60 protein-coding genes and 1 pseudogene (2 of these 61 running past the window's edge) are annotated in these 56368 nt (G+C 71.1%); 38 read left to right on the top strand and 23 right to left on the bottom strand.

The window, feature by feature from the left end; all coding sequences use genetic code 11:
* The 4 genes in view from E6G06_04235 to E6G06_04250 are tightly spaced (each overlapping or abutting the next) and all read right to left on the bottom strand, a layout consistent with a single transcriptional unit that may run on beyond the window.
* A protein-coding gene (locus E6G06_04235) for a cardiolipin synthase B (GenBank protein ID TML92960.1) crosses the window boundary here: on the bottom strand, positions 1-484 show its 5' end (the start). Its footprint begins 680 nt before the window's first position; only the first 484 of its 1164 coding nucleotides appear in the window; its start codon is at positions 482-484; its stop codon lies beyond the left edge, outside the window.
* Positions 481-1473 (bottom strand): YihY/virulence factor BrkB family protein, encoded by a 993-nt coding sequence (locus tag E6G06_04240; protein ID TML92961.1) that lies wholly within the window; start codon positions 1471-1473, stop codon positions 481-483. The genes E6G06_04235 and E6G06_04240 overlap by 4 nt, the downstream gene beginning before the upstream one ends.
* Positions 1470-2345 (bottom strand): diacylglycerol kinase family lipid kinase, encoded by an 876-nt coding sequence (locus E6G06_04245; GenBank protein TML92962.1) that lies wholly within the window; start codon positions 2343-2345, stop codon positions 1470-1472. The genes E6G06_04240 and E6G06_04245 overlap by 4 nt, the downstream gene beginning before the upstream one ends.
* A complete protein-coding gene (locus E6G06_04250; protein TML92963.1) occupies positions 2345-3655 on the bottom strand; it encodes a phosphatase PAP2 family protein in 1311 nt (436 codons plus the stop codon). The genes E6G06_04245 and E6G06_04250 overlap by 1 nt, the downstream gene beginning before the upstream one ends.
* Here E6G06_04250 and E6G06_04255 point away from each other — a divergent pair.
* Positions 3519-4172: a phosphatase PAP2 family protein gene (locus E6G06_04255; protein TML92964.1), complete on the top strand. Its 654-nt coding sequence runs from the start codon at positions 3519-3521 to the stop codon at positions 4170-4172. The two genes, E6G06_04250 and E6G06_04255, sit on opposite strands and share 137 nt — an antisense overlap.
* A 15-nt stretch (positions 4173-4187) precedes the next feature.
* Complete coding sequence (locus tag E6G06_04260) at positions 4188-4541, top strand: STAS domain-containing protein (GenBank protein ID TML92965.1); 354 nt, start codon at positions 4188-4190, stop codon at positions 4539-4541.
* Here the strand turns inward: E6G06_04260 and E6G06_04265 are convergent.
* On the bottom strand, positions 4504-5187 hold the full coding sequence (locus tag E6G06_04265; GenBank protein TML92966.1) for an ATP-binding protein: 684 nt from the start codon (positions 5185-5187) through the stop codon (positions 4504-4506). The genes E6G06_04260 and E6G06_04265 overlap by 38 nt on opposite strands.
* Between E6G06_04265 and E6G06_04270 the strand changes: the two genes are divergently transcribed.
* The 3 genes from E6G06_04270 to E6G06_04280 are packed head-to-tail and all read left to right on the top strand — an operon-like array spanning position 5038 to position 9731.
* The gene (locus E6G06_04270; protein ID TML92967.1) at positions 5038-6000 is read left to right on the top strand and encodes a hypothetical protein; all 963 of its coding nucleotides are present in this window, start codon (positions 5038-5040) and stop codon (positions 5998-6000) included. The two genes, E6G06_04265 and E6G06_04270, sit on opposite strands and share 150 nt — an antisense overlap.
* Positions 5735-8245: a PAS domain S-box protein gene (locus tag E6G06_04275; protein ID TML92968.1), complete on the top strand. Its 2511-nt coding sequence runs from the start codon at positions 5735-5737 to the stop codon at positions 8243-8245. Before E6G06_04270 ends, E6G06_04275 begins: the two co-directional genes overlap by 266 nt.
* A complete protein-coding gene (locus tag E6G06_04280; GenBank protein ID TML92969.1) occupies positions 8094-9731 on the top strand; it encodes a GMC oxidoreductase in 1638 nt (545 codons plus the stop codon). The genes E6G06_04275 and E6G06_04280 overlap by 152 nt, the downstream gene beginning before the upstream one ends.
* Positions 9732-9986: 255 nt before the next feature.
* On the opposite strand, the gene E6G06_04285 is transcribed toward E6G06_04280, so the two are convergent.
* Both E6G06_04285 and E6G06_04290 read right to left on the bottom strand, forming a co-directional pair.
* Positions 9987-10679 (bottom strand): hypothetical protein, encoded by a 693-nt coding sequence (locus tag E6G06_04285; GenBank protein TML92970.1) that lies wholly within the window; start codon positions 10677-10679, stop codon positions 9987-9989.
* A gap of 113 nt (positions 10680-10792) precedes the next feature.
* Positions 10793-11197 carry a hypothetical protein gene (locus E6G06_04290; protein TML92971.1) on the bottom strand — a complete coding sequence of 135 codons (405 nt, stop codon included), beginning with the start codon at positions 11195-11197 and terminating at the stop codon, positions 10793-10795.
* 156 nt (positions 11198-11353) lie between these two features.
* Here E6G06_04290 and E6G06_04295 point away from each other — a divergent pair, with 156 nt between their 5' ends.
* Together E6G06_04295 and E6G06_04300 are read left to right on the top strand one after the other, a co-directional pair.
* The gene (locus E6G06_04295; GenBank protein ID TML92972.1) at positions 11354-11722 is read left to right on the top strand and encodes a DUF427 domain-containing protein; all 369 of its coding nucleotides are present in this window, start codon (positions 11354-11356) and stop codon (positions 11720-11722) included.
* On the top strand, positions 11719-12114 hold the full coding sequence (locus tag E6G06_04300; protein ID TML92973.1) for a VOC family protein: 396 nt from the start codon (positions 11719-11721) through the stop codon (positions 12112-12114). The genes E6G06_04295 and E6G06_04300 overlap by 4 nt, the downstream gene beginning before the upstream one ends.
* 214 nt (positions 12115-12328) lie before the next feature.
* Here E6G06_04300 and E6G06_04305 read toward each other — a convergent pair whose 3' ends face one another.
* The 4 genes from E6G06_04305 to E6G06_04320 all read right to left on the bottom strand — a co-directional run bounded on the left by E6G06_04305 (position 12329) and on the right by E6G06_04320 (position 15998).
* The gene (locus tag E6G06_04305; GenBank protein TML92974.1) at positions 12329-13183 is read right to left on the bottom strand and encodes a hypothetical protein; all 855 of its coding nucleotides are present in this window, start codon (positions 13181-13183) and stop codon (positions 12329-12331) included.
* Positions 13176-13709, bottom strand: coding sequence for an RNA polymerase sigma factor (locus E6G06_04310; GenBank protein ID TML93045.1), 534 nt, complete (start codon positions 13707-13709; stop codon positions 13176-13178). The genes E6G06_04305 and E6G06_04310 overlap by 8 nt, the downstream gene beginning before the upstream one ends.
* 62 nt (positions 13710-13771) lie before the next feature.
* Positions 13772-15388, bottom strand: a complete 1617-nt coding sequence (locus E6G06_04315) for an ATP-dependent DNA ligase (protein ID TML92975.1) — start codon at positions 15386-15388, stop codon at positions 13772-13774.
* 28 nt (positions 15389-15416) lie between these two features.
* Positions 15417-15998 (bottom strand): adenylate kinase, encoded by a 582-nt coding sequence (locus tag E6G06_04320; GenBank protein ID TML92976.1) that lies wholly within the window; start codon positions 15996-15998, stop codon positions 15417-15419.
* A 68-nt stretch (positions 15999-16066) separates the two neighbouring features.
* On the opposite strand from E6G06_04320, the gene E6G06_04325 reads away from it, so the two are divergent.
* On the top strand, positions 16067-16750 hold the full coding sequence (locus E6G06_04325) for a pentapeptide repeat-containing protein (GenBank protein ID TML92977.1): 684 nt from the start codon (positions 16067-16069) through the stop codon (positions 16748-16750).
* Here E6G06_04325 and E6G06_04330 read toward each other — a convergent pair.
* The 7 genes from E6G06_04330 to E6G06_04360 form a co-directional block, all read right to left on the bottom strand.
* Positions 16704-17726 carry a GHMP kinase gene (locus E6G06_04330; protein ID TML92978.1) on the bottom strand — a complete coding sequence of 341 codons (1023 nt, stop codon included), beginning with the start codon at positions 17724-17726 and terminating at the stop codon, positions 16704-16706. The genes E6G06_04325 and E6G06_04330 overlap by 47 nt on opposite strands.
* A gap of 52 nt (positions 17727-17778) precedes the next feature.
* A complete protein-coding gene (locus E6G06_04335) occupies positions 17779-19437 on the bottom strand; it encodes a DNA alkylation response protein (GenBank protein ID TML92979.1) in 1659 nt (552 codons plus the stop codon).
* 43 nt (positions 19438-19480) lie between these two features.
* Positions 19481-20065 carry a TetR/AcrR family transcriptional regulator gene (locus E6G06_04340; protein TML92980.1) on the bottom strand — a complete coding sequence of 195 codons (585 nt, stop codon included), beginning with the start codon at positions 20063-20065 and terminating at the stop codon, positions 19481-19483.
* 286 nt (positions 20066-20351) lie between these two features.
* The gene (locus E6G06_04345) at positions 20352-21464 is read right to left on the bottom strand and encodes a Zn-dependent alcohol dehydrogenase (protein ID TML92981.1); all 1113 of its coding nucleotides are present in this window, start codon (positions 21462-21464) and stop codon (positions 20352-20354) included.
* A 20-nt stretch (positions 21465-21484) separates the two neighbouring features.
* Positions 21485-21763, bottom strand: a complete 279-nt coding sequence (locus E6G06_04350) for a hypothetical protein (GenBank protein ID TML92982.1) — start codon at positions 21761-21763, stop codon at positions 21485-21487.
* Positions 21760-22821, bottom strand: a complete 1062-nt coding sequence (locus E6G06_04355; GenBank protein TML92983.1) for a glycosyltransferase family 4 protein — start codon at positions 22819-22821, stop codon at positions 21760-21762. The genes E6G06_04350 and E6G06_04355 overlap by 4 nt, the downstream gene beginning before the upstream one ends.
* A 4-nt stretch (positions 22822-22825) precedes the next feature.
* Positions 22826-23494, bottom strand: coding sequence for a hypothetical protein (locus tag E6G06_04360; protein TML92984.1), 669 nt, complete (start codon positions 23492-23494; stop codon positions 22826-22828).
* 261 nt (positions 23495-23755) lie between these two features.
* On the opposite strand from E6G06_04360, the gene E6G06_04365 reads away from it, so the two are divergent.
* The 5 genes from E6G06_04365 to E6G06_04385 all read left to right on the top strand — a co-directional run bounded on the left by E6G06_04365 (position 23756) and on the right by E6G06_04385 (position 29970).
* The gene (locus E6G06_04365) at positions 23756-23929 is read left to right on the top strand and encodes a helix-turn-helix domain-containing protein (protein ID TML92985.1); all 174 of its coding nucleotides are present in this window, start codon (positions 23756-23758) and stop codon (positions 23927-23929) included.
* A gap of 402 nt (positions 23930-24331) precedes the next feature.
* Positions 24332-25660: an HD domain-containing protein gene (locus tag E6G06_04370; protein ID TML92986.1), complete on the top strand. Its 1329-nt coding sequence runs from the start codon at positions 24332-24334 to the stop codon at positions 25658-25660.
* Complete coding sequence (locus E6G06_04375; GenBank protein ID TML92987.1) at positions 25657-26916, top strand: HD domain-containing protein; 1260 nt, start codon at positions 25657-25659, stop codon at positions 26914-26916. Before E6G06_04370 ends, E6G06_04375 begins: the two co-directional genes overlap by 4 nt.
* A 687-nt stretch (positions 26917-27603) precedes the next feature.
* Positions 27604-28386: a crotonase gene (locus tag E6G06_04380; GenBank protein TML92988.1), complete on the top strand. Its 783-nt coding sequence runs from the start codon at positions 27604-27606 to the stop codon at positions 28384-28386.
* 84 nt (positions 28387-28470) lie between these two features.
* Positions 28471-29970 carry an acyl-CoA carboxylase subunit beta gene (locus tag E6G06_04385; GenBank protein TML93046.1) on the top strand — a complete coding sequence of 500 codons (1500 nt, stop codon included), beginning with the start codon at positions 28471-28473 and terminating at the stop codon, positions 29968-29970.
* A 30-nt stretch (positions 29971-30000) separates the two neighbouring features.
* Here the strand turns inward: E6G06_04385 and E6G06_04390 are convergent, their stop codons facing one another.
* Complete coding sequence (locus tag E6G06_04390; GenBank protein TML92989.1) at positions 30001-30249, bottom strand: hypothetical protein; 249 nt, start codon at positions 30247-30249, stop codon at positions 30001-30003.
* Positions 30250-30303: 54 nt separating this feature from the next.
* Between E6G06_04390 and E6G06_04395 the strand changes: the two genes are divergently transcribed.
* Genes E6G06_04395 through E6G06_04405 form a run of 3 tightly spaced genes read left to right on the top strand, consistent with a single transcriptional unit; the run spans position 30304 to position 32123 of the window.
* A complete protein-coding gene (locus E6G06_04395) occupies positions 30304-30522 on the top strand; it encodes a biotin/lipoyl-binding carrier protein (protein TML92990.1) in 219 nt (72 codons plus the stop codon).
* 10 nt (positions 30523-30532) lie between these two features.
* On the top strand, positions 30533-31255 hold the full coding sequence (locus tag E6G06_04400) for an enoyl-CoA hydratase (protein TML92991.1): 723 nt from the start codon (positions 30533-30535) through the stop codon (positions 31253-31255).
* Positions 31128-32123 (top strand): cytochrome c biogenesis protein CcdA, encoded by a 996-nt coding sequence (locus E6G06_04405; GenBank protein TML92992.1) that lies wholly within the window; start codon positions 31128-31130, stop codon positions 32121-32123. Before E6G06_04400 ends, E6G06_04405 begins: the two co-directional genes overlap by 128 nt.
* Positions 32124-32136: 13 nt before the next feature.
* Here the strand turns inward: E6G06_04405 and E6G06_04410 are convergent, their stop codons facing one another.
* On the bottom strand, positions 32137-33573 hold the full coding sequence (locus tag E6G06_04410; protein ID TML93047.1) for a class E sortase: 1437 nt from the start codon (positions 33571-33573) through the stop codon (positions 32137-32139).
* A 581-nt stretch (positions 33574-34154) separates the two neighbouring features.
* Between E6G06_04410 and ccmA the strand changes: the two genes are divergently transcribed.
* From ccmA to E6G06_04465, 11 genes and pseudogenes are all read left to right on the top strand, one after another.
* Positions 34155-34835: a heme ABC exporter ATP-binding protein CcmA gene (gene ccmA / locus E6G06_04415; GenBank protein TML92993.1), complete on the top strand. Its 681-nt coding sequence runs from the start codon at positions 34155-34157 to the stop codon at positions 34833-34835.
* A pseudogene (locus E6G06_04420) lies at positions 34825-35406 on the top strand (hypothetical protein). The gene ccmA and the pseudogene E6G06_04420 overlap by 11 nt, the downstream one beginning before the upstream one ends.
* Entirely contained in the window at positions 35399-36217 is an 819-nt protein-coding gene (locus E6G06_04425; GenBank protein TML92994.1) for a cytochrome C biogenesis protein, read from the top strand. The pseudogene E6G06_04420 and the gene E6G06_04425 overlap by 8 nt, the downstream one beginning before the upstream one ends.
* Positions 35907-36818 (top strand): cytochrome c maturation protein CcmE, encoded by a 912-nt coding sequence (locus E6G06_04430; protein TML92995.1) that lies wholly within the window; start codon positions 35907-35909, stop codon positions 36816-36818. The genes E6G06_04425 and E6G06_04430 overlap by 311 nt, the downstream gene beginning before the upstream one ends.
* Positions 36815-38806 (top strand): heme lyase CcmF/NrfE family subunit, encoded by a 1992-nt coding sequence (locus E6G06_04435; GenBank protein ID TML92996.1) that lies wholly within the window; start codon positions 36815-36817, stop codon positions 38804-38806. Before E6G06_04430 ends, E6G06_04435 begins: the two co-directional genes overlap by 4 nt.
* On the top strand, positions 38803-39378 hold the full coding sequence (locus E6G06_04440; GenBank protein TML92997.1) for a redoxin domain-containing protein: 576 nt from the start codon (positions 38803-38805) through the stop codon (positions 39376-39378). The genes E6G06_04435 and E6G06_04440 overlap by 4 nt, the downstream gene beginning before the upstream one ends.
* The gene (locus E6G06_04445) at positions 39375-39884 is read left to right on the top strand and encodes a cytochrome c-type biogenesis protein CcmH (protein ID TML92998.1); all 510 of its coding nucleotides are present in this window, start codon (positions 39375-39377) and stop codon (positions 39882-39884) included. Before E6G06_04440 ends, E6G06_04445 begins: the two co-directional genes overlap by 4 nt.
* Positions 39881-40675 carry a tetratricopeptide repeat protein gene (locus E6G06_04450; GenBank protein ID TML92999.1) on the top strand — a complete coding sequence of 265 codons (795 nt, stop codon included), beginning with the start codon at positions 39881-39883 and terminating at the stop codon, positions 40673-40675. Before E6G06_04445 ends, E6G06_04450 begins: the two co-directional genes overlap by 4 nt.
* Complete coding sequence (locus E6G06_04455) at positions 40672-41988, top strand: DUF1446 domain-containing protein (GenBank protein TML93000.1); 1317 nt, start codon at positions 40672-40674, stop codon at positions 41986-41988. The genes E6G06_04450 and E6G06_04455 overlap by 4 nt, the downstream gene beginning before the upstream one ends.
* 34 nt (positions 41989-42022) lie before the next feature.
* Positions 42023-42388, top strand: coding sequence for a hypothetical protein (locus E6G06_04460; GenBank protein ID TML93001.1), 366 nt, complete (start codon positions 42023-42025; stop codon positions 42386-42388).
* A gap of 203 nt (positions 42389-42591) precedes the next feature.
* Complete coding sequence (locus E6G06_04465; GenBank protein TML93002.1) at positions 42592-43689, top strand: hypothetical protein; 1098 nt, start codon at positions 42592-42594, stop codon at positions 43687-43689.
* A 91-nt stretch (positions 43690-43780) separates the two neighbouring features.
* Here the strand turns inward: E6G06_04465 and E6G06_04470 are convergent, their stop codons facing one another.
* Positions 43781-45049, bottom strand: coding sequence for a cysteine desulfurase (locus tag E6G06_04470; protein TML93003.1), 1269 nt, complete (start codon positions 45047-45049; stop codon positions 43781-43783).
* Complete coding sequence (locus tag E6G06_04475; GenBank protein ID TML93004.1) at positions 44893-45621, bottom strand: hypothetical protein; 729 nt, start codon at positions 45619-45621, stop codon at positions 44893-44895. Before E6G06_04475 ends, E6G06_04470 begins: the two co-directional genes overlap by 157 nt.
* A gap of 53 nt (positions 45622-45674) precedes the next feature.
* On the opposite strand from E6G06_04475, the gene E6G06_04480 reads away from it, so the two are divergent.
* The 7 genes from E6G06_04480 to E6G06_04510 all read left to right on the top strand — a co-directional run bounded on the left by E6G06_04480 (position 45675) and on the right by E6G06_04510 (position 52492).
* Positions 45675-46775 (top strand): Mrp/NBP35 family ATP-binding protein, encoded by a 1101-nt coding sequence (locus tag E6G06_04480; GenBank protein ID TML93005.1) that lies wholly within the window; start codon positions 45675-45677, stop codon positions 46773-46775.
* A gap of 57 nt (positions 46776-46832) precedes the next feature.
* Complete coding sequence (locus E6G06_04485) at positions 46833-47522, top strand: oxidoreductase (GenBank protein TML93048.1); 690 nt, start codon at positions 46833-46835, stop codon at positions 47520-47522.
* On the top strand, positions 47497-48150 hold the full coding sequence (locus tag E6G06_04490; protein TML93006.1) for a formate dehydrogenase: 654 nt from the start codon (positions 47497-47499) through the stop codon (positions 48148-48150). The genes E6G06_04485 and E6G06_04490 overlap by 26 nt, the downstream gene beginning before the upstream one ends.
* Positions 48151-48173: 23 nt before the next feature.
* Positions 48174-49361: a nucleotidyltransferase family protein gene (locus tag E6G06_04495; protein ID TML93007.1), complete on the top strand. Its 1188-nt coding sequence runs from the start codon at positions 48174-48176 to the stop codon at positions 49359-49361.
* On the top strand, positions 49358-50278 hold the full coding sequence (locus E6G06_04500; protein ID TML93008.1) for a hypothetical protein: 921 nt from the start codon (positions 49358-49360) through the stop codon (positions 50276-50278). Before E6G06_04495 ends, E6G06_04500 begins: the two co-directional genes overlap by 4 nt.
* A 453-nt stretch (positions 50279-50731) precedes the next feature.
* Positions 50732-51970: a redoxin domain-containing protein gene (locus E6G06_04505; GenBank protein TML93009.1), complete on the top strand. Its 1239-nt coding sequence runs from the start codon at positions 50732-50734 to the stop codon at positions 51968-51970.
* 87 nt (positions 51971-52057) lie between these two features.
* Positions 52058-52492 carry a hypothetical protein gene (locus E6G06_04510; protein TML93010.1) on the top strand — a complete coding sequence of 145 codons (435 nt, stop codon included), beginning with the start codon at positions 52058-52060 and terminating at the stop codon, positions 52490-52492.
* 20 nt (positions 52493-52512) lie between these two features.
* On the opposite strand, the gene E6G06_04515 is transcribed toward E6G06_04510, so the two are convergent.
* Entirely contained in the window at positions 52513-53079 is a 567-nt protein-coding gene (locus tag E6G06_04515; protein TML93011.1) for a DUF2064 domain-containing protein, read from the bottom strand.
* A 138-nt stretch (positions 53080-53217) separates the two neighbouring features.
* On the opposite strand from E6G06_04515, the gene E6G06_04520 reads away from it, so the two are divergent.
* The 4 genes in view from E6G06_04520 to E6G06_04535 are tightly spaced (at most 24 nt apart) and all read left to right on the top strand, a layout consistent with a single transcriptional unit that may run on beyond the window.
* A complete protein-coding gene (locus tag E6G06_04520) occupies positions 53218-53454 on the top strand; it encodes a DUF3107 domain-containing protein (protein ID TML93012.1) in 237 nt (78 codons plus the stop codon).
* Positions 53451-54401, top strand: a complete 951-nt coding sequence (locus tag E6G06_04525; protein TML93013.1) for an ArsA family ATPase — start codon at positions 53451-53453, stop codon at positions 54399-54401. Before E6G06_04520 ends, E6G06_04525 begins: the two co-directional genes overlap by 4 nt.
* Positions 54401-55588, top strand: a complete 1188-nt coding sequence (locus E6G06_04530; protein ID TML93014.1) for an ArsA family ATPase — start codon at positions 54401-54403, stop codon at positions 55586-55588. The genes E6G06_04525 and E6G06_04530 overlap by 1 nt, the downstream gene beginning before the upstream one ends.
* 24 nt (positions 55589-55612) lie before the next feature.
* Positions 55613-56368, top strand: partial view of a histidinol-phosphatase gene (locus E6G06_04535; GenBank protein ID TML93015.1) — the 5' portion only. Its footprint extends 144 nt past the window's final position; the window shows 756 of its 900 coding nt (coding positions 1-756); it begins with the start codon at positions 55613-55615; the stop codon falls past the right edge of the window.

The raw sequence follows: 56368 nt of genomic DNA on the forward strand, positions 1-56368 counted from the left end.
CACGCCACTCGTGCTCGTTGCGGGCGTCACCCTTCCACTCGTCGGCGATGCCGACTCCGCCGGTGAACGCCACCGCCTCATCGACGATCATCACCTTGCGGTGGGTCCTGTGGTTGGTCTCGAGCGGGCGAAAGCGGTTGAGCGGTCGGAACCATCGCAGCACGACCCCGTTGTCGTGCATGATGTCGATCGCGGCCGGATCCATCGGTCGGGCTCCGTATGCGTCGAGCAGGACGCGCACGCGCACACCGGCTTTCGCCTTCTTGGCGAGCACCTCGGCCAGATGGGACCCGACCTCACCCCGCCAGTAGATGAACGTGAGGAAGTCGATCGTGTGCTCGGCCTTCTCGATCGCATCGAACATGGCAGGGAAGATCTCGCAACCGTTGCGGAGCGGGTCGACTCGGTTGCCTTCGGTGACAGGTACGCCGAGCACTCCCTCGAGGACCCGCCGCGCCCGCTGGGTCGGGTCGTCCGCGGTCATGCGCGCCCGAGTGCGGGCACCTGAGGCGACGACGACGCGCTCGAAGGGCCTGCGTCGGGCTCCGACTCGGCGACCTTCTGCTGGTCCTGGGGGGACGCGGCGTCGGCGCGCACCGCTTCCAGCTGGGCCGCGATCGCGGCACCGAAGAACAGCGCGATGGAAGTGAGGAGTGACCAGAGCAGGAGCGCCACCATGCCGGCCAGCGGGCCGTACGTCCGGCCGAAGGAAGCGCTGCGCGAGAAGAACTCCCCGAGGCCGACCGTCATCACGAACCACAGCGCGACGGCGACGGACGATCCGAACACGAGCCACGACCATGCCGGTTGGCGGCGGCGTGGGGACCAACGGAACAGCAACGCGATGGCCGCGAGCGCGAGGCCGACTCCGACCGGCCAGGCGGCGACGTCCCAGGCGCGCGCCCAGGCGGGGTTGCCGATCGAGTGGCTGATGGCCCGCCCGAACGCGAGCACGCCGACCGCAGCCGTGAGGAGAGCACCCACGCTCACCGCGAGCGCCAGCGCGAAGCCGTACTTGTGCAGCGCGGGTCGATCCTTCTCGACACCGTAGATGCGATTCAGACCTCGCTCGAGCTGGCCCATGGCGGTCGTGGCGGTGATGAGCCAGCCGATGACACCGAAGGCAAGGCCCATGTAGTTGTGCGACGCACCGGCCCGCTGCGCCTGCGAGATGGTGGTGGTGAGCAGGTCGGCAACGGGGCCGGGCGCGGCGCCCTTGACCGAGCGCACGATGACGTCGCTGATCCCACCATCGCCGAAGGCCCGCGCCAAGCCGACCAAGGCGATCATCCCTTGGATGGCGCCGAGGGACACCATGAACGCCATCGAACGCGCGTGGCTGAAGCCGTCGGACCATCGCAGCCGCTGGAACGCGTCGCTCAGGAGTCGCCGCCGCCCACACCGCTTCAAGGTGGCGCGGGCGTCGTCCCCGCTGAGCTCCCAGGTCTCGGGAACGAGTTGAGCCGTGCTCACGCCGGCACCCGCACGGTGATCGCGCCGGGCTCGACCCGGAACCTGAGCCGCGACACCTTCGAGCGGCTGCCGCCGTCGAGCTCGTAGAGCACGTCACGATCGAGGCGCACATCCACCTTGCGCGCCCGGGTCATGTGCACGAACGGCGACCGGCCCGGCTCCTTGCGCGCGGCGCGAGAGAGAAGTCGCAACCACTGCAGGCTGCCCTTGGCGGTAACGACGCCGACGTCGAGCACGCCGTCGTCGGGCTCCGCGTCACGGAACACGACGAGCCCGCCCGTAGCGGTGCCCACATTGCCCACGAGCACGCACGTCGCCGCGCCCTTGAACCACCGGACGCCGTCGACCTTGATCCGGACCTTGGCGGCCCCGGCCCGCGTGGCTTTCACGCCGCTCCGCACGTACGCGAGCCGGCCCAGCTTGTCCTTGCTGGAGCCGTCGGCCCCTCCGATCATGCGCGCGTCGAAACCCACACCGGCCATGACCGCAAAGTGCTCCCCGTTCACGCGCCCGACGTCGAGCCGTCGGTTGCGACCCGACAACGCCACCCGAAGGGCCTCGTCGAGGTCGTGCGGGATCCCCAGGTTCGTTGCCAACAGGTTCGCGGTGCCGGCCGGCAGGATCCCGAGGGCGACGTCGTGGCCCGCGAGCACGTCGATGCAGCGCTGCACCATGCCGTCACCGCCCCAGACCAGGACCAGCTCGGCACCCTGCCGGATCGCGTCCCGAACACGTTTCGGCGCCTTCCTGCTCTTGGGGACCTCGAACCAGAGGGGCTCCTCGACTCCCGCGTCGGCCAACTGCCTGCGGAGGTCGGGCAGGCCGCCGTCGAGGGACTTCCGTTGATGGGCGACGACGGCGACGCGTTCCATCAGACCCGTTCTCGCTCGAGTGGCGCGGACCCGTTCGATTCCGGCGCGCCGCGTGCGGCGACGTCCGCGGCCCGAAACGCGGCGAACGCGACGAACAACACCGCGGCCCCCATCACGAGGCCCGCTGCGACATCGAGGGGATGGTGCATCCCGCGGTAGACCCGGGCGAACCCGACCGCCGTCGGCATGATCACGGCTGCGGCCCAGGCCAGCACGCGAGACGCCTGACGGGCACCACCGGCGGAGACGAAGATCGCGATCGAGGCGTAGATGACGAGGACGGCGGCACTGTGCCCGGACGGATAGCTCGACGTCGAGGGGACGGACCCCAGCTTCGGGACTGCGGGCCGGGGTCGATCGACCAGGAAGTTCACCGCGAGGAAGGTGAACAGCTCGAGGCCGAGCCCCGCCACCAGCACCCCCGCGTCGCGCCAGCGCCGCCGGCGGGCGAGGATGATCACCACGAGCAACGCGATCGCTACGGCACCGGCCGTGTCCGCGGATCTCGACAGCACGCTCGTGAGGAGGTCGAGGGCGCCATCGCGATGCTCCGACAACCATCGGGTCGCCTCCACGTCGGCCCTCCCGACGGGGCCGCCCGCGAGCACCTTCGTCACGAGCAGGCCGAGCGCGAGCATGGCCACGCCGACTGCGACGTACCCGGCGACGAGGACCGATGCCGCTGCGGTCGCACGCGGGTAGCGGGCCCGAAGGCCGGTCCGCTCGGGGCCGATGTCCCCGACTCGTGTGGGCCACGCGTCGCTCGGGGGCTCGTTGTCTCGAGGGCGGGTGGCGTGCGTAGACGCGCTCGCCATTTGGCCACCGTTACCAAATCGCGACCCTCCCAAACGTCGCAGTGACGACGCCCGTTTCGGACGGTGGTGAGTTCGGTACTGAAATGAGACTCTGGTGATCCTCGCGAGCGTCTTCGTCCCTGCAGTCACCGCCGGTCTCCTCGGCTGGGCGCTCGCCCGTCGTTGGCCCCGAATCGACCCGGTCGCGCCGCGCCTCGCGGAGGACTCCTCGATCGTGAGGACCGAGGTACGTGAGCACCCTCGGCTCCGGCTCCTGCTGCGTCGGCACATCGATCCGTCCGCGGCAACCGGTCTGGTCTTGACCGTCGCAGTCGCCGCGCTCGCCAGCGTGATCACGGCGATTGGTCTCCTGCTGCTGATGGTTCGGACCCACTCGGGGTTGGCGTCGTGGGACCTCGCGTTTGCCCGTTGGGGCGCCGAGCACGCCACGCCCGTTTCGACCCGTGGCCTGCGCGACATCAGCCTCCTCGGCGGAACCGTCGGCGTGATCGCCATCGCCGGGGTGGTCGGCGTGCTCGAGTACAGGCGACGCCCGAATCGGGCGATCCCGGCGCTGCTCGCGCTCACGGTCCTGGGTCAGTTCGCGATCGTGAACATCGTCAAGGCGGTTGTCGACCGGCAGCGGCCGTCCGTCCATCAGCTGACGGGCTATTCAGGCTCGTCGTTCCCCTCCGGGCACGCGGCCGCCGCCGCGGCCACGCTCGCGGTCGTGGCGCTGCTCCTGGGTCGCGGGCGTCCGCGTGCGGTTCGCAACCTGCTCGCCGGGGGTGCGGTGGGCCTTGCCACGCTCGTTGCCGCGAGCAGGGTCATGCTCGGCGTGCACTGGTTCACCGATGTGCTCGCCGGCATGGCGGTGGGGTGGGGATGGCTGGCGCTCTGCTCGATCGCGTTCGGAGGGCGGCTGCTGCAATTCGGTGCTCCGGTGGCCGAGGCCGAAGCTATCGCCGAGCAGGCTCCGGCCACAATCAGCGATCGTGCCGAGTCTCGTAGCCCGGCGACGCGTCTTGGCTGACGTTTTGATTACGCTTTGATCACCCCTCGAGGACCCAAGCTTGACCTGTCGTCACCCAAGCCAGTGCCGGAACCTGCCTTCTCTACCAACGACGACCACGTCGTCGTCGCCACTGGTGACATCGACGTGGCCACCGCGCCACAGCTGTCGGAAGCGCTCCGTGTCGTCATCGGGCGCGGTCACCCACAGGTGGTGCTCGACCTGGCTGGTGTTGACTTCATGGACTCGCAGGGTGTCCGCGTGATCGTGCGGGCCCACAAGCAGCTCGAGCGCACGGGTGGCGCCCTGGTCGTGCGCGGACCTCAGGCGCAGACGCGGAGCGTCCTCGAGGTCACGGGCCTGTCGCACCTGATCCAGCCCGAAGACTGACCGGCGCGAGGTCGAACCAGACGGCTTTGCCGTGCGGTTGCCGGTCGACGCCCCACGCCGCTGCGAGCGTCGCGACCAGCGTCATCCCCCGTCCGGCCTCTGCATCGTCCGGCTTCTCGCGGATCACAGGCACGCCGACGCTCTGATCGATCACGCAGACCCGCACGGTCGTCGCATTCAGCGGGCGGAGCGCGACCTCGAAGTCGGTCGCTGCGTGGCGGACGACATTGGTCGCCAGCTCGCTCGTCAGGAGAACCGCCGTGTCACGCACCTCAGCGGGTCCGTCGACGGCGCTGCCCACGAAGGATCGAGCGGCACGCACGCTGGCGGCGGTGGGGGGGAAGCATGCGCGTACTGCCAAGGATCGCTCCAGGGACATTGCGGGCATGACGTCGGTTCCCAAATCCCCGGACGACAAACCCCCGGGCAACGCGACTCGACCGGGCTCCTGACGGGCCTTCGCTTGGAACGAGCCGCGGTGGGTAAATTGATCGTCATGTCCCGATCGCAGCCCCTTCGAGAATGCTGCGGTCACATCGTCAACTTCTACGACGACGAGGCCGATCTGGTCCGCGACGTGGGTGGGTTCCTGACCGACGAGCTCGATGACGACGAGGTCCTCGTCGTGCTGGCAACGCAAGCCCATCGCGACGCCATCGATGCGGTGCTCGCCCGGCGTCTCACCGATGGCGCATGCGGCCCCGCGCGCTACGTCTGCCTCGATGCCGGCGAGGTGCTGTCGAGCTTCATGATCGACGGCGCACCCGACCGCGGCCGGTTCATGGCGGTGGTCGGAGGGCTCATCGCCGAAGCGGTCGACAGATGTAGGCCCGTGCGGGCCTTCGGAGAGATGGTCGCGTTGCTTTGGCAGCAAGGAAATGTGACGGGCGCAATCGAGCTGGAGGCGCTCTGGAACGAGCTCGCGCGGGACTACCGGTTCGCGCTCTACTGCGCCTATCCCATGTCGGCGGTGGCGGGCAACGACGACCTGACCGCAGCCCGCAGGGTCTGCGACGAGCATTCGGGTGTCGTCGCGCCCAGCAGCTACGCGTCTGGAGCGGCCACCGGTCTCGCGATGGAGGCGATCGCCGAGCGCTCCCAGCTCTTCCTGGCCGTTCCGCTCGCAGCTCGAGCCGTCCGGCGCCTCGTCGGTCAGACGCTCACCGCGTGGGATCAGGACGAGTTGGTCGACGATGCCACGGCGGTCGTCTCCGAGCTCGCGAGCAACGCGCTCCTCCATGCGAGCTGTCCCTTCCGGGTCTCGGTTCGCCGTTCCGACGCGGCCGTCAAGATCGAGGTCCACGATCTCAGTCCTGCGCTGCCGACGCGACGCGACGTCGCGCCGGACGCGCTCGGCGGACGAGGGGTCGCGCTCGTGGCCGGGCTCTCGACGAGCTGGGGGACCGAGCTCGTACCCGACGGCAAGATTGTCTGGGCAGAGCTTGCGCGGTCCCACTAGTCGGGATGCCGGGCCAGGCAGCGACGACGATCGCCGCCGTTCGTTGGCTACGAACGGCGGTGCCGCCGGGCAGTCGGGCCTGACCCCGCCACGAGGCTCTCCGATGACGTCGGGAATCGACCCGCTGGCGCTGGCGGCCTTCAGGCGAACCGAGTGGGTGCTCGACGCCCTTCCCCGCGCGATCGTCGTCACCGACGTCGACGGAGTGATCGTCGGTTGGAACCGCGTCTCGGAGGCGCTCTACGGCTGGGCGGCAGACGAGGTGATCGGCGCCCGGATCTCTGACGTCGTCGAGCTCGCCACCCAGCCTGAGCCCCGAAGCGAGGTGCTCCGCGCGGTCGTCGGTGGCCAGACGTGGACGGGCGACTTCAGCGTGCTGCGCCGTGATGGAACGCCGTTTCGGGTGTTCGCCGTCGTGACCCCTCTGCGGAGTGAGGACGGGACGATCGTGGGGACCGTCTCGGCCGCGGACGACGTGACCGACCAGCGGCTGGCCGAGCAGCAGGCGGCTGATCTGTCCCAGCACCTCCAGCTGGCGCTCGATGCCGGTGATCTGGGGACGTGGCGATGGGACATCGCAACGGGCGCGGTCACGTGGGACGAGCGGTTGGAGCGACTGTTCGGACTGGAGCCGGGCACGTTCGACGGCAGCTTCGACACCTATCTGTCGCTGTTGCACCCGGAGGATCGCGACGACGTGCTGCGAGTGGTCAGGAGGGCGGTCGAGTCCAAGTCGAGCTACCAGGTCGACCATCGCGTCGTCTGGCCGGACGGGTCCGTGCACTGGCTCCAGGGTCGGGGCAGCGTCACGCTCGACGGCGCCGGGCTGGTGACCGGCACGATCGGATGCACGGGCGACATCACCGCCACGAAGGCGGCGGAGGCCGAGGCCCGGCGACTGGCCACCGAAGCCCGCGAATCGGCGGAGCGTGAGCTTCGACAGCGAGAACGTCTCGAGTTCCTGGCCGGGCTCACCGATGCGTCGACCGGCGCGACGGATCACCGCGAGTTCATGCGGTCGGTGACCGCGGCGGCCGTCCCGCGGCTCGGCGACTGGTGCTCATTGCACTTCCTGCCCGATGCCGGTGCTGAAGTCGAGCTCGAGGTCGCGCATTCAGATCCCGCCAAGGTCGAGTGGGCCAAAGAGCTCTCCGAGCGATATCCCTTCGATCCGACGGGGGAGGCGGGCGTCCCCGCCGTCATCCGAACGGGAAGGGTCGAGTACGTTCCCGACGTCGACCAACGCGTGATCGATCAGGCGCTCGAGCGGTCGACGATCGACCGCGGCGAAGCGCAGAAGATCATCGACGCGCTTCGTCTGACGAGCGTGATCACGGTCCCGCTGACGACCAAGCGAGGTGTCATCGGCGCGATGCAGTTCGTGAGTGCCGAGTCGGGTCGCCATTACGACTTGCAGGACGTCGCGCTGGCACGGGCTGCGGCCGGTCGCATCGCGGAAGCCCTCGAGAACATCTGGATCACTGATGAGCACCGCTTCATCTCGGCCACGCTGCAAGCTGCGCTCCTCCCACCCAGCGTGCCGTCGGTCCCGGGGGTCGATGTCGCCGTGCGGTACTGGCCCGCGGGCGAAGCCGCCTTGGTCGGGGGTGACTTCTACGATCTGTTCGCGCTGACCGACAATCGGTGGGCGATCGTGATCGGCGATGTCTGTGGTACCGGCGCCAACGCCGCCGCCGTGACCGGCATCGTGCGTCACACCGTTCGCGCCGCGGCACGCCACAGCCAGGGTCACGCGGCCGTGCTCGATTGGATCAACGAGGCGATCCTGCACTCGGGCCGTGACCTTTTCTGCACGACCTGCTACGCCACCCTCGAGCCCGTCGCGGACGGTCGACACCGACTGATCAGCAGCTCGGGAGGTCATCCGCTGCCCGTCGTCGTCCGGGCAGGGGGCGAGGCCGCGACGCTCGGCGAACCAGGGACCCTCCTGGGCGCGTTCGACGACCATTCGACCACGACCGCAGAGACCGTCATCGGCCCGAATGACGTCGTCGTGTTCTACACCGACGGCATCGCGGACCTGCCGCCACCGCACGGACTCGACCTCGAGGACGTCATCGCCCTGATCACCGATGCTGCAGCATCGGGTACGGCGAGCGACATCGCCGAGGCCATCTACAGCTCGGTCATCGATCGGCTTCCCCAGACGCGTCGCCAAGACGACATCGCGCTGGTCGTTCTGCGCATCGACGAGCCGACTGGGGAGCGCCGTGACCGCGTATGACGTCATCGTCGTTGGCGCCGGCTCGGCGGGCGCGGTGGTCGCAGCGGGATTGTCGGAGGATCCGAACACCTCGGTGCTGTTGCTCGAAGCCGGGCCGGATCACCGCACCGCCGATGCTCCGACCGGCCTGCGCGCGAGCAACTTCTTCAACGCGATGATGGAGCCGGGGCGTATCTGGCCGAACCTCGTCGCGACGCGTGTCGCGGGGCAGCCCGCGGCGGTGTACGTACGGGGGCGGGGCGCGGGCGGGTCGTCCTCGATCAACGCGATGGGCGCCATCCGCGGCACGGTCGACGACTACGAGCGCTGGGCCCACGAGCTCGGCTGTCCGGGTTGGGGATGGCCCGAGATGCTCGCGGCCTTCCTGCGCGTCGAGGACGACCTCGACTACGGCGGCGACGGGTTGCACGGCAAGGGTGGCCCGATCCCCCTGTCGCGGCTGCCGTTCGACGAGCTGCCGCCGCTCGACCGGGCGCTGCGGACGGCATTGGGCGATCGCGGCTACCCGGTGTGCGACGACTACCACGCGGTCGACGCCACCGGGGTCAGTCGCGCTGCGCTGACCTTGCGCGACGGCCGGCGCGTCTCGACGAACGACGCCTACCTCGAGCCCGCACGGGCGCGCGCGAACCTCGAAGTACGCGGCGACGTGCTCGTCGACCGGGTGCTGCTCGACGGGCGGCACGCGACCGGAGTTCGAACAGCCACGGGCGAGGAGATCGCCGGGCGTGACGTGATCGTCAGCGCGGGTGCGATTCACTCGCCCGCGATCCTCTTGCGATCGGGCGTCGGGCTCGACGACGGCCTACCCGTTGGCGCAAACCTGAAGGACCACGCCGCGACCGCGGGCTTCGAGATCGCGCTGACGCCCGCGGGACGGATGCGGTCGGCGAACGCCCCGGTGTTCAGCTCGATGCTGCGGTACACGTCCGGCCTCGCCGAGGCCGGCCCCAACGACATGCAGATGATCTGGTTCGACGCCGTCGGCCCGACCGAGGAGGGGCTTGCCGGTGGTCGGCTGACGGGCGCGGTCATGCGTGTGTTCTCGCGGGGTGACGTGCGGCTGCGGTCCGCAGACCCGCGGACGGATCCTATCGTCGAGTTCCACATGCTGTCGGACGCCCGCGACCGCACGCGGCTCCGTGACTGCGTCCGGCGCATGGTGGACATCGTCCGCCATCCAGCCGTCGCGTCGATCAGCGACGGTGTCCTCGCGCTCACGACACCCGTCGACGACCTCGACTCCGATGATGCGATCGACGACTGGCTCGCCGCGACCGCGAACGACTACGTCCACGCGGTCGGGACCTGTCGGATGGGCACGCCGGGCGACGCGGCTGCGGTGGTGGACACCCACTGCCGGGTCATCGGCTACGAGCATCTCCTGGTCTGTGACGCATCGGTCATGCCCGACCTGCCCAAGGCGAACACCCACCTCACGACGGTCGCGATCGCGCAGCGGCTGGTCGAGAAGATCGCCGGGTGAGCTCGAGCTCGGCGACGGTCAGACAGGTTCGCCGAAGGCCTCGCAGTCGGGGTTCTCGCAGACGAAGCGCGAATCGATCACGTTGGCCGTCTCGGCTGGGAGCGCGGTGACACCGCACACCGCACAGATCGGTGCCCGCTCGACCTCGGCGTCATCCCACTCGCTCACGGCCGAGATCATCATCGTCCAGAGGCATGGAACACAGGTGGAAGGAGGGGCACCGGCTCGGCACCGGCGCCCCTCGTTCCTCAGTGCCTACGGATTGCAGCCGCTCGGCTGGCTGGAATCGGGATCCGAGCACAGCGGGCCCAGGCCCGTCCCGGCGTCCGGACGGCTGATGAACGCGACGGGCCCCGCGTGGTGCTCGCCGTTGAACGGGGTGAACATGCCCGGCGGGAATCCGCACGGCACCGCGTCGGCCGGGTCGTTGAACCAGAAGCCGACGTGGAACGTGTTCGTCGGCGCCAGGCTCACGTCGGGATCGAAGCCGAAGATCTGATCGAGCAGGATCGTGTGGATGGTCACCCTGCCCGCATCGTGATCTGAGCTCCCCCTGCCCACCTCGACGTCGGACTGGTACCAGGCCAGACCGAACGAGCCTCTGAAGTTGGGATCAGGGTCGCCGTTGGCGAGCTGATTGCTGTGCTGCACCGTGAACAGGTCGAACTTCAGGCCGGGCTTCAGGCCGTCGAACGTGAGGGTCAGCTCGTCGTTCAGGTTCTCGCGCTCGACCTTGACGTGCGCGGTCGGAGTGTCGTGCCCGTTGGCGATGCAGGGCAGCAGCAGCTTGCTCGGGAACAGGTCGAACTTGATCTGGTCGCGCTTGGAGCTCGCGGCGTCGGAAGGGACGACCCGATACCCGACGCCGACGAGAACGGCGATCAACAGGGCCGTGTAGAGGATTCGGGTCTTGGTGGGCCGGAACAGCGTGCGTGTGGCTGCGGTCATGGGGCTGTTGCTCCTTTTGCGATTCGAGGCGGCGACGCGGCGTCGCGCGCGTGAGAGAACGTCGGCTCCTGCTCGACGATCGGGCTCCGTTTCGAGGAGACCGATCGGAGCAGCTAACGGGAGATCGAGGCGTTCGCGTCGGGTGGCGCGCGGGCCGCAGTCGCCGCCCACCACGCAGAGGCGATCGGCTCGAGTGCAACCGGTGGCGTCGCGATCCTCCGCCACTCCACCCGTGGCGATGCCACCGTGACGGGGAGCACCGCGTCGGACGAGGCGTCGTCGACGCTGTCCGCGGTTGCGTCGAGGTCGTCGCGAAGCGCGGATCGGGTGACGAGCGCGTCGGCGCGACGACCCGACTCGAGCATCGCGGCGCGCGGCTGCGGCGCCGTCGATCGCCACCGCAGTGTCTGCGCGTCAGTCAGGAGCCCGACGACGAGCAGGACGGGGAGAGCAGCCGCGACTGCGACCCCGACGTGCGCCCGCGGACGAGCACCGCGTGTGGCGCCCAGCGAGCCCATCGCTGCTCCCCTCCGGCCTCCCGCGGGAGAGACCCCACCACTGCCTCAGAGCAGCCGAAGCTTCGCAGATCCCGGGGCGAGTGGGAAGGGGAGGTCGACTGCGCGACGCTGGAGTGGCGCCGGAATCGTCGCGGTTCCCACGGGGTTGGGAGATGCATGGCACAGGGGCACAAGATCACGATCACGCCGACCCGGCTCCACGTCGAGGTCACCGTCGACGGAGAGAAGTTGGCGGCGTCCGACCGTCCCGTCCTGCTCGACGAGACGGGGTTGCCCACCCGCTACTACCTGCCGCGTGAAGACGTGCGGACCGAGCTGCTCCGCGCCACGAGCCACGAGTCGACCTGCCCGTTCAAGGGCCAGGCGTCGTACTGGTCGGTCGAGGTCGGTGGCGCGGTTCACGACGATCTCGTATGGAGCTACGAGAGCCCGATCCCGGAGGCGGAGGGGATCACGGGCCTCATGTGCTTCTACAACGAGCGCGTCGAGCTCACCGTCGACGGGAAGGATTGGACAACCGCATGAGCGTGCAGCTCAACCACACCATCGTGTGGTGCCGCGACCAGGAGACCTCGGCGACGTTCCTCGCGGAGATCCTCGGTCTGCCGAGACCCACCCGGTTCGGGCCCTTCCTCGTGGTCGAGGCCAGCAACGGCGTCTCGCTCGATTACCACGAGACCGACGCGGAGATCGCTTCTCAGCACTACGCGTTCCTCATCGGCGACGACGACTTCGATGCGGTCTTCGGCCGCATCTGTGAGCGGCGGCTGGACTACTGGGCCGACCCCGGCCGGACGCGGCACGGCGAGATCAACCGCAACGACGGGGGTCGCGGGCTCTACTTCGGCGACCCCGACGGTCATCTCCTCGAAGTGATCACCCGACCGTACGGCAGCGGCGGTTCGGGAGCCGGTTGACGGGATGGCGAGAATGAGCAAGGCGGTCCGGGTCGGGGAGGGAACCCCCCCTCCTCAACCCACCGGCCCGGGCCGCCAGCCATTCCACAGGTCCCCACCTCCCCCCGGTTCCCGGCGTGAGGACTGCACCACTCGTGCTACCGGCAAGCACGCACCGGGACAATGGGTCGGATGACTCATTTCCCGTTCAGGATCGGGCCTCGCGGCACCGGTGTCATCGCAGCGACCGCGCGATCGCCAGCATGCGGGCGAGCGGCAACGATCCTTCGATGCGGATCGTCTGGGTCCCGCGCGGGAAGATGAGGGCCCTCCCCACCAGCCGCCCGTTCAGGAGCTGTTGGGCTCCGGTGGGGTCGTCGTAGTACAGGAAGTGCTCGCCGCCCGACAAGAACACCCCCTGGTCCGAGCCGATCATCACCAGCTGCGCACGCGTGTTGGTGGTGAGGTGCTTGTGCACCACCTGCTGACCGTCGCCGATGAACTCCTGGATCAACAGCCCGACGTTGGTCGCGCCGACCTTGGTGGGCGCGCTGTTTGTAGTCCCGGTGTTCGTGGGCCCGGTGTTCCTCGGCGCCGCGCCCGGCAACCCGGGTCGCGCCCGATAGACGAGCGAGACCTGGCCACCGCCGACGCCTGCGAACCAGACCTCGTCCGGTTGCTCGAAGCCGGGCACGGTCGGCACGACGACGGTCATCCGCGCCCGCGCGTCGGCCAGCGTGGTGCGCGAGCCGAGCTCGAGTGCTGCCGCCGTGACCGCGGGAAGGCGGCGGGTGCCCGGTGCGTGGACGCGGACCGCTCCGATGTCGAAGAAGCTCCGGACCGCAGCGCGGACCGGCGCGATCAGGGCGAGCATGGCGACGACGGTGACGGCCGCGACGACCAGGCGCGGTCGGGCCCGGCGCCCGAGCGATCGCTGCCAGGTGGGGCGCCGGGAAGGCTGCGAGGCGCTCGGCGTCAGCCGTTGCGTCACCGCCGCGGCGAGGTCGCGATCCTCGATGTGCGCGTCGATCTCGCGACCGAGCTCACGGAGCCGGCTCTCGAGGAGCGTGCGGGCATCACCGTCAGGCACGAGGCACCTCCCTCTCGACGTGTCGCTCCAGCCGGTCGAGGGCCCGGGAGAGGCGCGATTTCACGGTGCCACGCGCGATGCCGAGGACGCGGGCCGTCTCGTCCTCGGTGAGATCGAGGAGGTAACGGCACGCCACCACGTCGCGGTAGCGAACGGGGAGCGCGTCGACCGCCGCGCGCAACGCGCCGTTGCCCTCGCCGGTCAGCGCGACGTCCTCCGCCGAAGGTGCGAGCCCTGGAGCGACGCCGAGCTCGCACGTCGCCCGGCTCGCTCGCGACCAGCGACCGGCCGACCTGCGCTGGTTGCGCGCGACATTGGCCACGATGGTGAGGAGCCAGGGGCGGAAGGGTGCGCCCGCCCGAAAGCGATGCAGGAAGCCGTACGCGCGCACGAACGCCTCCTGGGCCGCGTCGTCGGCCACGCCGGCGCCACCGATCGCGGCGGCGACGCGCCGGGCATCGCGTTGGTAGCGCCGTATCAGCTCGGCGTAGGCGTCGACGTCTCCCCGCTTCGCCCGATCGATCAGCTCCGAGTCCTCCGTGGTCCTCCTCCCGGGAGCCCGCTCCCGCGCAGGCCCCGTCGTCCCGCCTACACCGGATCCGGGCCCGAGGTTCCCGCCGCCTCGCCCGGGGCCGGGAGGAGCGCGCGAACGTCGTCGATCGTGTCCGCCTCGCTCGGTTCCTTGTCCGGGCGGTAGCGCCGCACCCGTGCGAACCGGAGCGCCACGCCGCCTGCGTACCGGGGCGACACCTGCACGCCGTCGAGCGCGATCTCGACGACGAGCTCCGGACGCACGAACACCGTGATCCCACGCTCCTCCACCGCGAGCTCGCGCAGTCGCTCCGTCTGCCACGTGAGGAGCGCGTCGGTCAAGCCCTTGAACGTCTTGCCCACCATGACGAAGCCCTCGCCGCGAGGGTCCCGGGCGCCGAGGTGCAGGTTCGACAGCCAACCCCGCCGCCGCCCGTGCCCCCACTCGGCCGCGAGCACCACGAGGTCGAAGGTGCGGACGGGCTTGACCTTGCGCCACGACTTGCCGCGGCGTCCCGCCTCGTAGCGGGAGCCGACCGCCTTCACCATCACGCCTTCGTGCCCGGCGGCCAGCGCCTCGTCGAGCACCGCCGCGCCCACCACCGGATCGTCGGTGACCGTGCCGGGTATGCGCCACCGACCCACCACTCGCTCGAGCGCGGCGAGGCGTTCGACGAGAGTCTCGTCGATCAGGTCCCGACCATCGAGATGGAGGCAGTCGAAGAACCACGCCCGCAGCTCGGTGTCCACCACGGGCTCGACGACGGGCTCTTCGACGACGGGCTGTTCGACGTCCGGCTGTCCGTCGACCGGCGACTCGGCGGCCTGGCGACTGAACCGGCTCATCGTCGACTGGAACAGCTCCGGCCGTTCGTCGAGTCGCACGCCGATCACCTCGGCGTCGAGGATGAGCGAGTTGGCCGGCATCGACCGGACGATCGCCGCCACCCCCGGGAGCCGGTCGGTGATGTCGTTGAGGTTGCGCGTGAAGATGCGCACCTCGGCGTCGGCGCGGTGGACCTGCACACGGGCACCGTCGAGCTTCCACTCGACCGACGACATCCCGCACCCCTCGATGGCCTCGCCGACGTCGGCTGCGGTCGATGCCAGCATCGGCAGCACGGGCCGGAGCACGCGGAGGCCGATCGCCCCCAGCCCCGCCTCTCCCTCGGCGAAGGCGACCGCGGCGACGGCGGCGAGGTCGCCGGTGAGCATGGCGGCTCGCCGCACCGCCGCCGCCGGGAGGGACGCGGCCCGCGCGATCGCATCGGCCATGACGCCCGCGAGCGCGCCCTGCCGGAGCTCGCCGAGGAGCAGCCGCCGGATCAGCTCGGCTTCGGTCTCGGTGGCCGCGGCCAGCAGCGCGCTCAAGCGGGCGCGGCGGGCGCCCGCCGATCCCTGGCCGGTGAGCACGGTGAGCTCCTCGAGCGCGGCGTCGAGGTCTCCGACGGTGAGGACCGGAGCCGTCGCGGGCACCACGTCGACGTCGCGGACGGTCGCCCAGCCCACACCGATGCGGCCCTGGCGCGCCGCGCCTGCGAGCAGCGCGACCGCCGGGACCACCTCGTCGGGCTCGAGCCGGGTGAGCAGGTCGGCTAGCAGAGCGATCTTCGTCGAGCGCGCCGCGGTCGCGGCGACCGCGCGTGACGTGTCGGCGAGCTCGGCCAGCAGCACCGCGTGATCATGCCCCGCCGGTTGGCGCTCAGCCGGATGCGACGAGCGGGTCGAGCGCGTCGCGGATACGCCTGGTGACCTCTTCGACCTCTCCCGTGCCGTCGATCTCGTGCAGCACGCCTCGATCGCGGTAGAAGTCGAGCAGCGGCCGGGTGTTCTCCTTGTACACCGCTAGGCGACGGCGGATGGTGTCCTCTGTGTCGTCGGTGCGCCCGGAGCGGCGCCCCCGTTCCAGCAGCCGGCGCACCAGCTCGTCCTCTGGCACGTCGAGCGAAACGACGGCATGGAAGGTCCGGTCGTGTGTCTTCCCCCAGTCGTACGCGGTCTTGGCCTGGGGCAACGTCCGGGGAAAGCCGTCGAGAACGAAACCCGGCAGGGGCTCGGGCCCGGCGAGGTGACGGGAGACGAGATCCACGACGACGCGATCGGGCACCAGCTCACCGCGGTCCATGAAGCGCTTCGCCTCGAGACCGACGGGCGTGCCCTCCTCGACGTGCTGCCGAAGCAGGTCGCCGGTCGCGAGGTGCGGGACGCCGTAGGCCTCGGCCAGACGGTCGCCCTGGGTCCCCTTGCCCGCCCCCGGTGGGGCGAGGAGCAGGGCTCGCAACACGGGTGCCTCCCGAACGCCTGTATCGAAGGGAAAGGCGCAGCGTACCGGCGCCCGATAGCTTCGACCCGATGGCGAAGCCGGTCGGTGAGGCGCCGACCCGTCCCCAGGTTCCCCCCGACCTCGCGGACGCGCCCGGCGACCCGCTGGCCGATGGCCTCGAGTGGTACCAGGTCTGCGCGCGGGGAGATTTCAGCGGCCAGGTCGCGGGCACCGTCGAGGTTTCGGAGTCGCTTGTCATGGGGGCCCGACTCGTCGGCGTCGAGGTCGGGCGCCTCCGGATGACGGACACCGTCGTCGACGACTGTGACCTGTCGGGCGCGGTGGTCATGGACGCGGTGCTGACGCGCGTCGAGTTCCGGAACTGTCGCATGTCGGGGCTCGTGGCCGCGGGGGCGCGTTTGCGCGACGTCCGCTTCGTGGAGTGCAAGCTCGACGACGCCAACTTCCGGATGACGACGTCGGAGCGGGTCGAGTTCGACCGCACGATCCTGCGCACGGCCGACTTCTACGCCGCCAAGCTCCCGTCGGTGCGGTTCTCGAGCTGCGACCTCGACTTCGCCCAGTTCTCGAAGGCCGACCTGCGGGGCGCGCGCCTGCACGGCTCGACCCTCGCCGACGTCCTCGGCGCCGACAGCTTTGCCGGCGTGGTCGTGGAGACGGAGCAGGTGCTGCCGCTCGCGTTGCGCGTGTTCGCCGCGCTCGGGATTACGGTCGACGACGACCCTCTCGACGTCGGAGACCCTGGGCGCTGAGTCGAATCGGGATCACCGACGCGCCCTCGATCTCCCCGATGGCGCGGGCCAACATGTGCCGCGCGTCAGCACCAGGACCGCACAGCACCGTGAGCGAGCCGCCGTCGCCGCCTGCGCCGTTGACCTTCCACCCGAGCGCGCCGTGGGCCCGCGCGACGGCGATGACCCGGCGGGCATCGTCGGAGACCACGGACGGATGGAGGGCGGCCTGAGCGTCGGTGCTGTCGACCATCACGTGCCCGAGCTCGACCCAGTCGCTCCGGGCGAGTGCCTCGACCGCCCGCTCGGCGCAGTGCCGGAGCCGCTCGAGGCGCGGTGATCCCGGCCCCTCGTGGGCCAGGTCGGCGACCACACGGTCGTGCACGGCGGAGGACCGGTGGGCGCGCCCGAGGTACACGAGCAGGATGCGACGCTCGAGCTCCGAGCGGTGCTCGTCGCCCATCGCGATCGGGTCGACGCGCGTGTCGGGGTAGTCCGTCACCTCGATGTGGTTGACCCCGCCGTGCGCCGCCGCGAGCTGGTCCTGCACGCCGCTCTGCAGCCCGAGCCGCTCGACCTCGACGCGATGCGCGGCCTGCGCGATCTCGTCACGAGTCCGCCTGATGGCCAACAGGTGGTCGAGCGCGCCGATCACCGCCACTGCGACGGCGGCGGAGGTGCCCGTTGCGCAACCGGGCGGGACACCCGACGCAACCGAGAGCTCGACCGCGACGTCGTCGGGGATCCTCGCCTCGTCGGTGACCGCGGCCAGCAGCCGGTGGCGCTCGGGCACCTCGCTCCCCGGGCACAGCACGAGCCGCTCGCGGAAGTCGACGGCGTCCACCACGACGGCGTGCGGTCGTCTCGCTCGTGGATACGCGGCGGCGCGGACCGTGACGCCCGGGCGAACGGCGATGCTGCAGACGTGACCGTGGCGGGCGAACCACGTGTCGGTCCAGCCACCGATGTCGCACACGCGCACGGGCGCGGTCGCCACTACGACGAGGGTCGGAACGACGGCATCGCCTGACACCGATCGGGTCGAGCGCTCAGGCGACGAGCGGTCGGGCCCGTGCGAGGATTGCCTGACCGTCCGTGCCGGACGGGAGGGTGCCGAAGGCGCGGCCGGAGTCGCCGGCGAGCCGCGACGCGCAGAACGCGTCGGCTACCGCGGCAGGGGAGTGGCGCACGAGCAGCGAGGCCTGCAGCAGCAGCGCCATCCGCTCGACCACGCGCCGGCCGCGGGCCTCGATGCCGTCGAGGTCGTTCAGCTCCGCCTCGAGACACCGTCGCGCCTCGTCGAGGCGGTGGTCCGCATCCCCTGCGAGCCCGACCTCGTCGAGGAACGCCTCGAGCGACGCGGGCTCGCGCCGGATGGCGCGCAGCACGTCGAGGCAGATGACGTTGCCCGATCCCTCCCAGATGCCGTTGAGCGGGCTCTCGCGGAAGAGCCTCGGCATGATCGAGTCCTCGACATACCCGTTGCCGCCGAGGCACTCGAGCGCTTCGGCCGCGTGCGGAGGCTGGCGCTTGCACACCCAGTACTTGACCACGGCGGTGGCAAGGCGCTTGAACGCGGCTTCGCGCTCGTCGCCGGCGGCGGCCGCGTCGTAGGCGGCGGCGAGCCGGGTCATCGTGACCGTGGCTGCTTCCGACTCGACCGCGAGATCGGCGAGCACGTTCATCATCAGGGGTTGCTCGACGAGCAGGCGGCCGAACGCGGTCCGGTGGGCGGCGTGGTGGGTTGCCTGCGCGACCGCCTGGCGCATGCCCGCGGCCGCGCCGATCACACAGTCGAGCCGGGTGTGGTTGACCATCTCGATGATCGTGGGGACCCCGCGGCCTTCGTCGCCCACCATGGTCGCCCACGCACCGGAGAGCTCGATCTCGCTCGAGGCGTTGGAGCGGTTGCCGAGCTTGTCCTTGAGGCGCTGCAGATGCATGCGGTTGCGTGTCCCGTCGGGGAGCCACCGGGGGAGCAGGAAGCACGACAGGCCGCGGGGTGCCTGGGCGAGCACGAGGAACGCGTCACACATCGGCGCGGAGCAGAACCACTTGTGGCCGGTGAGCAGGTAGGCGCCGCCCGGACCGGTGGCGGACGACGCGGGCTGCGCGGAGGTCGTGTTGGCGCGCACGTCGGACCCACCCTGCTTCTCGGTCATGGCCATGCCGCACGTCGCGCCCGTCTTCTCGGTGACGGGGCGGGCGCGGCGGTCGTACGTTCGTGACAGCAGCCGCGGCTCCCATGCGGCCGCCAGCTCGGGCGCGGCGCGTAGGGCCGGGACTGCCGAGTAAGTCATCGAGACCGGGCAACCGTGACCCGCCTCGACCTGCGTCCACACGTAGAACCCCATCGCCCGGGCGACGTGGGCGCCGGCCCGCGGCGTGGCCCATGGTGCGGCGTGGAGGCCGTGCTCGAGCGCGGTGCGCAGCAGCTCGTGGTAGGCGGGGTGGAACTCGACCTCGTCGATCCGGTGGCCGAAGCGGTCGTGCGTGCGCAAGAGCGGCGGGTTGACGTTCGCCAGCCGTCCGCATTCGATCGCCTCCTCGCCGCCGGCCAGGCGCCCGAGGTCGGTCAGCCCGTCGATGGCCCACGCCGCGCCCTCGCGCCGCGCCGCGTCGACCAGTGCCGCGTCGGCGGTGAAGACGTCGTAACCCGCGAGCGGCGGCGGTTGGTTCACGACCTCGTGGGTCGACGTCGCGCCCATGCCGTGAGTCTGCCAGCGGCGGTGGGCGGCCGACACGAGCGGGTCAGCGGTGGACACTGCGCAGGCCCGCCCAGACGAGGTCGGCGAGGCGACGGGCAAGGACCTCGGGGCCCTCGCGGCGCCCGTGACGCAGCCAATGGCGGCTGGTGGACTCGGCCAGCCCCACGATGCCGTGCGCCAGCAGACGCCGGTGCTCGTCGTCGATGTCGGCTTCGATGAGGACGGCGATGGCGTCAGCGATGGCGTCCTCGACCCGGCGGACGGCGTGGACGAACTCCCGGTCGTCGCCGTCACGTCCCGAGCCGACGAACAGCACCCGGAAGGCGCTCTCGTTGTCGGCCACGAACCTGAAGTACGCGCTGAAGCCGTTCTCGACCTGTTGGCGCGGGCCCCCGGCGGCGGCTGCCGCCTTGCCGATCGCCTCGAGCAACCGGTTGCCCACGTCGTCGAGCACCTCGAGGTAGAGCTCGCGCTTCGAGCCGAAGTGCTGGTAGAGGACGGGCTTGGTGACGCCCGCCGCCTCGGCCATGTCGTCCATCGAGGCGCCGTGGAAGCCGCGGGCGGCGAAGAGCTGGAGGGCGATCTCGAGCAGCTGGCGGCGGCGGCGCACGGCGGGAAGGCGGGCCACGCGGGAAAGCTACCCTACGGTAACGAGGGGGACGAGCCGATCGCACTCCGTGGGTATTCGGCCGCGGAGGAGAAGGACCCAGGCACGGTGACGGCGAACGACCAGGGCGTGGCCCACCCCAAACGCCCGGCCCCGGACCGCGGCGCACGCCGCCCGCCGGAGCCGCTGCGACCGTCGCCGGCCCGGCGCCGCATGGTCGGTCTGCTCGAGGTGGCGGCCCGGCGTCGACGCTTCCGCCGTCTCCCCTGAGCTGCGCCGGCCCTCGAGCTTGCGTCGGTCGAGGTGCCTAGTACACGACCACCGAGCGGGCGACTTCGCCGGTCTTCATGGCCTCGAAGGCGTCGTTGATCGCGTCGAGCTTGATCTCACGTGAGATGAGCTCGTCGAGCTTCAGCGCTCCATTGCGGTAGAGCTCGATCAGGCGGGGGACGTCGCGGCGCACGTCGGATGACCCGTACCAGCAGCCCTTGACCGTCTTCTCCGCGACGATGAGGCCGATCATGGCCGGCAGCGTGACCATGACGTCCATCGGTGGGACCCCGACGAGGATCGCCTGGCCGCCGCGCCGGGCCATGCCGATGGCCTGCTGGATGGTGGCCTCGAGGCCGATGACCTCGAAGGTGACGTCGGCGCCGCGTTGCTCGGTGAGGTCCATGACGCCGGAGACCGCGTCGCCCTTGCCCCCATTGACGGTGTCGGTGGCCCCGAACTGCCTGGCCATCTCCAACTTCGAGTCGACCATGTCGACCGCGATGATCCGCTCGGCGCCGGCGATGCGGGCGCCCTGGATCACGTTGAGCCCGACGCCGCCACACCCGATCACCGCGACCGTGTCGCCCTCGGCGATGGACGCGGTGTTCAGCGCCGCGCCGACCCCGGTGAGCACGCCGCACCCGACGAGCGCGGCGACCTTCAGGTCGATGTCGGGATCGATCTTCACCACCGAGATGTCGGGGATGATGGCGTACTCCGAGAACGTGCCCGTGGCCGCCATCTGGTGGAGGGGCGCACCCTGCGACGTCAGCCGGGTGGTGCCGTCGAGCAGGCTGCCCGCCATGGTGGCCGTGTTGCCGACCTCGCACAGGTTGGGCTGGCCGGCGCGGCAGAAGTAGCACTTGCCGCACTGCGGCACCCACGAGACGACGATGTGGTCGCCGGGCCGCACAACGGTCACGCCCTCGCCGACCTCCTCGACCACGCCTGCACCCTCGTGACCGCAGACGAGGGGTGCGGGCCCGCCGTAGAGGGTTCCGTTCTGGATCGACAGGTCGGAGTGGCACACGCCCGACGCGCCCATGCGGACCTTCACCTCGCCGGCGTGCGGCGACTCGATCTCGACGTCGTCACGAACCTCGAGTGGCTGGTTCATGCCCGGCAGGACAGCGGCTCTGTGCGTCATGCGCCCGTTCTACCACCCGGTCATCTCCCCTGTTCGCGGTCGTCGCGCTCGGCGGCGCGCACGGCGTACCCGAGGACGATGGCCGGCGCGAGGACGAGCGAGCCCACCGCCAACGCTCCGATCACGACCACGACGACCGCGTCGGTCAGCCCGGTGACGACGCCCAGCGCGAAGGCGACGACGGCGACGCCGAACGCGCCGTAGCCCGCGCGCTGCCCGAGGGACGCGGCCCGGGCCCAGCGCGCCCGGCGCGCCCGGACCGGGTCTGTGTCGCCGCGGGGCACGTCGCCGGGGGTCACGGCATCCACCCTCGCGCCGCGAGCAGCGCCGCGAGCCGGCGCTCGAGGGCGGCGAGCGAGAAGTGCCGCCGGGCCAGCTCGTGGTTGTGCTCGAGCAGCGCGGGGTCGGGGTGGTCGAGGAACGCCGCGAGCGGGGCGGCGTGGTCGGTGGGGAACCAGCGAAAGCCGTGCGCGGCGAGCTCGGCGACGACGGGGTAGCGGCTCACGGCCAGCGGGCGCCGATGGATGGCGGACTCGATGGTCGGGTTGCCGAACCCCTCCCAGCTCGACGGGAACACGACCGCGTCACAGGCCGCGTACGCGTCGGCGACCGAGCCGACCCACCGTTCGGGGAACGGAGGTGTGGGCCAGCCGTGGATGGTGCGGACGGGTGCCTCGGCCAGCAGGCGGGCGAGCTCGGCTCCGTAGCCCTCCTCGGACGGGCCGAGGATCCAGTAGGTCGCCCCGAGGCCGGCGGCGAGCGCCAGCGCGGCGGGCGCGTTCTTGCGGGGGATGGCCCGCGTGGGGTGCAGCAGGAGGCGCTCGTCCGGGCGCACTTCGAGACGGGCGCGGGTGGCGGCCCGGTCACCCGCGGGCGCGTCGATGTCGAACGCGTTGGGGATCGTGGTGGCGTCGACGCCGCGCGCCGCCAGTTCCCGCCGGCTGAGGTCGTTGATGGTCACGTGGGCCCACGCGCGGTCCACCGGAGGCCAGCCTGCGACCGTGGCGAACCGCTCCCGCTGCCAGGGGAGGTCGTGGTGGTGGAGGACGGTCGGACGTCCGCGGCGGGCGCTCGCCACGGCCTCGGCCGCGGCCGGGTTCAGCGGGAGGGAGCAGAGGTTCTCGACGACGACGAGGCCCGCGTCGGCCAGGGCCCGGTCGAGCGCGGCCGCCGCCGGCGGGGCCGTCGCGTCGATCGCGAGCCCAGGAAGCAGTCGGTCGACCGGGCCCGCGCCCGCGACGGTGACGACCTCGAACCCGAGGGCGGCCAGTCGCCCCGCCCACTTGGCCGCCTCGACCGACACGCCGTCGGGGCCGCCGAGCCGGAAGGACACGAGCGCGACGGTGGCCGCCGCCATGGGCTCAGTGCAGCTGGGGCAGGCGGCGGTTCGTGGCGTCGAGCACGGCCCGGGCGACGGCCTCGGTCTCGTTGGCTCCCCGCACGAGGGCCGATCCCGACACGACGTCCTCGTGGGGCGGGATCACGAACACCATGCTCGCCAGGGCGACCTCGCGGGTCCCGACCCGCACCACGGTTGCGATCTCGACGTCGGCGCACTCGGCCGCGGGCAGCAGCTGGCGGAGCGCGTCGAGGGTGGCCTGGGCGACGAGGCGGGGTCGAGCGGACGCCGCGATCGAACCCTCGGCGAACCCCGCCCCTTCGGTCTCGCCGCGTTGGAGGGTGACGCGCACCAGGGTGCGCAGGCCGTTCTGCTCGCTGCTGATGCCACCGATGACGACCCGCGGCTCGGCGGCCGGCGGGCCCGGGATGGCCGCGGCCGCGTCCAGCTGACCGCCGTCGAGCTGGACCACCGAGATGATTCGCCGGTCGAGGTCGAGCCCGAAGCTCGCCATCGCGACCGACTGCACGTCGCGTGCGACCTGCTTGGCGTGCTTGGCGGGCGAAGCGAGGATGTGCACCTCGGTCGGCCGCCCGACCTGGTCGGTGACGATGCGGGCCGCGTTCACCTCCGGCAGCCGGCACAGCTCCCGCTCCAGGTCGGTGAGATCGGGAGTGAGATCCGAGTCCACTGCCCGAACGGTAGCGAACCGCCACCGCTGGGAGAGGGACCATCGCGCGCACCGTGCCCGAATCACATCCGTGTCGGTAGTTCACAATGACTAGTCGAAGATCACCCCGCGGACCTATTTACCTGACCTCCCGAGTCGTCCATTCTCGGCGAAGGACAGAAACCGGACGCAGTGCCCGGGTAGGCCGAATCGCTCGGCTCGCCCGGATCGGCGGAAAACGGGTCTCGGAGGGCGAATGGCCCAGGAGCGAGGTAGGCGGAAGTGGCGGATTATCTACGGGCGGCCGAGGCGGCGACCCTCCTCCACGTCTCCCCGAAGACCATCAGCCGGTGGGCCAAGGAAGGCCGGGTCCCACACATCGTTACTCTGGGGGGGCACCGGCGCTTCCCCAGGCGTGAGATCGAGGCGCTCGCGGAGCGGCTCAAAGTGAAGTAGCAGCGCCGAGACCAGGGCGTAAAAAACGTGGCGCACGCCACCGCAACTTGACAACCGAAGAGAGGGGAAGCCGGCAGGGGCACACGCCCGTGCTCGTTCTTCCTTGAGCGGAGCGCACCACCCTGTCGTTAGCGGAAACAGGGGAGGCAACCAACTCGAGGAGTTGCTTTCCACATGAAGAAGACGTACATCCGCGCGCTCGCCATTGCGTCGAGCCTGGTCGCTGTCGTCCTCGCTGGTGGTGCCGGTTTCGCACACGGCTAAACCAGGTCGACTGAACAGCAGCAACACAGCTTCAACCAGCAACACAACTTCAACCTCAGCGCGGGCGCTCGTGCCCCTGCCGCCTTCCCCTCGCATTCGGTTGCACCGAGACGCTCACCAGCAGGGACCAACGACACATTGAACGCACCACGGAGGGCTCTAGACGCAGCGGCGGCGCTGGCCGCGGCCGGTGTCGTCGCGGCCGCGCTCGCGGCCGACGGCATGCGGCCTGCCCCGTTGGCCGTGGCGCTATTCACGCTCCTTCTGTTCGCGGCGGAGAACTCCCAGATCCGGCTGCCCTCGTCCACCACGGTCAGCCCCGGCTTCATGATGATCATGGCCTCGATCGCTGCCTTCGACGGCCGGGGCGTGGTACTCGGGGCCGCGATCGTCGGCTTCTGCGGCACCGCGCAGATCACCCTGCTCCGCCGCCGGCGCTTCTCGACCCAGCTCTTCAACTCCTGCCAGTACCTGCTGGCCGCGGCATTCGCGGCGTTCGTGTTCGACCTGCTCAGCTGGCGGAGCGGGCCCGGCCTGTTCGCCGCCGCCATCGTGGCCACCACCGGGTTCGCCGTCGTCAACGTCGCCCTCGTGCTGCCCCACGTGGCGATCGGCGAGCGGCTGCCCCCGGGCGACGTCTGGGGCGACATGCGCCCCGCCATCCCCAACTACTTCGCGTTCGGCCTGCTCGGGCTGCTGCTTGGCCAGCTCTACTCGAGCGTGGGCTGGATCGTGCTCCCGCTGCTCATCGTGCCCGTGGCGATCGCCCGCAAGGTGTTCGCCTCCTTCCTCGAGCTCAAGGAGGCGCACGAGGCGACGGTCAAGGTCTTCATCCGGGCCATCGAGGCCAAGGACCCCTACACCGCGGGCCACGCCGAGCGGGTGGCCAAGTACGCGCTGTACGTCGGCCGCGAGATGAACTTCTCGTCGGCGAGGCTCGAGCACCTTCGCTACGCGGCGCTGATGCACGACATCGGGAAGCTCGCCGTCCCGAGCCGGCTGCTGAACAAGCCGGGCCGGCTCACACCCGAGGAGTACAGCCGGGTCCAGCGCCACAACCGGGTGTGCATCGACATCCTCACCCGGGTCGATTTCATGAAGACGATGGTCGTGGCCGCGTCCGACACCCATGCGCACTTTGACAGTGGCGGCGATCGTGCCGACAACCTCGTCATGGAAGCTCACATCGTGGCCGTCACCGACGCGTTCGACGCCATGACCTCGACCCGCGCCTACCGGCGGGCGCTCGCCCAGGAGGTCGCCTTCGCCGAGCTGCGCGACAAGGCCGGTAGTCAGTTCAACCCCGACTGCGTCGAGGCGCTGGTGCGGGCTATCGAGCGACGCGGCGAGAAGTACGGGCTCGGCTACGAGCAGGACACCACCGACTTCAGCGTGGCGCCTCCGGTCGTCGGGGTGGGGTCCGCCGGCCTCGGCGACCTGCTGAAGCCCGAGGCCGTCCAGGCGTGAACGTCCGCCTGGGCTGGGAGCCTCTGGAACGGCGCGTCCTCCGCGAGGGCGTCGCGAGCGGACTGCTGATCATGACGATCCTCGCCGTCCTCGGCGGCTTCGACGGCGTGGAGCTCGCCGCGCTCACGGTGGTGACCGCTGTCTCCCTGCTCCTCGACGTGCACCTGCCCCAGGGCGGGTCGGTGCCCCTCGGCTACGCCGTCCTGATCGCGCTCGCCTACCTGTTGCCCGGTGGCGACTACCTGCTCGTCCTGCTCTTCAGCGTCCTCCTCGCCCTGCCCGTCCTGAACCGCCGCGTGGGCGCCCTCGGCACCGGCACCACCGCGCTGCGCTGGCTGCTCGCGGCGCTGACCGCGGGCGTCACCGCCCACCTCGTCGCGGGGGTCGGTCTCGGTGGCGACCACAACACCAAGATCCTCGTGTGCGTCTTCTTCGGCGGCGTCTCGTTCCTCACCGCGGACCTGCTGACCGCGCGGTTCGCGAGCGTGCCCGGGGAGGAGCGGGTCAACGCCGGCTCCGCCTGGCCCGTGTACATCACGCTGCTGTCGGCCGCCGCCCTGCTCGCGCTCGCCGACCGCTTCGAGCACGGCGGGAGCACGGGGAGCCCGTGGTTGTCGGCGATCGCCTTCTGCCCGCTCCTCATCACCCGCTTCTCGTTCGAGCGGTACGCTCAGGCGAGCAGCACGTACCGGCAGACGATCCAGGCCCTGAGCATCGTCCCCGAGGTCGCCGGCATGAGCCGGCCCGGGCACGGCGAGCGCACGGCCGTCTACGCCGCGACCCTCGCGGACGAGCTCGGCGTCATCGGGGAGGACCGCGAACGGGTCGTCACCGCGGCGCGCCTGCACCGCATCGGCTACATCTGCCTCGGCGACGAGGAAGAGGAGGCGCCCGAGTCGGTCGACCCGCGGCGCGTGGCGCGCGTCGGCGCGGAGATGCTGCGCCAGACCCGGTTCCTCCGACCGGTCGCCGACCTCGTCGAGGAGGTCGAGATGCATTCGCCCGAAGGCGGGACGCTCGGCGCGGCGATCGTGCGCATCGCCAGCCGTTTCGACGACCATGTCGCCGAGGAGCCGTCCCGCACGAGCGGTGCGCTCGAGATCATCTCCGCGACGACGACCGATCCCGTGGGGCGCCAGGTCGTGAGCGGGCTCAAGCGGTTGCTCGCGGTGCGCCCCGGCCTGGTCGACGACGCGATCCTCGCCGGCTCGCCCGTCACCGAGGCGGCGGCGTCGGCGGACCTGATGCCGCGGTAGCGCCGCCCTACGTCGAGCTCGAGCGGGCGTCGGCCTGCACGAGGTCGAGCACGCGCTGCAGGTCGGGGGAGAGTGGCGAGTCGTCGAGCGGCGGTGCCTCGAGCTTCCCGACCACGGGCACCGGCCGCGAACCGCGTTTGCGGCTGCGGGCCCGCGCCTCCTTGCGGGGCGGCTGCATGAGGTTATGTCGCCGAACGACAGTGCCTCGTTGACGGGCGAAGGCACCGGGATGATGTCGCCGAGGAACACCAGCTTGTCGGAGGAACGCTCGAGGTGGTGCTTCACGCCGACCGGCTTCTCGTGGAGACCGAGCGACCCGATGGCGGTGCGGCTCACGGGCATCCCGTGGTTCAGCCCGATGCAGAGGAGGTTGAGGCTGAAGCCGAGGACGATCAGCCACATCCCGGTGAGACGCCGGTTGGCGATGCCGAAGAGGATGAGGCAGACGTAGGAGAGCAAGAGCAGGGCGAACGGCGCCGGCGCGCTGTCGCGCTGGACCAGCACCTGCAGCAAGAGGCCGATCGGCAGGAGGAGCCAGACGCGGAACGACTTGCCCGAGAGGTGGCGGAACCGGCCGCCGAAGGCGAGCGACACCACGAAGCCGATCGCCATCGCGGCGAGGGTGAACGTCGGGAGCCGCTCGAGAACCGAGGCAGTCATGACCTCCTCAAAGTACCGTGCCCGCTCATGCCGTATGAAGCATTGCTCTACGACGTCTCCTCGGGTGTCGCCCGGTTGACCATCAACCGGCCCGAGCGGCGTAACGCCATGTCGTGGGCCGTTCTCACCGAGCTGCGCCAGGCGATCGCGGAGGCGAAGGCGGACGCCGACGTGCGGGTCGTCGTCCTCACGGGTGCCGGCGACAAGGCCTTCTGCGCCGGCGCCGACCTCACCGGCATGCGCTCCGACGCCAACTACGTCGAGGTGCACGACGCGCGGGGTGAGCTGGCCCGCCTGTTCGACGACCTCTGGGCGCTCGGGAAGCCCACCATCGCCCGGGTCCGCGGCTATGCGCTCGCTGGGGGCTTCGGGCTCGCCCTCGCCTGCGACTTCGTCGTGGCGGCCGACGACGCCCGCTTCGGCACCCCGGAGATCGACGTCGGCCTGTGGCCCTACATGATCACGGTCCCCCTGGTGCGCTCGATGGCGCCCAAGAAGGTGCTCGAGCTGATGCTCACGGGCCGGCGGGTCGACGCGGTCGAGGCCGACCGGCTGGGCTTCGTCACGCGGGTGGTCCCGGTGGCGGAGCTCGACGAGGCGGTCGACGAGCTCGCGGCCACGCTCGCGTCGAAGTCGCCCGCGATCGTGAAGCTCGGACGCGACTCGTTCTACGCGGTGTGGGACCTCGCCGCCCGCGACGCCCTCGCCTACCTGCACCCCATGCTCACGATCACCTCGCAGACCGAGGACACGGCCGAAGGCATCGCCGCCTTTGCCGAGAAGCGCGCGCCACAGTGGAAAGGTCGGTGACCGGTCATGGCTGACCCTCCGGAGCTGCACGACTGGAAGCCCCTCGTCGAGGACCTGCGCGCCCGTCAGGAGCGCGCCCACGCGATGGGTGGGGAGGCGCGCGTCGAGCGGCAACGCTCGCTGGGGAAGCTCCCGGTCCGCGCCCGCCTCGACCTGTTGTGCGACCCGGGCTCGTTCGTCGAGTACGGGCTGCTGGCCGACTCGATGGACCCGGGCCTCGCGGACAAGGGCTATCTCGCATCCGACGGCATGGTCGCGGGTGTCGGCGAGGTCGAGGGCCGGCGCGTCTGCGTCTGCGCCTACGACTTCACGGTGATGGGCGGGTCGATGGGTGCGGTCGGCGAGCGCAAGACGGCGCGCATGCGGGAGCTCGCCCTGCGCTGGCGGATCCCCATCGTGTGGCTGCTCGACTCGGCCGGGGCGCGCATCCAGCAGGCGACGGGATCGACGTTCGCCGGCGCCGGCGCGCTGTTCCGTGAGCAGGTGACGATGAGCGGCGTGGTGCCCCAGGTGGCGGCCATGCTGGGACACTGCGCGGCCGGCACGGCCTACATCCCCGCGCTGGCGGACTTCGTCCCCATGGTGAAGGGGACGTCGTCGATGGCGCTCGGCGGCCGGCACCTCGTCAAGGCTGCGACGGGCGAGGACGTGTCCGAGGAGGAGATGGGCGGGTCCGCCGTCCACAACCGCGTGAGCGGCGTGGCCGACCTCGAGGTGCCGAGCGACGAGGAGTGCCTGACCACCGTCCGCCGCTACCTCTCGTTCTTCCCGCCCAACAACCTCGAGGCCCCGCCGGTGCGTGAGACGAGCGATCCCGTCGACCGCCGCTGCGAGCGGCTGTACGACATCGTCCCCACCGCGCCACGCCGCGCGTACGACGTGCGCAAGGTCGTGCACGAGATCGTCGACGACGGCGAGTTCTTCCCGATGAAGCCCGACTGGGCGAAGAACATCGTGACCGGGCTGGCCCGGGTCGGTGGTCAGCCCGTCGGCATCCTCGCCAACCAGCCGATGGTGCTCGGCGGCGCCCTCGACGTGAACTCGGCCGACAAGGCGGCGCGCTTCACGTGGCTGTGCGACGCATTCGGGATCCCGCTCGTGTTCCTGATGGACGTGCCCGGCTTCATCGTCGGGTCGGCCGTCGAGAAGCAGGGCATCATCCGCCACGGCGCCAAGATGCTCTTCGCCATCTCGGAGGCCACGGTGCCCAAGATCACGGTCGTCATGCGCAAGGCCTACGGCGCCGGCTACTTCGTGATGAACGGCACCGCCTACGAGGCGGACTACATCGTGGCGTGGCCCACGGCCGAGATCTCGGTCATGGGTCCCGACGGCGCGGTGAACATCATCATGCGCAAGCAGCTCGAGGCGATCCCCGAGGGTGACGAGCGCACCCGGGCCCGCCTGGCCATGGCCGAGGAGATCCGCAAGACGATCGACCCCTACATCGCCGCGGGCCATGCGCAGGTCGACGACATCATCGACCCGGCCGACACCCGGTCGGCCATCTGGCACGGCCTGCAGCTCTCGCGCGACAAGGTGATCGAGCGGCCATGGCGCAAGCACGGCGTGCTGCCGGTGTGACCGCTGCTCGGTGCGCCCCGCTGTGCGCTTCTACGTGACCGTGCGGGTGCGCCGGGTGAAGAGCCAGACGAGCAGGGCCGCGAACGCGATCGACAGGATCCACCCGGCCGAATAGTTCTCGCCGAACAGCACCCGCCCCACGAGGCCGGCGAGGAGCGAGCCGGCGATGCCGACGAGCATCGTCCAGAGACAACCGATCGGCTGGCGGCCGGGCACGGCCAGGCGACCGAGCGCCCCGATGACCAGTCCGGAGACGATGAGACCGATGAGGTAACCCACGACGCCGACTAGTCTGCCCCGGTTCGGGTCCCCATCACCGACAGGAGCGCACCCGTGGTCGACGTCGTCGCCGAGATCGCCGCCAACGTGTGGCAGGTGCCCGTCGAGGTGGGCCAGACGGTGGCGACGGGCGACACCATCGCCATCCTCGAGTCGATGAAGATGGAGATCCCGGTGGAGGCTCCCGTCGCAGGCACCGTCGCCGAGCTCCGGGTCGTGCCGGAGGACCAGGTGAACGAGGGCGACGTCATCGCCGTGATCGACGAATCGTGAGTCGCGTGCGGTGATTCGTGTCGAGCGGCGCGGCGCGGTCGCCGTCATCACGCTCGACCGGCAGGAGCGCCGCAACGCGATCGATCAAGGCGCATGCCGTGCGCTCGTCGACGCGGTGGATGAGACCGAAGACGCGCGGGTGCTCGTCCTCACCGGCGCGGGTGGGCACTTCTGTGCGGGGGCCGACCTCACCAATGTCGAGGACACGGCGTTCGTCGAGGCGTTGCGCGCCGCGCTCACCGCGCTGCGCGACGTTCCCAAGCCCGTGATCGCGGCAGTGCACGGTGCCGCGCTCGGAGCCGGCACCCAGCTCGCGATCGCGTGTGACCTGCGCGTTGCCGGGGCCGATGCCCGCTTCGGCATCCCGGCCGCCAAGCTGGGCCTCATGGTGGATCAGTGGACCGTGCAGCGCCTGGCGCTCCTGGCGGGTCACGGGCCGGCCCGCGCGATGCTCCTCGCGGCAGAGGAGCTCGACGGTGCCTCCGCGGCGGGTCTCGGGCTCGTGCAGCGGCTGGGCAGCGTCGCCGACGCCCTCGCATGGGCGGACGAGATCGCGGTGCTCGCGCCCCTCACGATCGCGGGCCACAAGCTGATGCTCAACCGGTGTGAGCGCGACGTGCACAACGATCCCGAGGTGGCCGACGCGTTCGCGCGGGCGTGGCGGTCGGCCGACCTGGCGGAGGGCATGGCCGCCTTCAGGGAGCGGCGGGCACCGCGGTTCTCGGGTGACTGAGGCCCGGCCGGCCTCGGAGGCCACGAGCAGGGCGCGCGCCCGGGCCGGTCTCGGCCTGGCCGTCGCCGGTCTCGGCCTGCTGGCGTTGGTCATCGCGTACGCCGTGCTCGTCCGGCCGGACGCGACCGCTCGCGACCCCGGTGTGGCGTTCGCGTTCCTGGGCGGCCTGGCCTCGTTCGTCACCCCGTGCGTGCTGCCGTTGGTGCCCGGCTACCTCTCGCTCGTGTCCGGCGTGAGCGTGGCAGAGCTCCGGGCCGGTGAGACCGTCGACACCGGGCACGTGCTCCGGTCGACTCTGCTGTTCGTCGCCGGGTTCACGCTCGTGTTCGTCGCCCTCGGGGCCGGTGCGAGCGCCCTGGGCTCCCTGCTGAACGACCACCGCCAGGTGCTCGACCGGGCCGCGGGCCTCGTCGTCATCGTGATGGGCCTGTTCCTCGCCGGCGTCGTGTCGCCACGGTTCCTCGTGGTGGAGCGACGCTTCCACGTCCCCGTCTCGCGCCTCGGAGCGCTGGCGCCGCCGCTCATGGGCATGGCCTTCGCGCTCGGATGGACGCCCTGCATCGGGCCCATCCTCGGCGCGGTGATCACCCGGGCCGAGACCGAGGCCACTCTCGGGCGCGGCGTGACGCTGCTGTTCGCCTACTCGCTCGGCCTCGGCGTGCCGTTCGTCTACACGGGTCTGGCGTTCGGCCGCATGACGTCGGTGTTCACGTGGGTCCGCCGCCATTTCCGCGCCATCAACGTGGTGTCGGGCCTCGCGCTGACGCTCTTCGGCATCCTGCTGCTCACCGAGAACGTCACCTGGATGTCCCGACAGCTCATCCACGTCTTCGACGCGCTGCACCTGGACGCGTTGAGCAGCAGCTGAGGTGACGCGCCGGTCAGACGTTGGCGGGCAACAGGCGCGAGATGTTCTCGAAGAAGACGAAGAGCACGAAGAGGAACACGGGCGTGCCGAGCAGGTAGACCGGCCAGCGCCGCCACAGCCGGCCCAGCAACCAGATCAGGAACGCGACCGCGGCGACAACCGCGCCCCACAGCAGCGCCGGTCTCCGCGCCGAGGCCGCGCCGGAGAGCCCCGCAACGGGCCGCCTCGGGCGGGGGGTCGGCCGGACCTGGGCGCCGGGGGCCGCCTCCGGCGGCGGCGGGGGCTCGCCGACGAGGTGGGACACGACGATGAGCCGTTGCCGGGCGCTGTACTTGGGGTTGCAGGTCGTGAGCGTGAGCCGGTTGTCGCTGGTGGGGTTGAGAACCGTCACGTCGGTCGGCTTGACGACGACCGAGGTGTCGACCTCGTACCGGTACTTCCCGGCGTGCGTCGACACGAAGATCTGGTCGCCGGGCTTCAGCTCGTCGAGCCGGTTGAAGGGCGCGCCGTAGGTGGTGCGGTGGCCCGCGATGGCGGCGTTGCCGGCCTCACCGGGGAGCGGAGTGTCGGGGTAGTGGCCGGGCCCCTTCTTCAGGTCGGGGACGCCGACGCCGTTGACCACCGCCTTGTTCACACCAATCTTGGGGATCTCGATCAGCGCGACCGCCTCGCCCTCCGGGGTCGGCGGGGCCACGACCGTCGTGGTCGTGACCTGCGGTGCCGTCGCGGGCGCGGTCGTCGTCGACGTCGTCACGACCCGCGCGAACTCGCGTCTCAACTGCTTCTGGGAGCGCGCCTCGGCGATGTTCGTGCCCCACAGCTCGTAGGCGACGAACAGCAACAAGAGGGTGCCGAACGCGATGAGCGTGCGACCCACGGCGAGAAGGATGCGGCTGGTACGCACGCTGAGATCCAGGGTAGGCCATGCGCGCCGCGGCTTCGTGGTGCCCGGCTCACCCCGCGCCGCCGCCTCACGCCGTTGACGGAGGATGTCCTTCCTCGTCGGGCGGGGAACAGCCGACGCCTCGGCGACGCGGCGCGCCTCTTCGTCGGCGACGCGCGTCTCTTCCGCGCGATGCGCCTCTTCCTCCTCCGCAAGCCGCGCCGCCTCGCGGGCACGGCGCGCGTCCTCTTCGGCGACCCGCGCCTCCTCCGCCCGCCGCGCCGCCTCCTCCGCGAATCGCGCCGCTTCCTCCGCGATCCGCGTCTCCTCCGCGCGCCGGGCGGCCTTCTCCGCGCGTCGCGCGGCTTCCTCGTCGACCCGCGTCTCCTCGTCGCGCCGCGCCGCCTCCTCGGCGACCTCGTCCGGCGTGTACGGAGCCAGCTCCCCGAGCTCGGTCGTCGTTTCCGACCTCCGCGCGCTGAACCGCACTGTCGAGCCGGTGGCCTGCGTCGCCCCGCGGAGCGGGGCCGGCGGCGGTACGCCCGGCCCGGGAGCGACCGGGCTCATCGCCGGTGGGGCCGGCGGGCCTGGAGGGCCGGGGGATGCGGGCGGGGCCGACGGGGCTCTCCCCTCGGATGGCCTCACGCTCCAGCGAGGCAGGCCGCTCTCGGAAGGCAGTGCGCTCTCGGAAGGCAGTGCGCTCTCGGAAGGGAGGGCCGCCTCGGGAGGCAGCCCCGTCTCGTCGGGCCATCCCGCGGCGGGTGGCGAGACGACGCCCTCGTCGGGCCACACCTGCGGCTTCGAAGCCTCCGTCTGGTCCGGCCACTCCGCTCGCTCGGGCCCGACCGGGTGCTCGTCGTGCGGGCCTCCCACGAACGGCATGTCCTCGTCGCGGAGCAGCATGGCGAGGGGATAGATGCGGAGCTCTTCGGAGCCCTCGACCGGAGACACCTGGACGATGAAGATGGCGTCCTCACCGTTGAAGGTGCCCTGGATGCCGGTCACCGCCTCGCTGCCGCGGCGGATGATCTCGAGCGCGGCGAGCTCCTGCGCGGTCAGCTTGCGCATCGCCGTCGTCTCGTCACATTTGCTCCGGGCTTGCTTGGACCTACCTTCGGGAGCGCCGATAGCTTAGGGAACGGCTTCACATGACTGCCGCCGTCCGCTTTCGCTCCGCGGTCTCGCTCCTCGGCCGATTTCCCGCCCTCGCAGGCGTCGACCTCGACGTCGCGCGCGGCGAGATCGTGCTGCTCCAGGGGCCGAACGGCGCGGGGAAGACCACCCTCCTCCGCACGTGCGCGGGCCTGGTCGCCATCGCGTCGGGAGAGGCCGAGGTGCTGGGCCATGACCTGCGTCGTGACCGGCGGACGGTCCGTCGCCGGGTGGCCCTCCTCGGTCACACCGGGTCGCTCTACGAGGACCTGACCGTCGCCGACAACCTGCGCTTTGCCGCGCGAGCGGTGGGCGCGGACGTACGCGTCGCTGAGGAGGCGATGGCCCGGCTCGCCCTCGACGGCCGTCTGCGGCATGTGCCTGTGGCCAAGCTGTCGGCGGGGCAGCGCCGTCGAGCGTCGGTCGCCGCGCTTCTCGCGCGGCGAGCCGAGCTGTGGCTGCTCGACGAGCCGCACGCCGGGCTCGACGCCGACGGGCGCGACGTGCTGGACGCGCTGGTGCGCGAGGCGACTGCCGGTGGCGCCACCGTGTTGCTGGCGTCCCACGAGGTCGAGCGTGCCCGCGCCCTGGCTCACCGGGTCGTGGACATGGCAGGAGGCCAGGTGCAGGTGCGACCGGCTGCCGTCGCAGGTCGGGAGCCGCTCCATGTTTCGTGATGCCGCGCTCGTCGCCGGGAAAGACCTTCGCGTCGAGCTGCGCTCGAGGGTCGCGACCAACCAGGTTGCCCCGTACGCGTTGTTGGTGTTGATCGTCTTCGCCTTCGCCCTTGACCCCGACCGGGGATTCCTCGCCAAAGCGGCCCCCGGCCTGTTCTGGGTCGCGGTGGTCTTCTCGACCCTCCTGGCGGTCCAGCGTAGCTTCGCAATCGAAGCGGCCGACGGCGGTCGCGACGCGCTGCGATTGTCGGGTCTCGACCCGGCCGGGATCTTCATCGGCAAGGCCGCGGCCGTCGGCCTCCAGCTGGCGTTGCTCGAGGTCGCTCTCGGCATCGGTGTCGTCGTGCTGTACGACGCGGCCTTGGGTGGCGCCGTCCTGCTCGCCACGACCTGTGTGTTGGCGACGGTCGGTCTCGCCGCCGCGGGCACGGTGTTCGGGGTGCTCGTCGGGGGATTGCGCGTGCGCGAGACGCTGCTGCCACTGCTCTTGCTCCCGGTCCTCGCACCGCTCGTTCTCGGCGCCACCCGCGCCACTGAATACGCGCTCGCGGGCGAGCCCGCCAATGGCTGGCCGTGGGCACAGCTCCTCGCTTCGGCATCGTCGCCTTCGGACCCCTCCTGGAGGAAAGTTGACCACGTCGACGCCTGCCACCCGCATCCTCGGCGCGTTCGCGCTCGGTGGTTTGGCGCTCACCGCGGTGCTCGCGCTCGTCGTGAGCCCGGCAGACGTCAACCAGAAGGATGCGGTCCGGCTGCTCTACATCCATGTGCCGACGGCGTGGCTCGCGCTCTACCTGTCCTTCGGCGTGACGACGTTGTGCAGCGCGCTCTACCTCTGGCCCCGCACCCGCTCCCGCTTCTGGGACCTGGCCGCGGGTGCTTCCGCCGAGATCGGCGTCCTCTTCCTCGGTCTGACGCTCGTCATCGGCTCGATCTGGGGTCGCACGACGTGGGGCGTGTGGTGGACCTGGGACGCGCGGCTCACCACGACGGCCGTGCTCTTCGTGCTCTACCTCGGCTACCTCGCGCTGCGTCGCGTTCCCGACGACACCGACGTGCGCTCGAAGCGATGTGCCATCGCCGCCCTCGCCGCGTTCGTCGGGGTGCCGATCGTGCATCTGTCGGTCGAGTGGTGGCGCACCCTGCACCAGCCCGCGTCGATCCTCGACGAGCGCCGCCTCCTCGACCCCGCCATCCACGGCTCGATGGCGTGGACGCTGTTCGTCGGGGTCATCGCCTTCACCCTCGTGTACGCGTGGCTGCTCATCCACCGCTTCCGCGTGGCCTGGCTCGAGGAGCGCCTCGAGGACCGTGTGCTCGAGACCGCCCTCGCCGAACGGCGGGCGGAGGGCGCCGCCGCGCTCGTGGCCGGCCCACGGTGACGTACGCGGGCTACGTCGCGGCGGGGTACGGCATCACCTTCGTCGCGCTCGGCGCGTACGCGTGGCGCGTCATCGCGAGGGGACGCGCTCTCAGTCGCGCCCTGCCCCCCGAGGAGCGGCGGTGGCGGTAGGGGTCGACGGGTCGGCGCCGGTACCTGCCGCGCCTCGGGTACGGCCCCGCTCGGGCAACGCTCGCCGCCTCTGGGTCGTGGGAGCGATCATCGTGGCGGCCCTCGGCTTCCTCGTGTTCCGGGGCCTCGACAACGCGACGCTCTACTTCCGGACCGCCGACGAGGCGGTGGCGAAGCGAAACGAGCTCGGCACCCATCGTTTCCGCATCGAGGGCACGGTCGTGCAGGGAAGTGTCCGCGAGCGCGACGACGGGCTCGACTTCCGCATCGAGAGCAAGGGGACGATCGTCGACGTGGTGCACCGCGGGAACCAGCCGGGTCTGTTCAAGCCGGGGATTCCCGTCGTGCTCGAGGGCCGATTCGCGGCCGGCAGCCAGACCTTCGACAGCGACCGCATCCTGGTGAAGCACTCCGAGTCATACGTGGCCAAGAACCCGGAGCGCGTCACCACGACGGTCCCCGCGCCGTGAGCGCCGTCCTCGGGACGGCGGCCGTCAGCCTCGGGCTGGTGGGCGCGGTGCTGGGCGTCGTGACGCTCGGCTTGGGGCTGCGCAGGCACGACGCGCGCCTCCTGCACTCGGGGCAGCGCTACGCGTGGGTCGTCGCGACGGGTGCGCTCCTCGCGACCGTGGCGATGGAGGTCGCGCTGATCCGCCACGACTTCTCGCTCAAGTACGTGGCCGAGCACGGGAGCCGCGAGACACCGCTCCTCTTCACGATCACCACCATGTGGTCCGCGCTCGAGGGATCGATCCTGCTGTGGGCGCTCGTGCTCGCCGGTTACCTCGTGTTGCTGGTGCGACATTTCCGCGACCGGGTCACCGATCCGCTGGTCGCGTGGGCCACGTTGACGGTCTTCGTCGTGGCCGCGTTCTTCTTCCTGCTGATGGTCGGGCCCGCCAACCCGTTCAGGTTGGTGAGCGGGACGATCCCCACCGACGGCCCGGGGCCCAACCCGCTGTTGCAGAACCATCCGCTGGTTGCCTTCCATCCACCGATGCTCTACCTCGGCTACGTCGGGTTCACGATCCCGTTCGCCTTCGCCGTCGCCGCGCTCGTCACCGGTCGTCTGGGCGAGGGCTGGCTGATCGAGACCCGGAGGTGGACGCTCTTCGCGTGGGGCTTCCTCACGGTCGGCATCGTGCTCGGCGCGTGGTGGTCGTACGAGGTGCTGGGTTGGGGTGGCTACTGGGCGTGGGACCCGGTCGAGAACGCCTCGTTCCTTCCCTGGCTCACCGCGACCGCGTACGTCCACTCGGTGATGGTGCAGGAGCGCCGCGGCATGTTGCGTGTGTGGAACCTCTCGCTCCTCCTGGCCACCTTCTCGCTCACGATCCTGGGCACGTTCCTCACCCGCTCGGGCGTGCTCGACTCGGTGCACGCGTTCACCGAGTCGGCCATCGGTCCGATGATCCTCGGCTTCTTCGGCCTCACGGTCGCCGTCGGCGTCGGGCTCATCGGATGGCGTGGCGACCGCCTGCGCTCGCCCGGCTCCATCGACTCGCCCGTCTCGCGGGAGGGCGCGTTCCTCGCCAACAACGTGTTGTTCGCCGCCTTCGCGTTCGTGGTGCTCATGGGCACCGTGTTCCCGCTCGTGGCGGAGGCGTTGAACGGCGACCGCCTGTCCGTCGGCGGTCCCTACTTCGACCGGATGACGATGCCGGTGGGGTTCCTGCTCCTGTTCCTCATGGCGGTCGCTCCCGCCCTGCCGTGGCGCAAGGCCTCCGGTGAGGTGCTGCGCCAGCGACTGTTGTGGCCCGCGTGGGCGGCCACGATCACCGCGGTGGTCGTCGTCGCCTTGGGCTACCGCGGCCCGGCCGCGCTGCTCGCGTTCACGCTCGGCGCGTTCGCGGCGACGGCCGCCCTTCGCCAGCTGGTGCTCTCGGCTCGCCGCTCCCGCGCCCAGGGGAGCGGGGCCTGGCGCGGGCTCATCGGCCGGGCCAACGGCGGGATGGTCGTGCACCTCGGTGTCGTGCTGATCGCGGTGGCCTTCGCGGCCAGCCACGCGTACCGCGCCTCCGGTGAGTTCCGCTTGACACCGGGCCGGTCGGCCGAGGTCGCCGGCCACCGCGTCACCTACCTCGGCACCACGCAGGTGACGCACAGCAACAAGACGAGCATGGAGGCTCGTGTCCGGATCGACGGCGGCAAGGTGTTCAGCCCCGCCCTCCACGAGTTCCCCTTCGCCACCCAGGCCATCGGCTCCCCGTCGGTGAAGACCGGCTTGCTCGAAGACGTCTACCTCACGCTCGTCGCCGCGCCCGAGCAGGGGAGTCGCACCGCGACGATCGGAGTTGTCGTGCAACCCCTGATCGCCTGGCTCTGGATCGGCGGCGGCCTCATGGGAGTCGGCACGTTCCTTGCCGCGTGGCCGGGTCGTAGGAGGCGTCGCCCGACGTCACCGGCGTCCGCGCCGGTTCCGGACGAACGTCTGCTCGAGCCCGCGGTGGTCGGGTGACGACGATCTCCGTCCCGCCGCGCACCGGCACGCGGCGTCACACCGCCCTCTGGGTCGCGCTCGCCGTCGGTGTGCTGCTTGCCTTCCTCGTCGGCGTCCTGGCCACTCGCGACTCCGCAGCCGACAAGCTCGCCGGCAGCCCGTTGCTCGGGAAGCCGGCGCCCGAGATCGACGGGAAGACGTTGGCCGGCGACCGCCTCACCCTCAGCTCGCTGCGGGGACGCTGGGTCGTGCTGAACTTCGTCGCCAGCTGGTGCGTGCCGTGCCGGCAGGAGCATCCGCAGCTCGTCGATTTCGACACCCGCCACCGAGCCGGCGGCGACGGCCAGGTGCTCGGGGTGGTGTTCAGCGACAAGCCCGGCAATGTGCGCGACTTCCTCCGCGAGAACGGTGGGGACTGGCCGGTGCTCGAGGACCCACAGGGACAGATCGCGCTCGAGTTCGGTGTGCGCGGTCCGCCGGAGTCCTTCGTGATCAGCCCGGGCGGTGTGGTGGTGGCCAAGATCGTCGGACCCGCGACCGCCGACGGCCTCGAGCAGATCCTGGCGTCGTCGACCGGGGTGAAGCGGTGACGTCGCGACCCGTGCGACCGCGTCAGCTGTTGCCCTGGCTGGTGATGGGCGTGCTGCTCGTCACCGCGTTCACCATCTCGACCCACCGCGATTCGCGGCCGGAGACGACGCAGGCGCGTGTGAAGCGCGTGGCGTCCGAGGTGCGGTGCCCGACCTGTCGCCAGCTCTCAGCCGCGGAGTCCGACGCGCCGGCGGCGGAGGCGGTCCGCGTCGCCATCGCAAAGCGCGTCGAGCAGGGTGAGTCCGACGCGGAGATCCGTGCGTTCCTCGTCAGCGCGTACGGCGACGACATCCTCTTGAAGCCGGGCGGCTCGGGTGTGGCCGGGCTGGTCTGGGCCCTCCCGGTGGCCGCCTTCGTCTGCGCGGTCGCAGGTCTGGCGCTCGCCTTCCGGCGTTGGCACCGCGTCGGGCTCGATCCGACCGCCGACGACCGTGCGCTCGTCGAACGCGCCCTCGCGGGCCTTCCCTCCGCAGCAGGGAGTGGAAGCAGTAAGGGGGACAGGTGACGGTGGTGCCTCGCGACGGCGTCGACGTCGACGAGCGGGCCCGGCTCGAGGAGGAGCGTGACTTCCTCCTCACGTCGTTGCGCGACCTCGAGCTCGAACGTGAGGCGGGCGACATCGACGAGCTCGATCACGCCCGGCTGCGCGACGACTACACGGCGCGGGCCGCGGCGGTGCTGCGCGCCCTCGAGAACCACGATGTCGCCGCGATGGTCACAGTCGAAGAGGCGGGGAAGCGGCGCGCCCCGCGGTTCGTCGCGCTGGTCAGCGCCGGCGTGCTGGCCGTCGCCGTCCTCGCCGGTGTGCTCGTCGCCCGGTCCGCGGGCGAGCGCGTGGCCGGCCGACCCCTCACGGGCGCGGTGCCCTCGACGGCTCCGCTCGACGACCTCACGCGCGCGCGACAGCTCTTCAGCGAGCGCAACTACCTCGACGCGCTCAAGCTGTATGACAAGGTGCTGAAGGGTGAGCCCGACAACGTCGAGGCGCTCACGTACCGCGGCTGGCTCCTCTTCCAGGCCAGCCCCACCGATTTCACCGACCGGGCGTTGCAGTCGCTCGACCGGGCCGTCGCCGCCGACCCCCGCTTCCCCGACGCACATTTCTTCCGCGGCTGGGTGCTGCGTCACGGCAAGCACGATGCGGCCGCGGCCATCCCCGAGTACCGCACCTTCCTCGCGACCAACCCCCCACAGGAGTTCCGCCAGCGGGTGGAGCAGGAGCTGAACCTCGCCCTCTGCGACGTGGGTCAGGCTCCGACGGGGATCACCTGCCCTCCGGCAGCGTCGACGCCGTGACAGTGCGCCTGGGAGGGGGCCAGGGCTTCTACGGCGACGGTGTCGCGCCGGTCGCCGACCTGCTCGACGCGGGGGTGGACTACCTCGTGTGTGAGGCGCTCGCCGAGCTCACGCTCGCGATCCTGCAGAAGGACCGTCAGCGCGATGAGAGCCTCGGCTTCACGCGTGACCTGCCGTTGTACCTCCAGGCGGCGCTCCCGTTCGTGCTCGACGGTCGCACGCGGTTCATCACCAACGCCGGCGGCATCAACCCGATCGCCGCGGGTCGCGCGGTGAAGGCGACCGCGGCCGCGCTCGGGGTGAGCGGCCTCAAGGTGGCGACGGTCGTGGGCGACGACGTGCGACCCCGGGCGTCGGCGCTGGGTCTGCCCGACGACGCGCTCTTCGCCAACGCCTACCTCGGAGCACGACCGATCGTCGACGCGCTCGACGCGGGCGCCCACATCGTGATCACGGGTCGCGTGGCGGACGCGGCGTTGTTCCTCGCACCGCTCGTGCACGAGCTCGGGTGGCGCTGGGACGACTGGGACCGTCTGGCTGCGGGTGTCGTTGTCGGCCACCTGCTCGAGTGCAGCGGACAGGTGACGGGTGGCAATTACTCGGGAGCCTGGTGGGAGAACCCGGCGCCGGCGCGCATCGCGTTCCCGATCGCCGAGGTCGAGGAGGACGGAACGGCTGTCATCACGAAGCCGTCGACCGCGGGCGGCATGGTGACGTTCGACACCGTGCGCGAGCAGTTGCTCTACGAGGTGCACGACCCGTCGCGCTACCTCAGCCCCGACGTCGTGGCCGACTTCACGTCGCTCACCCTGCACGACCTGGGCGACGACCGCGTGCGCGTGAGTGGCACGCGCGGCGCGCCCGCACCCGAGACCTACAAGGGCCTGGTGTGCACGCCCGCGGGTTGGGCCGGCGAAGCGCGGCTGGCGTACTCGTGGCCCGACGCCGAGGCCAAGGCGCGCGCCGCGCTCCGCTTCGTGCGCACCCGCGCCGAGGCGAACGGGGTCCCGATCGAGGAGTGGCACGAGGAGTACTTCGGGGTGAACGCCTACGGAGGGCCCACCGTCGGGGACCACCCGGGTTGCGAGCCGCCCGAGGTCGTCGGCCGGCTGGCCTGGCGCACCAACGACCCGGAGTCGGCGGGCCGGGTGGCGCGGGAGATCGGCGTGCTCGGCCTTTCCGGGCCGCCGACGATCAGCGGGATGGGCCGGGGCGGCGCGGGCCGACCCACGCAACTCCTGTCGGTCGAGCCCTTCCTGGTCGACCGGACGCTCGTCGATGCCCAGGTTCGCGTCGAGGTGGACGAGCTGTAGCGCGCTGCGCCCGCCCGGTTGTAAGACTCTCGGCGTGGCGAAGATCCAGCTCCGCGACCTGTGTGGTGCGCGCTCGGGCGACAAGGGCGACATCAGCGACGTCTCGCTGTTCGCCGACGACGAGGCCGCCTACGAGGCGATCCGCGCCGAGGTCACGGCCGCGCGGGTCAAGGCCCACTTCGGCGACCTGGTGCGCGGTGACGTCCTCCGCTACGAGGCCCACAACGTCTGGGCGCTGAAGTTCGTGATGCACGGCGCGCTCGGCGGCGGAGCGCCGCGCAGCCTCCGCAGCGACAACCTGGGCAAGACCCATGGCGCGTCGCTCCTGCGGATGTGGGTCGACGTCCCCGACGAGGTCGCGGCGAACGCGCGTCGCCGGCACGCGCCACTACCGGGCTGAGTCGCCCCTCGCATCCAACGGGACCGAACCGGTCCTCGTGCTTGAATGCGCGCCATGGGACAGTTGCGAGTGCGCGGTCGAGGACGCCCAGAGTCGAGTTCTGGCGCGTTCCACCGCGACGTACATGGTTGTGCTGCAGCGCTAGGAGGCACTGGGGTCGGTGACCGCCGCTCGGCCCGCGTGAACCTGGCAGCCTGTGAGCCATGAGCGAGTGGACGGCGGGTCGGTACCGGTCGCCGCGACGGCGTGGGTCGGTGCGGGGCACGGCCACCATGATCGCCACCCTCATCGTGGCCACCGCCTTCATCCCCGCCTGCCGGTCGAGCGCATCGCACCCGCAAGCCGGCGCGGCGCGGGCCGGCACGTCCGAGCCGACGCAGGCGGCCACGTCCGAACCGAGCGTGATCATCGACACCGACCTGTCTCTGTGGTGGGACGACGCCACTGCCGTCGGACTGGCCAACGTGCTGCAAGAGCGCGGCGAGGTTCGCATCCTTGGCGTCGTGTCCGATGTCCGCAACGCGGTGGCGGTCGCCGCCATCGATGCCATCGACACCGCGTATGACCACGGCGACATTCCGTTGGGCGCCGTCGCCGGGAGCGACGCGGACACCTTCTCCCACGGCTACACCGACAAGCTGGTCAGCCGGCTTCCCCACTCGGTCAAGACCAGCCACGACGTCCCCGGCGCGGTTGCCCTCTACCGGCGTCTGCTGACGAGCGCGCCCGATCACCGCGTGACCATCGTGTCGCTCGGCGGATACACGAACCTCGCCGGCCTGCTCGATTCGAAGGCCGATGCGGCGAGCCCGCTCGACGGGCGGGCACTGGTCGAGAAGAAGGTGACGCGGCTCGTGATCATGGATGGACTGTTCCCCGGTGGTGCTCCGGCGCTCACGAACCAGAAAATCGATCTCGCGGCCGCGAGCGCGGTGGTCGGCGGAGAGGGATGGCCCACGCCGATTGCCTGGGTCGACGGTTTCGGTGGGATCAACACCAAGGTCGGAGGAACGCTGTGCACGGCAGCGCCGATCGACCATCCGATGCGTGTCGTGTACGAGGCACTGTTTGGCTGTGCACCACCGGGGGACGGCAACTGGGACGCACCCGCGTTGCTGTACGCGCTCGGCGATCCGAAGGGTGTCTTCTCAGAGTTGGGTCAGGGCGGCGCAGCGGTCATCAACGCGCAGGGCGGGTTGTCGTGGGAGACCCCGTCGTCCCGCAAGCACGACGTCTATGTCCACGTGGTGGACCAACCGACCCTCAACCGGCGAATCGACGAGCTCCTCGTCGCTCGGTGACGAGCGTCCTTGCCTTCGACGCTCGTCATGGCCGGCTTCTCGTCGCGCTCATCCACCGTCGCGGTGGTTGCGCGCACCGAGAACGCAGACTTCAGGGGCGCAGGGCGCGGAGGCGGGCGACGACGCGGGGGAAGGCTTCGGTGAAGGCTGCGATGTCGGCGTCGGTGGTCGACCAACCGACGGAGAGTCGAAGCGAGCGCTCGGCGTCGACGCCCATCGCGGCAAGGACGGGGGACGGCTCGAGCGACTCCGACGAGCACGCGCTCCCCGAGTGGGCGGCGACGCCGGCCTGGTCGAGCCCGAGGAGCACGGCCTCCGCCTCCACGCCCTCGACCCCCACGCACACGAGGTGGGGCAGGCGCTCACGAGTGTCGCCGTACGCGACGACGTCGTCGACGGCCAGCGCCGCGTCGAGGATGCGCTCGGTCTGCGCGCGGGCGACCTGGCTCTCGGCTTCGAGCGTGTGCGCGTCGAGCGCGACGGCCGCGGCGCCGAACCCGGCGATGGCTGCGACGTTCTCCATCCCCGCCCTTCTCGCGCGCTCCTGCTCACCTCCGACGAGCATTGGCCGGACGCGTAGGCCCCGCCGCACGAGCAGCGCGCCCGCGCCGTGCGGGCCCCCGAGCTTGTGGGCGCTGACCGACATCAGATCGGCGCCGAGCGCGTCGAAGTCGATCGCGACGTGACCGGCGGCCTGGGCCGCGTCGACGTGGACGAGGACCCCGGAAGCGCGACACGCGGCGACCACCTCGGTCACCGGTTGCAGGGTGCCGACCTCGTGGTTTCCCCACTGCAGGTGCACGAGCGCGGTGCGACCGGGCTCGACGGCGGCCATCATCTGCTCCGGGTCGACGCGACCGGCCTCGTCGACACCGACCCACGTCACGTCGTGGCGGTCCGACGCGTCACGCACCGACGAGTGCTCGACTTCAGGGCACACGATGTGCGCACCTCGCTCCGACGCTCCCCATGTCGCGGCGTTGACGGCCTCGGTGCCGCTGCTCGTGAAGACGACCTCGCGGCCGCGGGCGCCGAGCAGCGTCGCGACCTGCTCGCGCGCCTCCTCGATGACGCCGCGGGCGATCCGTCCTTCCGTGTGCACCCGGCCCGGGTCGGCCCCGCCCCCGAGTTGGGGGAGCATCGCCTCCACCACGGAAGGACGCGCGGGCGACGTCGACGCGTGATCGAGGTAGTGCCGGGAGCTCACACGGTGGTGACGCACACGTCGTCGCCCTGGGGACGGGACGACGTGGTCTCCGGGGTGGTGTCGCCGTAGAGGCCGGCCAGCATGCCCCTCACCATCCCCCGGTCGACGGCGCAGATGAACGGGTGCTGCTGCGCGGCCGACCCGAACGGGCACTGCTCGGCGATGATGGCGAGCGACCCGCCGCGCGCTTCGGCGTGGGCCGCGAAGCCGTGGGCGGTGAACGCCTCGGCCACCGCGTGCAGCGCGGCCCGGAAGGAGCGGTGCCTCGCCTCGGGCGCCATGTCGTGGGCGAGCGAGAGGCCGTAGTCGTGGCCCACCTCCTCGGCCATCGCCTCGGCCTGCTCGGGCGGCACGAGCGCGAGCGCCCTTCCGAGCAGGACGATGAGCAGGTCGTCGCGGCGGGCGGGGAACTGGAGCTCCATCTGCTTGTTGCTGGCCCGGTAGCGCTTCGAGGGCCGGCCCGCGCCCGCGTGCACCTGGTCGACACCGACCTGCAGGTACCCGCCCGCGGCCAGCTTGTCGAGGTGGTGACGGGCCACGTTGGGGTGCAGCGCGAACCGCTCCGCGACCTCGGCTGTGGTGACGCCATCGTCCTCCTCACGGGCGAAGAGGTAGATGTCGCGGCGGGTCGGGTCGCCGAACGCGGTCGTCACCGCCGTCACCGCGGCGGAGAACGTCTCGGGCGAAAGCTGCTCACGGGAGGTGCCGGCGTCGCCCACACCGATATTCTACCTATCCGCGTAGTGGAAATGTCCCGAACGAGGAGGTGGAGGCCCCGATGCCGTTCCGGCGGGCGAGTGCGAGCGTGGGCCAGGCGCAGGTGCTCGATGCCCTGCGCCCGATCCTCGACCCGTGGTTCCGGCGCGGGATCGGCGAGCTGGGCTTCGTGCGCGACGTGCGCGTCCGCGGCGCCACCGCCACATGCGTCGTCGCGGTGCCGATCGACGGCGCAGGCGTCGACAAGCTCCTCGCCGACATGGATGCGGCGGTGTCCGCGCTCGACGGCATCGATCGCCTCGACGTCGAGTGGCAGCGGATGACCGAGCCCGAGCTCGCGGAGCTGAGGTCGCACCTGCCCGACGTCGCGATCGGCGACCCGGCATCGAAGACGCGCGTCCTCGGGATCTCGTCGGGCAAGGGGGGTGTAGGCAAGTCGTCGGTGACGGTGAACCTCGCCGTCACGCTCGCCGCCGCCGGCCACGACGTCGCCATCCTCGATGCCGACGTCTACGGGTTCTCGGTGCCAAAGATGCTCGGCATCAGCGAGCCGCCGCTCGTGATCGACAAGCTGATCGTCCCACCGGTGGCCCACGGCGTGAAGTGCATCTCCATGGGCTTCTTCGCCGATGACGACCAGCCCGTCATCTGGCGGGGGCCGATGCTGCACAAGGCGCTCGAGCAGTTCCTCACCGACGTCTATTGGGGCGAGCCCGACTACCTGCTGGTCGACATGCCCCCCGGCACCGGCGACGTCGCGTTGTCGATGGCACAGTTCACCCCCCGCTCGGAGACGTATGTCGTCACCACACCGCAACCGGCCGCGCAGCGCGTCGCCCAGCGCTCCGCGCTCATGGCGGAGAAGGTGAACCTCGAGATCAAGGGCGTGATCGAGAACATGTCGTGGTTCACCGGCGACGACGGGCGTCGCTACGAGATCTTCGGGTCGGGGGGTGGTCAACTGCTGGCCGAGCGACTCGGCGTGCCGCTCGTCGGCCAGGTGCCGCTCGTGATCCAGCTGCGTGAGGGCGGTGACTCGGGCAACCCGATCGTCGCCGCGCAACCGCACAGCGAGGTGGGGGAGGCGTTCGGGGCCATCGCCGGATGGATCGTGGGCCACGGGCCCAAGCGCATCTACCGCCGCGAGCTCACGATCCGCTGAGCCGCGGCCCGGTGCGTGGGCGCAAGCCGTACCCTCGGTGTCATGGGTGAGAAGCCGATCGGGCGCCGTGTCGCCCTGGGCGTCATCGGCGCGGGTCTCACCGGGATCGTGTTCGGCTCGCACGTGCAGGACGCGATGGAGCGGATCCTGGGTCCGATCACAGCGCGTGACGGCACCGGGCTGTCGTCGCTGTTCCCGGTGGGGCGGTTCCGCATCTACTCGGTGGTGGGGCGGCTCCCGCACCGGAGCGAGGCCGAGTACCGCCTCCATGTCGGCGGTGCGGTCCGGACGCCGCTCACCCTCACGATGGCCGATCTGCGGGCATTTCCCCCGCTCCGCCTCACCAAGGACTTCCAATGCGTCACCGGATGGCGGGTGCACGACGTGAAGTGGACGGGCGTGCGCCTCTCCGACGTGCTCGATCGTGCCGGTCTCGACGAGGAGACGGCGGGCGGGGTCGTGTTCCGCTCGTTCGACGGCGCGTACACCGAGACGCTCACGCTCGCCCAGGCGCGCCGAGACGACGTCATGGTGGCGTACGAGCTCGAGGGGAAGCCGCTCTCGTCGGCGCACGGTGGGCCGGCGCGGCTCTACGTCGGCCCGATGTACGGCTACAAGTCCTGCAAATGGCTGGAAGCGATCGACGTGGCGCACGGCACGCCCGCGCCCGGCTACTGGGAAGTGCGCGGTTACGACGTCGACGGGTGGGTTGGGCGTTCGAATGGCCGTGACGACCCGGCCGTCTGACGCGCTCGACGAGGGTCGCGTCGCGCGCTTCGACCGGGTGGAGCGCATGCTCCACTGGACGACCGCCGCCATGTTCGGCGTCCTCATGTTCACCGGAGCGGTTCTCTACGTCGGCTCGCTGTCGGCGCTGGTCGGACGGCGAGAGCTGGTGCGTGTGGTCCACGTGTGGACCGGGTTGCTGCTGCCGATCCCGTTGATCATCGCGTTGGTCGGCCCGTGGCGGCGCGCGCTCGGGGACGACGTTCGGCGGCTCAACCGATGGGACGACGACGACCGACGTTGGATGCGCTCGCTCGGGCGCGATCCGTTCGCGCGACCGGCCAAGTTCAACGCGGGACAAAAGCTGAACGCCGCCTTCGTGGCCGGCGCCGCCGTCGTGATGCTCGCGACCGGATCGGTCATGCACTGGTTCGCCCGGTTCCCCGACGACTGGCGCACGGGCGCGACCTTCGTCCACGACTGGACCGCGATCGGCCTGTTCGTCGCCATCACAGGTCATGTGGGCAAGGCGCTCGCGGACCCGGTGGCCCTGCGCGGGATGATCCGCGGCTGGGTGCCCGCGTGGTGGGCGCGCGCCAACCGGCCCCGCTGGGTGCAGGAGCCCGACGTCCGGGCCGACGAGGGCTGAGCACGCCCTACGCTGACGGGAGGATGACGTCGCCGGCTGACGCGCACGAGCTCGTGACAGCCGTCGCCGGCTACGGCCTCCCGGCCGCGGGCCCGGCCGGCCGCGGAGGACACGACCACGTCCTGGGGCCGCCCCTCGTGCGGCCGCTCGACGCCCGGCTGCCTGACGGCGTGTGGACGGCGTTGCTCGCCCACTGCCGTAGCCAGCGGGTGACCGGGTTCCTCGCCCTCGCGGTGCGCGAGGGCGCGCTTCCCACCCGGCCCGACCAGGCGAAGGAGGCGGACACCGCCCACCGCGAGGCGATGAGCACGGTGCTGGTCCTCGAGCGCCTCCTCCTGGACACCGCGGACCTCCTCACCGGGGAGGGGATCGCGGTTCGTGCGCTCAAGGGCTCGAGCGTGGCCCACCTCGACTACCCCGCGCCGGAGCTGCGGTCGTTCGGTGACGTCGACCTCCTCGTGCGCTCGGAGCAGTTCGACGACGCGGTGGCGGCCCTCGGCCGCGCCGGCCATCGACGCCGGTTCCCACAGCCGCGCCCGGGCTTCGACCGGCGGTTCAGCAAGGGCACGAGCTTCGTCACCGACATGGGCACCGAGATCGACCTGCACCGCACGTTCGTCATGGGACCGTTCGGGCTCACTATCAAGCTGGACGACCTCTGGGCGCGTGCCTCGACGTTCTGCGTCGGCGGCGTGGCGCTGTCTTCGCTCGGCCGTGAGGAGCGTTTCCTCCACACGTGCTTTCACGCCTCGCTCGGCGACAATCCGCCCCGTCTCCTCGCCCTGCGCGACGTGGCCCAGGTCGTCCTCGGTGGGCGCCTCGACCTGCACCTGGTGCGAGCGCTTGCCGCCTCGTGGCAGGCCGACGCGGTGTTGGCCCGCGCTGTCCATCTCGCGTGGCAGGCCTTCGGCCTCGACGTCGCCGGCAGTCCCCTCGCGGCGTGGGCGGTGACCTACCGGCCCGATCACCACGAACGCCGGGCGCTCGCGGCCTACACCGACCCCCACGGTGGTTACTCGGCCCGGTCCGCCGCGGCGTTGCGCGCGGTGCCCGGCGTGCGCGGCAAGGCCGCGTACCTGCGCGCGCTCGCGTTCCCCGCGCGCGACTACCTCGACCCGAGGCACCGTGGTCGCGTCGACCGGTGGCGGCACGGAGTCGCCGCCATCCTCCGACGCGAGCGCTCGGGCCCGGCACGAACGGGCCAACCATGACGTCCGTGATCCGCACGCCACCCGTTCTCTCGACCGCGCGCCTCGACGCGCTCCCGTGGGCGCACGCGTCGGGTCCTTTCCGGGCGATCGCCCACGACTTCGTGGTGCGTACCTGTGACCCCGCCCTCGGCGAGTACCTCGGAGCCGTGCTCGACCCTTTGTCCCTCGACGGACAGGCGGGCGACGGTCTCGACACCTCGCGCGCGTACTCGGTCCTCGACCGGGGGGATGTGACCAAGAACCGCTACGCGCTCTACTTCGGTCGCGAGCGGCTCGCCCTGACACCTTCGGGATCGTTCGTCGTCGCCACCTTGTTGTGGCACGTCAACCGTCGGGCAGTCGAGTCCGGTGACGGGTACGTCCTCGTCCATGCGGGCGCGGTGGAATGGGATGGGCGAGCCGTCCTGTTCCCCGCTCCGATGGAGTCGGGAAAGACGACACTCGTCGCGGGCCTCGTGCGCGCCGGCGCCCGCTATCTCAGCGACGAGGCGGCCGCCATCGATCCCGAGACCCTGCGCGTGCACCCGTTTCCGAAGTCCCTCACCGTCGGCGCCGGGTCGTGGGAGGTGCTCGCCGACCTGACGCCCGATGTCGACCCCGAGGTCACCCGTCGTTATCTCCTCACCGAGTGGCACGTCGACGCACGGACGATCCGCCCCGACGCGATCGCGCCGCCGACTGCGCCCGCGTTCGTCATCGCGCCTCGCTACGAGCGTGACGCCGGCACCGCGCTGTCGCCGATGACCCGCGCCCAAGCGGTGATGGAGATGGGGCAGAACTCGTTCAACCTGTCGCACCACGGTCGACGAGGCGTCGAGGTGCTGGCCATGGTCGCCCGCCGGTCGACGTGTCACCGGCTCGTCGTGGGTGACCTCGACGTCGCGTGTGCGCTGTTGCGCGACGTACTCTCGACGTGACATGGACGGGCACGCCAGCGAAGCGGAGGAGCCTCGGTTCCTCGCGGACCCGCCGTCCTCGTGACTCGACAAGCTGAACCGCCTCGTGTGGGCGGCCACGAGCACGTTCGATGTCGACGGCCTGTACCTGGGGGTGCGGTCCACCACGACCGCGGTCGACGACGTGCTGCGCGCCGCGCTCGCTGCGCATCTGGTCACCGACGTCGAAGCGCCTCCGAACTACTCGGTGCAGCTCGGTGAGCCGTCTGCGTCCGGCGCCGCGACCGGCTTCCACTTCCTGTACCGCAGCTCGGCGTCGGTGGTGCGCACCCGCGACGCGCGGCGCGTCGTGCGCGGCCTCCTCACCCACCTGTCGAGCCATCGCGTCGATCCCGGTTCGGGGCTGCTTCGGGTCCACGGCGTGACGTTGGTGGCCGGCGACACCGCCGTGCTCGCACCTGCGGTGCTCCGGCAATGGCCCGAGCTGATCGAGCGCCGGTTGAACGGGCACGGCTTGCGCTTCGCCGACACGCCCTGGGCGCTGGTCGATCCGACGCGGGCCGAGGTCGTGGTGCCCGAGCCCTCGCTCGAGATCGACTGGCAGGCGCTCGACCGGCTCGACGCGCTCACCGGAGGCACCGCCCGCCCCGACCCGCCGGTGGAGCCGGGACGGTATCCCCTCGTGGGCTGGGCGTTCTGGGTCGGCGCCGACGTGACCGGCCGGCTGTCGCGCGCGCAGGCGGTGATGCACGCGCTCCAGCTGACGATCGGTGCGCTCGACGGAGGCGGAGGACGCGGCGACGTGCAGCGTGCGCTGGACGGCCTCGCCGCGGTCGTGCGCGAGCTCGAGCCGGCGGCCATCGCGTGGAGCGACCCGACCGAGCTCGTGCACCCGCTGGCCGCCCTCGCGTCGAGCGCGGGCAGAGGCGGCGAGCTCGCGTGATCCAGCCCGCCGAGATCGACCGCTTCTTCGTGCCCCGGCCGCGGGCCGACGTGGCGTTCGTCGAGATCGACGGCGAAGCGGTGATCGCCGCGCCCGAGGGCGACGACGGGCGGCTGCTCATCCACTGGCTCAACCCGATCGGGACGATCGTCTGGCAGTGCTTCGATGGCGCGGCGTCGCTCGACGAGCTCATCGCCGACCTCGTCGACGCGTTCGGAGCCGACCCCGACGTCGTCGCCCACGACGTCGTCGAGCTCTCACGCGCACTCGGTCGGACCGGCCTGCTCGACGGCGTGACCGCCCAGCTCTCTCTCGGCCGCGCGGGTGGCGACGGGTACGAGCCCGAAGGGTTGCCGCAGGGGTCGGAGGTCCCGCGGTTCTCGCGTCGCGACCTCGACGGCCGCGACGTCGAGCTCGCGGACCTGCGGGGGCGCCGGCTGGTGCTGGTCAACTGGAGCCCGTCGTGCGGGTTCTGCTCCTCGATCGCGACCGAGCTGGCGTCGCTCCACGCCGACCTGCACGCTCAGGACACGGAGCTCGTGCTGTTGGCCTTCGGATCGGCGGACGACAACCGGTCGCTGCTGCGCGATGCCGCGCTGTCCTGCACCGTGCTGCTGCAGGGCGACGACGCGGTCGACCTCTTCCGCGGTCTGGGCACCCCCTGCGCCTATCTCGTCGACGAGCACGGGCTGATCGCGTCGGCGCTCGCAGTCGGCGCGAACCAGGTTCCTGCACTCGCGCGGCTCGCGGCCGGCCACGCCGGCCGGTGAGGAGAGCCGGCCACGCCGGCCGGTGAGCTCGCCACGGGAATGACGCCACTCGTATGCTGGAGGGGCACGCGAGGCGAGGGGACCGGCATGCATGCCGAAGGTGTGGCGCGACGCGAGGTGCTCAAGCGGCTCGGTGTCGCGGCGGGCGTGGCCTGGGCGGCGCCGGTGCTCACCACCGTGCACATGCCGGCGAGCGCCGCCAATGTCGGTACGCCCAACCCGCAGCAGTGCGCGGGCGCGACGTGCGCGTCGTTCACGCCGTGCTCGACCAACATCGATTGTGTGTGCGGGAGCGTCGTGGGGGGCGGTGGTCTGTGCATTCCGGGCAGCACGGCGTGCGAGTCGCTCCCGCCCTGCGAGAACCTCGTCTGCCCGTCGGGAAGCGTCTGCAGCGTGGACAGCTGCTGCGGCGACCCGGTGTGCGTCCCGGTGAGCCTTGCCGCCCAGTGTCCGCCGATCTCCGCGCAGCAGACGGCGTCGGCCGCGCGCGTGCACGCGGGCGCCGGCACGTTCGGCGGCTAGCTCAACCAGTGCCGCCGCGCTCAGGCGGACGACGGTGCGAACGCGCCCAACGTGTCGCGCGTGAGCGCGTGATGTGGAGGTAGCTCGACCAGGCGCACGAGTTGTTGTGAGGCCCGCGTGCAGAGCTCGCTGTACGCGGGCACGGTCTCGCCGGTGAACAGTGTCGGCTGGGGCTCCTGGAGCGCGAGCAGCCCGATGCCGCCGTCGCCGTCACCGATGACGACGCCCTGATGCTCCTCGAGCAGGCCCACCGCCTCGGTGATGCGCGCCGCGCCGAGGTCGGGCACGTTGAGCCCGATGACGACGCTGCCCTCGTAGCCCAGGTCGATCCCCTGCTGGAACGCCCGCGCGTAGCGCTCGCCGGGCGACGCTCCGAGTTGAGGCCAGAGCCGGAAGCCCAGGGCGCGGGGCGTGAGGCTCGACTCCGCGTCGGGCGGGTGCACGAGCAGGACCCGGCCGACGCCGGCCACCTGACGCACCGTGTCGAGCGTGGCCGAGAGGAGCCGGAGGGCAACGGCGGGATCGTCGGTGAGGCCGGGGACGCCGTATGCAGGGTCGTCCGCCAGCACCATCAGGGCTGGTCGCACAACGCCGCAACCTAGCAAACGGCGCGCGGTGGGCTAGAACGGGGACACCTCGTCGTCGCCGGACGTGAGGCACTACGACGTTCAGCCGGCACGACGTTCAGCCGGCACAGACGCTTGGACCGATCGGGAGGAGCAGACGTGGAAGTTCGGATCGGCGTGATCTACACGGCGAAGGAGATCGAGGTGGAGGTGACCGACGAGACCGATCGCGACGAGTTGGTGCGAGCGGTCGAGGCGTCGGTCGCGCAGGGGAGCGGCATGCTGTGGCTGACCGACCGTCGCGGCCGCAGGGTCGGCGTGCCCGCCGACAAGCTGGCCTACGTGGACATCGGCGCGGTCGCCGGCGAGCGGCGGGTGGGCTTCGCCGCCCTGTGAGCAAATCCCTGCTCGACCGCCGGCTCGTGTTCGTCACGGGGAAGGGCGGCGTCGGCAAGAGCACCATCGCCGCGGGGCTGGCGTTGCTGGCGACGCAGCGAGGCAAGCGCACGCTCGTCTGCGAGGTCGATGCCAAGGGCAACCTGGCCGACTTCTACGAGACGTCGCGCACCCGCTTCAAGCCCCGCGAGATACAGCCCGGTCTGTTCGCGATGTCGATGGACACCGAGGCATCGCTGCAGGAGTACCTGCGCCTGCAGCTCAAGCTGCCGGCGGTCGCGCGCATCGGGCCGCTCGCGCGCGCGTTCGAGTTCGTCGCCACGGCCGCGCCCGGGGTCAAGGAGATCCTCACGACCGGCAAGCTGTGCTGGGAGGTCCGCGAGCGCCATTACGACCTGGTCGTGGTCGATGCCGCGCCGACCGGTCACATCATCGGCCAGCTGGCGGCGCCGCAAGCCATCAACGAGCTCGTGAAGGTGGGCCTGGTGCGCCAGCAGACGGGCTGGCTCATGGACATCCTCAGCGACCCCGTCACCACCGGGCTGGTGATCGTCACGACGCCCGAGGAGATGCCGGTCAACGAGACCATCGAGCTGTCCGGGCGGGTGCGCGAGGAGACCGACGTGGACCTGGCCGCCATCGTCGTCAACCGGGTGCTGCCCGAGCTGTTCAGCCACTCGGAGGAGGAGCTCTTCGAGCACCTGCGTGAGCCCGCCATGGTCGCGAGCCTCGGCGAGGTGGCCCGCGGCCCGGTCGAACCGATCCTCGACGCGGCGCGCCTGGCGGTCACGCTGCGCCGCACGCGTGCGAGCCACCTCGATCACCTGCGCGCGTCGGTCGACCCCGACCTGCCGCTGTTGTACGTTCCCTATCTGTTCACTCGCAGCCACGGGCTGCGGGCAACGCACCAGGTGGCAGACGCGCTCGCCGCGGAGCTGGGCTTCTAGTGCCCAGGCGTCAGAGCTCCGAGCGGGCGCGAACGCTCGAGCAGTTGCTGGCCGCCAAGGAGATCGTCATCTGCTGCGGGTCGGGTGGCGTCGGCAAGACGACCACGGCCGCGTCCGCCGCGGCGATGGCCGCCACGTCGCTCGGCGGCAAGGTCCTGGTGCTGACCGTCGACCCCGCCCGCCGCCTGGCCAACGCGCTGGGCCTCGAGGGCTTCGGCAACGTCGAGACGCTGGTGTCGCCTGAGGCGTTCAAGCAGGCGGAAGTCGACCCGCGCGGTGAGCTGTGGGCGGCGATGCTCGACACCAAGCAGTCGTGGGACGCCCTGGTGCTCCGCCACGCACCCGACGAGATCACCGCCCGCCGCATCCTCGAGAACCCGCTCTACCAGAACGTGTCGGGACGCTTCGTGCAGAGCCACGAGTACATCGCCATGGAGCGCCTGTACGAGATCCACACCGGTGGCACGTACGACCTGATCGTCGTCGACACGCCACCCACCCGCAACGCCATCGACTTCCTCGAGGCGCCGGAGCGCATGGCCGACTTCTTCAGCAGCCGGCTGCTCCGCTGGCTCACCGTGCCCGCCCGCTCGCGTGTCATGAACTTCGCGACCCGTCCCTTCTACCAGATGGCCGACCGGATCCTGGGGTCGCAGTTCCTCGAGGACATCGCCGAGTTCTTCCTGCTCTTCCAGACGATGTACAAGGGCTTCGTCGAACGGGCCGAGGCCGTCACCCGTCTCCTCCACGACCGGCGCACGACGTTTCTGGTGGTGACCACGCTCGAGGCGGCGCCGCTGCACGAAGCCGAGTTCTTCATCTCCGCCCTCGCGGGCAAGGGCTACCACCTGGGTGCGCTCGTGCTCAACAAGGTGCTGCCCGCATACCTCCTCGACGCGGACGCGGCGCGCGTGGCCGAGCGCTTCTGCGCCGAGGGGCCGGTGCTGGCCGAGCAGCTGGGCTCCCGCGAACCGAGCTCCGATCTGGGCGACCGCGCGCTCGTGGCGCGCGTCCTCACGGAGATCGGCGAGAGCTACCGCAACTTCGGTGTCGTGGCCAAGCGCGAGACCGAGCAGCGGGCGGAGCTGGCGTCTGTGCCCGACGTGGTGGCCACCGTGCCCTACTTCGAGACCGACATCTACGACCTCGGCGGCCTGCTCCGGCTGGGCGAGTCCATCTGGAAGTAGGCCGGTGGCCGTGCCACCGGCAAGCTGTCCCGCCGCCACGCCGTACCATTCGACACAGTGCTCGACTACCACCTGCACCTCTGGCCTCACGGCACTCGGGCGTCGCAACCCACGCTCGAGCAGCTCGCCGCGTACTGCGAGCGCGCCGCGCAGGCGGGGGTCACCGAGATCGCGCTGACCGAGCACCTGTACCGCTTCCGTCAGGCCGACGCCGCGCTGCGCGGCTGGTGGGACGACGAGCCCGACCTCGCTCTCCGCGCCCAGATGAAGGGCTACTGGGACGACCACGTCTCGGCCGACCTCGACGACTACGTCGAGGCGGTGCTCGAGGCCAAGGCGGCCGGCCTCCCCGTGCTGCTCGGTCTCGAGGTCGACCACTACGCGGGTCGTATGGACGAGGTCGCCCGCCTGCTCGCGGGCTACCCGTTCGACGTGCTGCTCGGCTCCGTGCACTGGATCGGGGCGTGGGGCTTCGACATCCTCGAAGACCCGGTCGTGCTGGCCGAGTGGGACAACCGGAGCATCGAGAGCACATGGGACGGCTACACCGACGCGCTCGAGGAGCTGGCGGGCTCCGGCGTCTGCGACGTGCTCGCCCATCCCGACCTCCCCAAGGTCAGCGGTCGCCGTCCGGCCGTGCCCGACGAGTGGTACGAGCGCATGGCGGAAGCGGCGGCGTCGAGTGGCATGGCGGCGGAGGTGTCATCCGCGGGTTGGCGCAAACCCGCGGCCGAGGCGTACCCCGCGCCCGCGCTGCTCGCGCGCTTCCACAAGCGTGAC

Source organism: Actinomycetota bacterium (assembly GCA_005888325.1).
Lineage (GTDB): Bacteria > Actinomycetota > Acidimicrobiia > Acidimicrobiales > AC-14 > AC-14.

Bases quoted from the DNA above. Each gene is read 5' to 3' on its own strand.
- E6G06_04245 (TML92962.1), bottom strand. From the start codon at position 2,345: ATGGAACGCGTCGCCGTCGTCGCCCATCAACGGAAGTCCCTCGACGGC.
- E6G06_04255 (TML92964.1), top strand. From the start codon at position 3,519: ATGGTTCGGACCCACTCGGGGTTGGCGTCGTGGGACCTCGCGTTTGCC.
- E6G06_04250 (TML92963.1), bottom strand. From the start codon at position 3,655: ATGGCGATCACGCCGACGGTTCCGCCGAGGAGGCTGATGTCGCGCAGG.
- E6G06_04270 (TML92967.1), top strand. From the start codon at position 5,038: ATGTCCCGATCGCAGCCCCTTCGAGAATGCTGCGGTCACATCGTCAAC.
- E6G06_04265 (TML92966.1), bottom strand. From the start codon at position 5,187: ATGGGCTTGCGTTGCCAGCACGACGAGGACCTCGTCGTCATCGAGCTC.
- E6G06_04275 (TML92968.1), top strand. From the start codon at position 5,735: ATGCCACGGCGGTCGTCTCCGAGCTCGCGAGCAACGCGCTCCTCCATG.
- E6G06_04280 (TML92969.1), top strand. From the start codon at position 8,094: ATGCTGCAGCATCGGGTACGGCGAGCGACATCGCCGAGGCCATCTACA.
- E6G06_04285 (TML92970.1), bottom strand. From the start codon at position 10,679: ATGACCGCAGCCACACGCACGCTGTTCCGGCCCACCAAGACCCGAATC.
- E6G06_04290 (TML92971.1), bottom strand. From the start codon at position 11,197: ATGGGCTCGCTGGGCGCCACACGCGGTGCTCGTCCGCGGGCGCACGTC.
- E6G06_04295 (TML92972.1), top strand. From the start codon at position 11,354: ATGGCACAGGGGCACAAGATCACGATCACGCCGACCCGGCTCCACGTC.
- E6G06_04300 (TML92973.1), top strand. From the start codon at position 11,719: ATGAGCGTGCAGCTCAACCACACCATCGTGTGGTGCCGCGACCAGGAG.
- E6G06_04325 (TML92977.1), top strand. From the start codon at position 16,067: ATGGCGAAGCCGGTCGGTGAGGCGCCGACCCGTCCCCAGGTTCCCCCC.
- E6G06_04335 (TML92979.1), bottom strand. From the start codon at position 19,437: ATGGGCGCGACGTCGACCCACGAGGTCGTGAACCAACCGCCGCCGCTC.
- E6G06_04345 (TML92981.1), bottom strand. From the start codon at position 21,464: ATGACGCACAGAGCCGCTGTCCTGCCGGGCATGAACCAGCCACTCGAG.
- E6G06_04355 (TML92983.1), bottom strand. From the start codon at position 22,821: ATGGCGGCGGCCACCGTCGCGCTCGTGTCCTTCCGGCTCGGCGGCCCC.
- E6G06_04380 (TML92988.1), top strand. From the start codon at position 27,604: ATGCCGTATGAAGCATTGCTCTACGACGTCTCCTCGGGTGTCGCCCGG.
- E6G06_04385 (TML93046.1), top strand. From the start codon at position 28,471: ATGGGTGGGGAGGCGCGCGTCGAGCGGCAACGCTCGCTGGGGAAGCTC.
- E6G06_04410 (TML93047.1), bottom strand. From the start codon at position 33,573: ATGAGCCCGGTCGCTCCCGGGCCGGGCGTACCGCCGCCGGCCCCGCTC.
- ccmA (TML92993.1), top strand. From the start codon at position 34,155: ATGACTGCCGCCGTCCGCTTTCGCTCCGCGGTCTCGCTCCTCGGCCGA.
- E6G06_04425 (TML92994.1), top strand. From the start codon at position 35,399: ATGGCTGGCCGTGGGCACAGCTCCTCGCTTCGGCATCGTCGCCTTCGG.
- E6G06_04465 (TML93002.1), top strand. From the start codon at position 42,592: ATGAGCGAGTGGACGGCGGGTCGGTACCGGTCGCCGCGACGGCGTGGG.
- E6G06_04480 (TML93005.1), top strand. From the start codon at position 45,675: ATGCCGTTCCGGCGGGCGAGTGCGAGCGTGGGCCAGGCGCAGGTGCTC.
- E6G06_04490 (TML93006.1), top strand. From the start codon at position 47,497: ATGGCCGTGACGACCCGGCCGTCTGACGCGCTCGACGAGGGTCGCGTC.
- E6G06_04495 (TML93007.1), top strand. From the start codon at position 48,174: ATGACGTCGCCGGCTGACGCGCACGAGCTCGTGACAGCCGTCGCCGGC.
- E6G06_04500 (TML93008.1), top strand. From the start codon at position 49,358: ATGACGTCCGTGATCCGCACGCCACCCGTTCTCTCGACCGCGCGCCTC.
- E6G06_04505 (TML93009.1), top strand. From the start codon at position 50,732: ATGGCCCGAGCTGATCGAGCGCCGGTTGAACGGGCACGGCTTGCGCTT.
- E6G06_04510 (TML93010.1), top strand. From the start codon at position 52,058: ATGCATGCCGAAGGTGTGGCGCGACGCGAGGTGCTCAAGCGGCTCGGT.